At 64.8% G+C, this 41,750-nt stretch carries 44 protein-coding genes and 2 pseudogenes; 16 read left to right on the top strand and 30 right to left on the bottom strand.

What is annotated here, in order from left to right:
* Positions 1-140 precede the first annotated feature (140 nt).
* The 7 genes from FEM01_RS23085 to FEM01_RS23055 all read right to left on the bottom strand — a co-directional run bounded on the left by FEM01_RS23085 (position 141) and on the right by FEM01_RS23055 (position 8,965).
* Positions 141-1,154: an XdhC family protein gene (locus FEM01_RS23085; RefSeq protein WP_138221762.1), complete on the bottom strand. Its 1,014-nt coding sequence runs from the start codon at positions 1,152-1,154 to the stop codon at positions 141-143.
* A 48-nt stretch (positions 1,155-1,202) separates the two neighbouring features.
* Positions 1,203-2,543 carry a c-type cytochrome gene (locus FEM01_RS23080; protein ID WP_138221761.1) on the bottom strand — a complete coding sequence of 447 codons (1,341 nt, stop codon included), beginning with the start codon at positions 2,541-2,543 and terminating at the stop codon, positions 1,203-1,205.
* 9 nt (positions 2,544-2,552) lie between these two features.
* Positions 2,553-4,796 carry a xanthine dehydrogenase family protein molybdopterin-binding subunit gene (locus FEM01_RS23075; RefSeq protein WP_138221760.1) on the bottom strand — a complete coding sequence of 748 codons (2,244 nt, stop codon included), beginning with the start codon at positions 4,794-4,796 and terminating at the stop codon, positions 2,553-2,555.
* Entirely contained in the window at positions 4,796-5,251 is a 456-nt protein-coding gene (locus FEM01_RS23070; RefSeq protein ID WP_138221759.1) for a (2Fe-2S)-binding protein, read from the bottom strand. The genes FEM01_RS23075 and FEM01_RS23070 overlap by 1 nt, the downstream gene beginning before the upstream one ends.
* 182 nt (positions 5,252-5,433) lie before the next feature.
* A complete protein-coding gene (gene proP / locus FEM01_RS23065) occupies positions 5,434-6,930 on the bottom strand; it encodes a glycine betaine/L-proline transporter ProP (RefSeq protein ID WP_138221758.1) in 1,497 nt (498 codons plus the stop codon).
* A gap of 100 nt (positions 6,931-7,030) precedes the next feature.
* Complete coding sequence (gene glsB / locus FEM01_RS23060) at positions 7,031-7,951, bottom strand: glutaminase B (RefSeq protein ID WP_138221764.1); 921 nt, start codon at positions 7,949-7,951, stop codon at positions 7,031-7,033.
* Between the two features lie 114 nt (positions 7,952-8,065).
* Positions 8,066-8,965, bottom strand: a complete 900-nt coding sequence (locus FEM01_RS23055) for a LysR family transcriptional regulator (protein ID WP_138221757.1) — start codon at positions 8,963-8,965, stop codon at positions 8,066-8,068.
* A gap of 106 nt (positions 8,966-9,071) precedes the next feature.
* Between FEM01_RS23055 and FEM01_RS23050 the strand changes: the two genes are divergently transcribed.
* Entirely contained in the window at positions 9,072-10,151 is a 1,080-nt protein-coding gene (locus FEM01_RS23050) for an AbrB family transcriptional regulator (protein WP_240791788.1), read from the top strand.
* Positions 10,152-10,205: 54 nt separating this feature from the next.
* On the opposite strand, the gene FEM01_RS23045 is transcribed toward FEM01_RS23050, so the two are convergent.
* From FEM01_RS23045 to FEM01_RS23035, 3 genes are all read right to left on the bottom strand, one after another.
* On the bottom strand, positions 10,206-10,748 hold the full coding sequence (locus tag FEM01_RS23045) for a heme-degrading domain-containing protein (RefSeq protein WP_138221755.1): 543 nt from the start codon (positions 10,746-10,748) through the stop codon (positions 10,206-10,208).
* A gap of 178 nt (positions 10,749-10,926) precedes the next feature.
* Complete coding sequence (locus FEM01_RS23040; protein ID WP_138221754.1) at positions 10,927-11,352, bottom strand: hypothetical protein; 426 nt, start codon at positions 11,350-11,352, stop codon at positions 10,927-10,929.
* Between the two features lie 80 nt (positions 11,353-11,432).
* Positions 11,433-12,122 (bottom strand): hypothetical protein, encoded by a 690-nt coding sequence (locus tag FEM01_RS23035; RefSeq protein ID WP_138221753.1) that lies wholly within the window; start codon positions 12,120-12,122, stop codon positions 11,433-11,435.
* 171 nt (positions 12,123-12,293) lie between these two features.
* Here FEM01_RS23035 and FEM01_RS23030 point away from each other — a divergent pair, with 171 nt between their 5' ends.
* Together FEM01_RS23030 and FEM01_RS23025 are read left to right on the top strand one after the other, a co-directional pair.
* A complete protein-coding gene (locus FEM01_RS23030; RefSeq protein WP_138221752.1) occupies positions 12,294-12,455 on the top strand; it encodes a DUF2986 domain-containing protein in 162 nt (53 codons plus the stop codon).
* Between the two features lie 4 nt (positions 12,456-12,459).
* Positions 12,460-13,155 carry an HD domain-containing protein gene (locus FEM01_RS23025; RefSeq protein ID WP_138221751.1) on the top strand — a complete coding sequence of 232 codons (696 nt, stop codon included), beginning with the start codon at positions 12,460-12,462 and terminating at the stop codon, positions 13,153-13,155.
* Between the two features lie 37 nt (positions 13,156-13,192).
* Here the strand turns inward: FEM01_RS23025 and FEM01_RS24855 are convergent.
* Positions 13,193-13,258 (bottom strand): annotated as a pseudogene (locus FEM01_RS24855) (transposase domain-containing protein); the annotation flags it as partial.
* Between the two features lie 88 nt (positions 13,259-13,346).
* Positions 13,347-14,171 (bottom strand): GIY-YIG nuclease family protein, encoded by an 825-nt coding sequence (locus tag FEM01_RS23020; protein WP_138221750.1) that lies wholly within the window; start codon positions 14,169-14,171, stop codon positions 13,347-13,349.
* Between the two features lie 470 nt (positions 14,172-14,641).
* Here FEM01_RS23020 and FEM01_RS23015 point away from each other — a divergent pair, with 470 nt between their 5' ends.
* Complete coding sequence (locus FEM01_RS23015; RefSeq protein ID WP_138221749.1) at positions 14,642-14,899, top strand: hypothetical protein; 258 nt, start codon at positions 14,642-14,644, stop codon at positions 14,897-14,899.
* Between the two features lie 52 nt (positions 14,900-14,951).
* The gene (locus tag FEM01_RS23010) at positions 14,952-15,251 is read left to right on the top strand and encodes a DUF3077 domain-containing protein (RefSeq protein WP_138221748.1); all 300 of its coding nucleotides are present in this window, start codon (positions 14,952-14,954) and stop codon (positions 15,249-15,251) included.
* A gap of 108 nt (positions 15,252-15,359) precedes the next feature.
* Here the strand turns inward: FEM01_RS23010 and FEM01_RS23005 are convergent, their stop codons facing one another.
* The 12 genes from FEM01_RS23005 to yghU form a co-directional block, all read right to left on the bottom strand.
* Entirely contained in the window at positions 15,360-15,959 is a 600-nt protein-coding gene (locus tag FEM01_RS23005; RefSeq protein ID WP_138221747.1) for a sarcosine oxidase subunit gamma, read from the bottom strand.
* A 3-nt stretch (positions 15,960-15,962) separates the two neighbouring features.
* Positions 15,963-18,866, bottom strand: coding sequence for a 2Fe-2S iron-sulfur cluster-binding protein (locus FEM01_RS23000; RefSeq protein ID WP_138221746.1), 2,904 nt, complete (start codon positions 18,864-18,866; stop codon positions 15,963-15,965).
* On the bottom strand, positions 18,863-19,168 hold the full coding sequence (locus tag FEM01_RS22995) for a sarcosine oxidase subunit delta (protein WP_138221745.1): 306 nt from the start codon (positions 19,166-19,168) through the stop codon (positions 18,863-18,865). Before FEM01_RS22995 ends, FEM01_RS23000 begins: the two co-directional genes overlap by 4 nt.
* An 11-nt stretch (positions 19,169-19,179) precedes the next feature.
* Positions 19,180-20,421, bottom strand: coding sequence for an FAD-dependent oxidoreductase (locus FEM01_RS22990; RefSeq protein ID WP_138221744.1), 1,242 nt, complete (start codon positions 20,419-20,421; stop codon positions 19,180-19,182).
* Complete coding sequence (folD, locus tag FEM01_RS22985; protein WP_138221743.1) at positions 20,403-21,314, bottom strand: bifunctional methylenetetrahydrofolate dehydrogenase/methenyltetrahydrofolate cyclohydrolase FolD; 912 nt, start codon at positions 21,312-21,314, stop codon at positions 20,403-20,405. The genes FEM01_RS22990 and folD overlap by 19 nt, the downstream gene beginning before the upstream one ends.
* Positions 21,311-22,177: a formyltetrahydrofolate deformylase gene (gene purU, locus FEM01_RS22980; protein WP_138221742.1), complete on the bottom strand. Its 867-nt coding sequence runs from the start codon at positions 22,175-22,177 to the stop codon at positions 21,311-21,313. Before purU ends, folD begins: the two co-directional genes overlap by 4 nt.
* Before the next feature lie 266 nt (positions 22,178-22,443).
* Positions 22,444-23,358, bottom strand: coding sequence for a pyridoxal-phosphate dependent enzyme (locus FEM01_RS22975; RefSeq protein WP_138221741.1), 915 nt, complete (start codon positions 23,356-23,358; stop codon positions 22,444-22,446).
* A gap of 14 nt (positions 23,359-23,372) precedes the next feature.
* Positions 23,373-24,068 carry a helix-turn-helix transcriptional regulator gene (locus FEM01_RS22970; protein WP_138221740.1) on the bottom strand — a complete coding sequence of 232 codons (696 nt, stop codon included), beginning with the start codon at positions 24,066-24,068 and terminating at the stop codon, positions 23,373-23,375.
* A 236-nt stretch (positions 24,069-24,304) separates the two neighbouring features.
* Positions 24,305-26,008 carry an amidase gene (locus FEM01_RS22965; protein ID WP_138221739.1) on the bottom strand — a complete coding sequence of 568 codons (1,704 nt, stop codon included), beginning with the start codon at positions 26,006-26,008 and terminating at the stop codon, positions 24,305-24,307.
* Between the two features lie 216 nt (positions 26,009-26,224).
* Positions 26,225-26,809, bottom strand: coding sequence for a hypothetical protein (locus FEM01_RS22960; RefSeq protein ID WP_138221738.1), 585 nt, complete (start codon positions 26,807-26,809; stop codon positions 26,225-26,227).
* Positions 26,810-26,824: 15 nt separating this feature from the next.
* Positions 26,825-27,388: a hypothetical protein gene (locus FEM01_RS22955; protein ID WP_138221763.1), complete on the bottom strand. Its 564-nt coding sequence runs from the start codon at positions 27,386-27,388 to the stop codon at positions 26,825-26,827.
* A 166-nt stretch (positions 27,389-27,554) separates the two neighbouring features.
* Positions 27,555-28,394 (bottom strand): glutathione-dependent disulfide-bond oxidoreductase, encoded by an 840-nt coding sequence (yghU, locus tag FEM01_RS22950; protein ID WP_138221737.1) that lies wholly within the window; start codon positions 28,392-28,394, stop codon positions 27,555-27,557.
* A 277-nt stretch (positions 28,395-28,671) separates the two neighbouring features.
* Here yghU and FEM01_RS22945 point away from each other — a divergent pair, with 277 nt between their 5' ends.
* The gene (locus FEM01_RS22945; protein ID WP_138221736.1) at positions 28,672-29,418 is read left to right on the top strand and encodes an outer membrane beta-barrel protein; all 747 of its coding nucleotides are present in this window, start codon (positions 28,672-28,674) and stop codon (positions 29,416-29,418) included.
* Between the two features lie 269 nt (positions 29,419-29,687).
* Here FEM01_RS22945 and FEM01_RS22940 read toward each other — a convergent pair whose 3' ends face one another.
* From FEM01_RS22940 to lpxO, 3 genes are all read right to left on the bottom strand, one after another.
* Positions 29,688-30,257 carry a GNAT family N-acetyltransferase gene (locus FEM01_RS22940; RefSeq protein ID WP_138221735.1) on the bottom strand — a complete coding sequence of 190 codons (570 nt, stop codon included), beginning with the start codon at positions 30,255-30,257 and terminating at the stop codon, positions 29,688-29,690.
* A 79-nt stretch (positions 30,258-30,336) separates the two neighbouring features.
* A complete protein-coding gene (locus FEM01_RS22935; RefSeq protein WP_138221734.1) occupies positions 30,337-30,675 on the bottom strand; it encodes a carboxymuconolactone decarboxylase family protein in 339 nt (112 codons plus the stop codon).
* Positions 30,676-30,793: 118 nt separating this feature from the next.
* On the bottom strand, positions 30,794-31,693 hold the full coding sequence (gene lpxO, locus FEM01_RS22930; protein WP_138221733.1) for a lipid A hydroxylase LpxO: 900 nt from the start codon (positions 31,691-31,693) through the stop codon (positions 30,794-30,796).
* Between the two features lie 161 nt (positions 31,694-31,854).
* Here lpxO and thpR point away from each other — a divergent pair, with 161 nt between their 5' ends.
* A complete protein-coding gene (gene thpR, locus FEM01_RS22925) occupies positions 31,855-32,397 on the top strand; it encodes an RNA 2',3'-cyclic phosphodiesterase (RefSeq protein WP_138221732.1) in 543 nt (180 codons plus the stop codon).
* 90 nt (positions 32,398-32,487) lie between these two features.
* Here thpR and FEM01_RS22920 read toward each other — a convergent pair whose 3' ends face one another.
* Positions 32,488-33,393, bottom strand: a complete 906-nt coding sequence (locus FEM01_RS22920) for an AraC family transcriptional regulator (protein ID WP_138221731.1) — start codon at positions 33,391-33,393, stop codon at positions 32,488-32,490.
* A 177-nt stretch (positions 33,394-33,570) separates the two neighbouring features.
* Between FEM01_RS22920 and FEM01_RS22915 the strand changes: the two genes are divergently transcribed.
* Positions 33,571-34,623: an NAD(P)-dependent alcohol dehydrogenase gene (locus tag FEM01_RS22915; RefSeq protein WP_138221730.1), complete on the top strand. Its 1,053-nt coding sequence runs from the start codon at positions 33,571-33,573 to the stop codon at positions 34,621-34,623.
* 212 nt (positions 34,624-34,835) lie between these two features.
* Positions 34,836-36,032, top strand: a complete 1,197-nt coding sequence (locus FEM01_RS22910; RefSeq protein WP_138221729.1) for a sugar transporter — start codon at positions 34,836-34,838, stop codon at positions 36,030-36,032.
* Positions 36,033-36,053: 21 nt separating this feature from the next.
* Here FEM01_RS22910 and FEM01_RS24250 read toward each other — a convergent pair whose 3' ends face one another.
* Complete coding sequence (locus FEM01_RS24250; protein WP_171031017.1) at positions 36,054-36,209, bottom strand: hypothetical protein; 156 nt, start codon at positions 36,207-36,209, stop codon at positions 36,054-36,056.
* Between the two features lie 111 nt (positions 36,210-36,320).
* Here FEM01_RS24250 and FEM01_RS22905 point away from each other — a divergent pair, with 111 nt between their 5' ends.
* Entirely contained in the window at positions 36,321-36,722 is a 402-nt protein-coding gene (locus FEM01_RS22905) for a hypothetical protein (protein ID WP_138221728.1), read from the top strand.
* Here FEM01_RS22905 and FEM01_RS22900 read toward each other — a convergent pair.
* Positions 36,719-37,336 (bottom strand): LysE family transporter, encoded by a 618-nt coding sequence (locus FEM01_RS22900; protein WP_138221727.1) that lies wholly within the window; start codon positions 37,334-37,336, stop codon positions 36,719-36,721. The two genes, FEM01_RS22905 and FEM01_RS22900, sit on opposite strands and share 4 nt — an antisense overlap.
* A 94-nt stretch (positions 37,337-37,430) precedes the next feature.
* Between FEM01_RS22900 and FEM01_RS22895 the strand changes: the two genes are divergently transcribed.
* The 6 genes and pseudogenes from FEM01_RS22895 to FEM01_RS22870 all read left to right on the top strand — a co-directional run bounded on the left by FEM01_RS22895 (position 37,431) and on the right by FEM01_RS22870 (position 41,178).
* Positions 37,431-37,688 (top strand): helix-hairpin-helix domain-containing protein, encoded by a 258-nt coding sequence (locus FEM01_RS22895; protein ID WP_138221726.1) that lies wholly within the window; start codon positions 37,431-37,433, stop codon positions 37,686-37,688.
* Positions 37,689-37,739: 51 nt separating this feature from the next.
* Positions 37,740-37,961 (top strand): MbtH family protein, encoded by a 222-nt coding sequence (locus FEM01_RS22890; protein WP_138221725.1) that lies wholly within the window; start codon positions 37,740-37,742, stop codon positions 37,959-37,961.
* Positions 37,962-37,971: 10 nt separating this feature from the next.
* Complete coding sequence (locus FEM01_RS22885) at positions 37,972-38,691, top strand: thioesterase II family protein (protein ID WP_138221724.1); 720 nt, start codon at positions 37,972-37,974, stop codon at positions 38,689-38,691.
* Between the two features lie 57 nt (positions 38,692-38,748).
* A complete protein-coding gene (locus FEM01_RS22880) occupies positions 38,749-39,303 on the top strand; it encodes a hydrolase (RefSeq protein ID WP_138221723.1) in 555 nt (184 codons plus the stop codon).
* Positions 39,304-39,369: 66 nt separating this feature from the next.
* Complete coding sequence (locus tag FEM01_RS22875; protein ID WP_138221722.1) at positions 39,370-40,035, top strand: hypothetical protein; 666 nt, start codon at positions 39,370-39,372, stop codon at positions 40,033-40,035.
* Positions 40,036-40,095: 60 nt separating this feature from the next.
* Positions 40,096-41,178, top strand: a pseudogene (locus FEM01_RS22870) (DUF1615 domain-containing protein).
* Positions 41,179-41,750 lie beyond the last annotated feature (572 nt).

Raw genomic sequence — 41,750 nt, 5'->3', positions numbered from 1 at the left:
AATCAACAAGTTATGTGTAGTTCTATGAGAGCGGCCTCGCCGGTCCGGCGTCCCGGCAAGGCCGCTCCTACAGGTACCGCGCTTGCTTCGGGTGCTATCCACTGCGCCCCTTGCTTCGCGGCGGATCGTCGCTCGAAGCCTCAGGCCGCTGATTCGTGCTGCGCTTTGGCCTGCAACACACTCACCGCTCCCGGTAGCGTCACCGCATTCTTCGCTGCCAACACCTCGGCCATCACACTCACGGCGATTTCCGCCGGGGTCTTGCTGCCGATGTAGATGCCGATCGGCCCATGCAGGCGTTCGAGGCTGCGTTCGGTCTGGCCGAAATGCTCGATCAGCCGCTCGCGGCGCAGCTGGCTGTTGCGTCGCGAACCAATCGCGCCAATATAGAACGCTGGGCCTTGCAGGGCCTCCAGCAGAGCCAGGTCATCCAGCTTCGGGTCGTGGCTGACGGCGATGATGCAGGTGCGCGCATCGACACGAAATGCGCGCACTACATCATCTGGCATGCCCTGAAGGGTCTCCACCCCCGGCACCGCCCAACTGGCACTGTGCTCAGGGCGTGGGTCGCACACCGTCACACGGAAACCGTTGAACAGCGCCATGGTGGCGAGGTATTCGGCCAACGCCCCGGCGCCGATCAGCAGCATGCGGTAACCGGGGCCGAGGGTGTTGCGCAGGTAGTGGCTGTCACAGTCGAACGGCGCCGGGCTGGCGCAGGGGGTGAGGCTGACGCTGCCATCGGCCAGGGCCAGGCGTCGACACACCAGTTGCCCGTCGTCCAGCAGCGTGAGCAATTGGCACAGGGCCGCGCGCGCGGGGTTGAACTCCAGGATCAACTCCAGGGTGCCGCCGCAGGGCAGCCCGAAGCGATGCGCCTCGTCGGCGCTGACACCGTAGCGCACCCGCTCGGGCGGGCCATCGACGAACGCCTGGCCGCCGTAGGCGGTGGTATAGCGGTGGATCAGGTCGTCTTCGATGCAGCCGCCAGACACACTCCCGACCACCCGCCCATCGCTGCGCAGGGCCATCATCGAACCCACCGGGCGCGGCGACGATCCCCAGGTATGGGCAACGCTCGCCAGCAATACGCGATGCCCGTCGGCAAGCCAGTCGTGGGCGGTGCGTAGCACCAGCAGGTCGATGCTTTCCATGGTTTGCTCACACCTCGTTCAATGTTGCTTGATCACGCTTGGCGGCTGTCAGCGCATGTGCAGGATGATCGGGCTGCTGCTGGCCGGGTCGGTATGCCCGCGCAACTTGCCCACGGCCTGTGCCTGCACCGCTGCGCCCTGATTGCCCCAGGTGGTGCGGGCGAAACTCAGCACATCGGCGATTTCCTGGTCGGACAGCTGGCCACGAAACGCCGGCATGCGGTAGGCGTCCGGCACCCCGGCGGCGACGATGCGCTGCGAGCCGTTGAGGGTGATGTTGATCGCCGAGGCGCTTTCGCTGGCCAGCATCGAGGTGGCCCCGGCCAGCGGTGGCATCCATTCGGCCTGGCCCTTGCCGTCCAGGCCGTGGCAACTGGCGCAGCGCGTCACGTAGGTGTGTGCGCCCGGTGCGTCCAGACGCTCGTTCGCGGAAACGGCCTGGTACTGCCAGGGTGCGCCGTCGCGCTGCGCATCGCCCGGCAACGACTTGAGGTAGCGGGCGATGGCGGACAGGTCATCGTCGCTCATGAACTGGGTGGAATTGTTGAACGCCTCGGTCATCGAGCCGTAGACCACCGCATGCTGGTTACGTCCGGTCTTGAGGAACTGCACGATCTCGGGCTCGCTCCAGCGACCAAGGCCGGTGTTGTGGTCCTGGCGCAGGCTCGGTGCGTACCAGCCGTCGAGCAGTGCGCCGGCGAGAAACGGCGCGCCGGCCTCGTCCAGGGCTTTTTCGTTGAACGCCAGGCCCCTCGGCGTGTGGCAGCTGCCGCAGTGGCCGGGGCCTTGGACGATGTACGCGCCACGGTTCCACAGTGCATCCTGGCCGGGCTTGTCGGCATAGGCGTTGGTGGGTGCGAACAACCCGTTCCACAGCGCGATCGGCCAGCGCAGGTTGAGCGGCCAGGGGATGCTGCTGGGCACATTGGCGGTGGCCGCCGGTTGCACACCCTGCATGAAGAACGCGTACAGCGCGCGCACATCGTCATCGCTGAGCTTGGCGTAGGACGGGTAGGGCATGGCCGGGTACAACCGGCGCCCGCCCGGGGCCACGCCATGGCGTACGGCACGGTCGAAGTCGGCCAGGCTGTAGGCGCCGATGCCGTGTTCGCGGTCGGGGGTGATGTTGGTGGCATGGATCGCCCCCAGCGGCGTGGCCATTTCCAGCCCGCCTGCGAAGGGCGCCTGGCCTGGCAGGCTGTGGCAGGCCACGCAGTCGCTGAGCCGGGCGACATATTCGCCACGGCTGACCAGCGTTGTGTCCACCCCGGCGTCGGCGGTGAACGGCGAGGCGGGCTCGCGGGTGACATACCAGGCCAGCAGGCCGGCGGCGACCAGGCAGGGCACGGCCAGCCAGGTCGCGCTGCGTGCGAATCGGCGATTGCTCATGGGCGCTCCTTAGCTGAACGAATGGCGGTCAAGTGGCAGGCTGCGGATGCGTTGCCCGGTCAGCCGCGCGACCGCATTGGCCACGGCCGGTGCCACTGCTGGCAACGGTGGCTCGCCGATGCCGCCCATTTTTTCGCCGCTCTCGATAATGCGTACATGCACCCGTGCCATGCGCGCAGGCGGCAGGATCGGGTACAGGTCGTAATTGCGCGCCTGCGGCATACCGTTGCGCCACACCGCTTCTTCCAGCAGGGTTTGCGACAAGCCCAGCGCGACCGCGCTGTTGACCTGGGCTTCGATGATCGCCGGGTTGACGATGCTGCCAGGGTCGATGGCCTGCCAGATGTCGTGCACCTTGACCTGGCCGTTGTCGATGGACACCTCGGCGATCACTGCCGCCTGCGAGCCGAACGGCGAGGCCATGGCCACGCCACGGGCGCGCTGGCTGCCGTCTGCGGCGGTGAACGGGCCGCGCTTCCAGCCACCGGACAATTCGCCCACCGCCCGCAGCAGGGTGGTCAGGCGGGAATTGTCGCGCAGCAGGTGCAGGCGCAGCTCGAACGGGTCATGCCCGCCTTTGTCAGCCAACTCGTCGAGGAAGCTTTCATAGAAGAAATCGTTGAGCGAATTGCCCACTGATCGCCAGTAGCCGAGCATCGCCGGGCCTTTGACATAAATCTGCGCAATGCGCTTGTTGGCAATGGCGTAGGCCTTGCCTGACAGCCCTTCGAGTGCGGTGGGGTCGATTTTTTCGCCTTGCTTGCCGGCCAGGGCCTCGGTCGGGCCTTCGGTGGCGCTGATCGCCTCGATGGCCACGGGCAGGCCTTTTTCGTCCAGGCCGGCGCGGAACTTGACTACCGCCACCGGGCGCAGCACATCACGCAGGAACTCTTCCTCACGGCTCCAGATCAGCTTGACCGGGCGTCCAACCGCCTTGGCCAGGGCAATCGCCTGCGGGTAGGGGTTGGCCGAGTCGTACAAAAAATGCCGACCGAAGAAGCCGCCCAGCAGCGGCGAGTGCAGGGTGATCTGCTCGGGCGCCAGCCCAGTGCGCTTGGCAATGTCGGCGCGGAACATGTCTGGCGCCTGGTTGGGCAGCCAGACCTCCAGGCTGCCGTCGGGGTTGAAGCGGGCGGTGGCCGAGGGCGGCTCCAATTGGCCGTGGTTCAGGTACTGGTTGCGGTAGCTGGCTTCAACGGTGGTCTTGGCCCCGGCCAGGGCAGCGGCGATGTCGCCTGCGCGCTCGTCATCGCGGGCCGGTCCGGTCTGGGCGGCCAGGTGGTCGCGCCAGGCATCGCTTGAAAAGTCTGCCGGCATCACCCGCAGCGGGCTGTCGGCGGCAGGTGCCTGCCAGTCGACCTGCAAGGCTTCGGCAGCACGCTTGGCGTGCCACCAGCGCTCGGCCACCACGGCCACTGCGCCGGGCAACCGGTGTACCGAATGCACACCCGGCATGGCGCTGACCTGCGCTTCGTTGCGCACCTCGGCCACGGTCATGCCCAGGCGGGGAGCGTGCTGCACGGCGGCGTGCAGCATGTCGTCGAGCTTGATGTCGATGCTGTAGATCGCCTTGCCGGTGGACTTGTCGTAGGCATCCACGCGGCGCACTGGCTTGCCGATCCAGCGGAACTGGCTGGGGTCGCGCAGTTGCACGCTGGCCGGATCCGGCACTGGCAGGTCCATCGCAGCGCCAGCCAGCTCGCCATAGCTCAACGTACGGCCAGAGGCAGCATGCAGCACCTTGCCAGGCGCACTGGACAGCTCGCTCAGCGGCACACCCAGTTGCGCGGCGCCGGCTTGCAGCAGCATGGCGCGGGCCAGTGCGCCGAGGCGGCGCATGGTCGGATAGCTCATGCGCACCGACATGCTCCCGCCAGTGATACGCATGCCGTTTTCCATCACCACATAGGCTTCACCAGGCGGGGCGCTGTCGACCAGGAAGTCGGCAGGGTCTACATCCAGCTCTTCGCCGACGATTTGTGCCATTGCCGTGTAGGTGCCCTGGCCGCCCTCCATGAAGGGGCACAGCAGGCGGACTTTGCCGTCCGGGCGGATTTCCAGGAACGCCGGCACCTGGGTGCCGCGCTCAGGGCTGGCGGCGGCGTGGGCGCGTGGCGTGCCCACCGGCAGGCCGAAGCCCAGCACCAGTGCGCCGATGGCGGTACCCGCCAGAAAGCGTCGGCGCGACAGGTTGACGGTTTCGCCAGCGGGCAGCCGCAGCAGGTCGGCGGGGGTGTCCAGGGGAGCGTTCATCAGGCGTTACCCCCTTCGGACAGGTCTTGCACGGCGGCATGGATGGCGTTGTAGGTGCCGCAACGACACAGATTGACCATCGCCGCGTCGATCTGCGCGGCACTCGGTTTAGGCGTGTGCTTGAGCAGTGCGGTGGCCGCCATCACCTGGCCGGACTGGCAGTAGCCGCACTGCGCCACTTGATGCTCGACCCACGCCGCCACCACGCGTTTGCCGACCGCGTCGTCCTCGATCGCCTCGATGGTGGTGACCTCGCGGCCGACCACCCCGGCCACCGGGGTCACGCAGGCGCGTACCACGTTGCCATCCACCAGCACCGAGCAGGCGCCACACTGGGCCAAGCCGCAGCCGTACTTGGTGCCCGTCAGGCCGAGGTCGTCGCGGATTACCCAGAGCAAGGGCGTGTCGGCGTCAGCCTCGACCTGATAGGTCTTCTGGTTGATTCGTAGTTCCATGGCTCACCTGTTGATCATCGGTCGATGTGTCGTGGTTTTTTTGACCTGCCGCGCGTCGAGGCGCGGCTCGGGGAGGGTACAGATCAAAGACTCTAGCGCGCATGTAGCGTGTTTCCCATGTCGGGGCCGGCAGGTTCGCAGGATCAGGCAAGGATTTCGGGGGATTGCGCTAGTGTCCTGTCTCAGTCGATACGCGGATGCTGCTGCGCCAGTTGCTGGCGCTTGGCTTCAAGCTCGGCGATCTGCGCGTCGATATCCTCGATCTTCTGCTCGATGTTGTCGTGGTGCTCGCGCAGCAGTTCGCGTGCCTCTTGCAGGTCCGATGCCGCCGGGGCCGCACCGCGCAGGGGGCGGTTGGCGGTTTCCTTCATGGTCAGCCCGGTGAGCAGCCCGATCACGGCCACCACCATCAGGTAATAGGCCGGCATGTACAGGTTGTCGGTGCTTTCGACCAACCAAGCGGCCAGGGTCGGGGTCAGGCCTGCGATCAGCACCGAGATGTTGAACGCACTGGCCAGGGCACTGTAGCGAATGTGGGTCGGGAACATCGCAGGCAGCGTCGAGGCCATTACACCGATGAAGAAGTTCAACAGCACCGCCAGGATCAGCAAGCCGGCGAAGATTACCGCCAGTTTGCCGCTGGTGATCAGCATGAACGCCGGCACCGCCAGCACGAACAGGCCAATGCTGCCGAGCAGGATGAATGGCCGGCGCCCCCACTTGTCGCTGAGCAGGCCGATCAACGGCTGTACGAACAGCATGCCGATCATGATCGCGATGATGATCAGCACGCCATGGTCCTCGCTGTAGTGCAGGTTGTGCGAGAGGTAGCTGGGCATGTAGGTGAGCAGCATGTAGTAGGTGACGTTGGTGGAAATCACCACGCCGATGCAGGTCAGCAAGCTCTTCCAATGCTGGGTGGCGACTTCCTTGAACGAGACTTTCGGGCCGCTGGCCAGGCCTTCGCGATCACCTTGTTCGAGGGCTTCGACATGCTGCTGGAAGGCTGGGGTCTCTTCCAGCGCATGGCGCAGGTACAGGCCGATCAACCCCAATGGCAGGGCCAGGAAGAACGGCAGGCGCCAGCCCCATTCGAGAAACTGCGCCTCGCCCAGAATCGTCGAGATCAGCACCACCACGCCTGCGCCAAGCACGAAGCCTGCGATAGAGCCGAAATCCAGCCAACTGCCGAGGAAGCCGCGCTTGCGGTCAGGGGCGTATTCGGCGACGAAGATCGACGCCCCGGTGTACTCGCCGCCTACCGAAAAGCCCTGGGCCATCTTGGCGATCAACAGCAGGATCGGCGCCCAGATGCCGATGCTGGCATAGGAGGGGATCAGGCCGATGGCGAAGGTGCTCAGGGACATGATCACGATGGTCGCGGCGAGCACCTTCTGGCGCCCATAGCGGTCGCCCAGGGCGCCGAAGAACAAACCGCCCAGCGGGCGAATCAGGAACGGCACCGAGAAGGTCGCCAGCGCCGCGATCATCTGCACGCCGGGGCTGGCGTTGGGGAAGAACACCTTGCCCAAGGCATAGGCGACAAAGCCGTAGACGCCGAAGTCGAACCACTCCATGGCGTTGCCCAAGGCTGCGGCGGTGATTGCCTTGCGCATCTTGGCGTCGTCGACGATGGTGATGTCCTTGAGGCGGATAGGCTGTTGCTTGCTGGTAGTCATGACAGGGTCCCTTGCGTGTCCTATGGGATCAGAGGCTCGGGTGCGCAAAATAATTCCGCGCCAGGTTTCATTCCTTGCGCGCAGGGTCGGGCAGCGGCGCTCAGCCGACCGGCGAAAACACCGACCCGGTCAGCCGCTCGCTGAGCAACTCCAGTGCGCGCAGTCCCGCCAGCGAGTTGCCCGAGGCATTCAGCGCCGGTGACCACACGCAGATGCTGTAGCGCCCCGGCACCACCACCACGATGCCGCCCCCGACGCCGCTCTTGCCCGGCAAACCCACGCGGTAGGCGAAATTGCCGGCCTCGTCGTACAGCCCACTGGTGGCCATGATCGCGTTCACCTGCTGGGCCTGGCGCGGGCTGAGCACCTGTTCGCCGCTGTGCGGGCAGTGGCCGCGGTTGGCCAGGAAGGCGAAGGCACGGGCCACGTCCACGCAGCTCATCGACAGTGCGCAGTGGTGGAAGTAGCTGCGCAGCACGGCTTCGACCTCGTTGTGGAAGTTGCCGAAGGCCTGCATCAGGTAGGCCATGGCGGCGTTGCGCGCGCGGTGCTGGTACTCCGAGTCGGCCACCACGGCATCGCTGACCAGCCGGGGGTTGGCCGCCAGGCGCCGGACGAAGTCGCGCATCGACAAGGTCGCGGTGGCATAGCGCGATTGGTTGATGTCGCAGATCACCAGCGCCCCGGCATTGATGAACGGATTGCGTGGGCGGCCTTTTTCCACTTCCAACTGTACTAGCGAGTTGAACGCCTGACCCGAGGGCTCATAACCCAGGCGCTGCCAGATCGCCTCGCCGCTGTGGCTGATCGCCTGCACCAGGCTGAAGACTTTGGAAATGCTCTGGATCGAGAACGGTGTACGGGCATCGCCTGCACAGTGCAACTGGCCATCCAGGCTTTGCACGGCAATGCCCAGCTGGTTCGGATCGACCTGGGCGAGGGCGGGGATGTACTGCGCCACCTGGCCTTGGCCGAGCAAGGGGCGTACGTGGTCGAGGATGTCTTCGAGGAGTGCCTGCATGCTAGGGCCTGGTGTGAGGGATGGGCGCATTCGGGGAAGTCCTGATAGACGCATGCCGCAGGCGCCAGAGCACATGGGGGACGCACTTCGGGCGCTGGCCGAAGCGGCGCGGCGCTACGCCTGTCCGGCCAGCGCTGCGCCGCTTCTGAGCAACTCCACCATCACCTGTGCTGCCGGCGGCACGTAGCCGTCGGCGCGCAGCCACACTGCCACGGTGCGGCGCATGGTGGTCTCGGCCAGACGGACCTCGCGTAGCTGCGACATGCCGTGGCCATGCTCCAGGGTTTCCCGGGCCAGAAAGCTCAGCAGCTGCGTGCGGGCGATCAGGCGGGGTAGCAGCGAGATGGCATTGGTCTCGATCTTCACCCGTGGCGCTGGCAACTGGCGCGACAGGAACGCGTTGTCGATCCAGCGCCGCGCGTTGACCGTCGGGGCGCCCAGTACCCAGTGGTACTGGCACAGGTCCTTGAGTTCGACACTGCCTTCGAAGATCGGGTGGTCGGCACTGGCCACCACCACCGCTTCGTCGTGGATCAGCGGGTAGGCGAGAAACTGCGGGTCATCGACCATCAGTGGGCAGATGATCGCATCGAGGCGCCCGGCGCGCAGCGACTCGCGCAGCACATCGTCCTGGGCGATGGACAGGCTCAGGGTGATCGCCGGCGCGCGCTCCAGCAAGCTGGCCGCCAACTGCGGCAACAGGTGCTCGGCCATGCTCGCCGCGCAGCCCAGGCGAATGTTGCCGGTCAGGCCACTGGCGAAGTCGCGCACCTCGCGTTCGGTTTCACTGATGCTCAGGCGCAACTGTCGGCCACGGGCCTGCAACAGCGCACCGGCATCGGTGAGCTTGATGCGCCGGCCATCGCGCTGGAACAGCCGGGCGCCAAGTGATTCCTCCAGGCGCTGGATGCTCTTGCTCAGCGCTGGCTGGCTACGGTTGAGCTTTTCGGCGGCGCGGCCGAGGTGGCCAAGTTCGGCGATGGTTTCGAAATACGTGAGGTCGCGAAGGTCCATGATTCATGAATTTCAGTTATGGATTCATCGAAAGTGGAAAATAGACCTGATCGATTGCGCCGTCGATAATTTGTTCACTGTATCGCCCTGTTCGAGGATCCAGACCTTGCTTCTAACCGCTCACTGGCTGCGCTGCACGTGGTTTCAATGGCTGGCCCTGGTGGTACTGGCGGCCACTGCCGGGCAACTGTTGCACCGCCTTGCAGTGCCGGCAGGCTTGTTCCTCGGGCCGATGATCGTGGCCATTGGCTTTGGCGTGAGTGGGGCGCGAATCCGCCTGCATCGGCAGGTGTTTCGCTTCGGGCAAGGCTGTGTCGGGCTGCTGGTAGCGCATTCGATCTCCTGGGCGGTGTTGGTGTCGCTGGCGCAGTCCTGGCACCTGATGCTGTTTGCCACGCTGCTGACGGTGCTGCTCAGTGCCGTGGTAGGGCTGGGCACCGTGCGTTTTGGCGGCATCCCGGGCAATACGGCGGCCTGGGGCACTGCGCCGGGGGCCGCGTCGGCGATGGTGTCGATGTCCGAAGAGAGCGGCGCCGACCCACGCGTGGTGGCGACCATGCAGTACGTGCGCGTGGTCTGCGTGGTGCTGGCCGGCTCGCTGGTCAGTCATTGGCTAAGTACTAGCCAGGGTGTGGTCGCACCAAGCGTGCAGCATCCAGGCGCGGCGCCACTGGAGGTGGTCAACCTGCTGTTGGGGCTGGCGGTGATCGGTGTGGGCGTGCTGGCTGGCGCCAGGCTGCCGGCAGGCGCGCTGCTGGTGCCGCTGTTGCTGGGCGGCAGCCTGCAACTGGCGGGGTTGCTGAACATCAGGTTGCCGGAGCCACTGCTGGCGTTCGCCTACGGCGCCATCGGTTGCTACATCGGGCTACGCTTCGACCGCCAGACCGTGCGCTATGTCGCGAAGCGGCTGCCGGCGATGATCATCGGGGCGCTGGTGCTGATCGTGCTCAATGCTGGCTGTGCCTGGTTGCTGGCGCGCATGGCCGGCACCGACTTCCTGTCGATGTACTTGGCCACCAGTCCCGGCGGGCTGGATGCCATGGCTATCATCGCGGTGGAAACCCGCGCCGATGTGGGGCTGGTGCTGGCGATGCAGACACTGCGCTTGTTCGGTGTGATTCTGACCGGGGCATTCATCGCGCGGCAGATCATCCGCCTGACCGAGCACACGGCCAGGGCAGACTAGGTGTCGCTCGCTGCACAAGGCTGGGTAGGGCGGCGTTCACACGCGCTGGCGTGCTCAGCCGCTCACCGGTTCACGCGCGGCCTTCTCGCTGGCGCGTTTGGCCGGGGCCGCCAGTGACAGCGCGGCGCGGTCTTGCCCGAGCAGGTCGCACAGCGCATCGACGATCACCTGATGATCCTCCCGCTCCGGCAGCCCCGAAACGGTCACGCAACCAATCACCCCGGCACCCTTGACGGTGATCGGGAAACTGCCACCGGCACTGGCGTAGTCGCAGAGCGGAAGATTGTAACGCTGGGTGATGTCTTTTTGGTCCAATGCCAGCTGGTGGCCAATACGGTACGAGCTGCACAGAAAACGCGCCACGGTATTGCGCTTGCGGCGGATCCAGTCGTGGTTGTGCGGGGTGATGCCAGGCCGGCCGGCGAGGAACAGCACTTGGTCGAAGCGTCTGACCTCGATCAACAGCGCCCAGCCTTGCGCCTCGGCGCGCGCGTGCAGGCGCGAGCCCAACTGCCAGGCGACCGCTTCGTCGAAGTGCTCGAATTGCAGCAGTTGTTCCTGACGGATCAACAAGGCCAGATCCTCGGCAAGGGCCATGATGGCGCTCCTCCGCTTTAGGGCTCCGTGCAAGGGGGTGTCCGGGCTGCCATGCCAGGTTCGGATGAACCAAGATGAAATGTTTTTCATCTTGTGTTCAGCAAGCGTAGCAGTGTTTTGCGACGGGCTCGGGAGGTCCTTCGACCGCTTGGCGTATCGCCGGGACGCGGCTTGCCGATTAACGCGACTGACGACTGTATTCGAGCTGCTCGTTGAAGCTCTTGATAAAGCCTGGGATGAAACCTTGCGTGAAGGTGTAGGTGTAGTGAGCCAGAACCGCGACGATCAACAATGGCACCACCACCCCGACAAACTCGCTGTGGCGTCGCGCGCAGCGCCACAGCCCCACCAGTTGCCACAACCACAGGATAAGGCTTATACCGATCAGCACCCCGGCGAGGTAGGCCGAATCAATCGGGTCGCGCGAGGGGTTGCCCAGCAGGGTTTCCACCTGCGGCGTTGCCAGAGCGTCGAACAACAGGCGTACGGCAACGCCGTTGAGCCAGAAGGTGCGAGTCAATGACAGTTCGCCACGCCAGTGACGGGACAGGTACGAGCGACGCGGCGCGGTGTGCGCAGGTGCGGTGTTGTAGGCGCGGTCCATGACGGCGGCAAATCCTTGAGAGCAAAACGGCTAGTAAAGTAGCAGTTTGCCATTATTTCGGCCAGGTTCACCCAGGTGCGTCAACCCGGCTTGCGGCTGGCGAACGCGATCAACTCGGCGCCGTGAAAGAGGCGGGTATCTACGCGGTAACAACTGTCGAGGTTCTTGCGCACGTAGCCCCATGGTTTTTCAGGCGGGCCGCAGTCGGAGTACAGCATCGCATCGACCAGTACCCAATAACGCACGCTGTTGTCGGACTGCGTCAACAGAAACAGACTGGACGTGAGCACGGCGATGGCGAAGAACGGCCTGAGCTGTGCAAGCGATTCGGGCGGCGTCTGGCCTTGCTCCGTGGGGGCTGGCTTGGCGCGAGACACGGGTTGGACGACCTTTCGGTAGGCGCTGGTGATGAGCAGGTACAAACCGATGAGCATCAGCGACAGCGGGATGGCCAGCAGCACGCCACCCACGCTCGCCGATTGCCGGATGTATTCGGCTTCGATACCCAGTTGGGCGTTTATCTGCTTTTCGGCAGACAGCTTGCAGATGAAGAAAATCACCACCGAGCAGAAGAACGAAGTCGGCCAGTGGTTGATGAACGTCAGGATCCGCTTGCGGTTCGCCACGCCGTAGACGATGCCAGCGAAGCAGGTAAGGGTGACAACGGCGTACATCAGCACGGTGAAGTGCTCAGGGCTAAGGCGTGCCGCCAGCCACAGGCAGGCAAGCAGGCCAAGGTACTTGAGCAGTGCTTTTTTGCGTTCACTCAATGTCGTGTGCTCCTTTTTTGAGTGGATGGGCAAACCGGTGCCATCCAAGGCCGGCTTGCCCGGCATTTTACTCAACCGCGCGTTGCTCGCGATGAGCGCCGGCCACCTCATGCACGGCGCCGGCACTTGCTGTATCGTGCGCCCCGACCCGCCCGAAGGAGGCTGCCAAGCATGAACCGCCGCAAGAAGATCAACCAGTTGCTAAAGGCCCACGCCAAGAAGGCCAGCGCCAAGCTGGCACCCAAGAGCAAGGACAAGTACATCTGCAAGGCCGAGCGCCAGCGCCTGGCAGATGAGGCCGCCGCCCAGGCGACTCCGCCGGTCGAGGGCTGAGTGCATGTCCGGCACGGCGTTCCAGCCGTTTGCGCAATTGGCCGGCGAGCTGCTCGCTTACCTGCCGGCTGACCAGGCGGACGGCTCCCACGACCTGTCGCACCTGCAGCGGGTCTGGGCCAACGCCCGACGCATACAGGCTGTGGAAGGCGGGGACCTGGAGGTGCTGCTGGCCGCCACCTTGCTGCATGACTGCGTGGCAGTGGAGAAAAACTCGTCCCTGCGCGCCCAGGCCTCGACGCTCTCGGCCGAACGGGCCGGGGTCATCCTGGCCGGCATGGCCTGGCCGGCGCCGCGTATCGATCAAGTGACCCATGCAGTGCTCAGCCATAGTTTTTCAGCTGGTTTCGAACCCTTGACCCTGGAAGCCAGGATTCTGCAGGACAGCGACCGCCTGGATGCCATCGGCATGGTCGGCGTGGCGCGCTGTTTCTATGTGTCCGGGCGCATGGGGTCGGCGCTGTACGATGTCGAGAACCCCACCGCCGAGGGTCGCGATTATCGGGATCGAGCATTTGCCATCGAGCACTTCCACACCAAGCTGCTGAAGCTGGCCGAGGGTTTTCAGACCACGGAGGGCGCGCGTCTTGCGCAGGTGCGGCATGGGCGGCTGAAGGTTTTTTGGGCGGATTTCATGGATGAGATAGGCATATCATCCGCGCGCTGGGGCCAGAAATGTTCGGATCGATCAGGTGTTTGAGGGAGTGCGAACCATTAACCCCACCTACTCACAGGATGGGCAACCGCTCCATTACGTGGCGCAGCCACGTATAGGGTTCCTGGCCGTTGACCTTGGTTGTCTCGGCTTGAACCGCCCTGAGGGGCGATTCAGTTGCTGCATCGCTTGCCCTTCGCATTGGGCCTACTTGGCAATCCCCGCAATTTTGGGCTTCAGTTCCCATTCAACCCACTGTCCCGGGTCAGCAGCCTGCGCTTCCAGTGGATTTCCTTGAGCATCATTTCATCCTTGCCTGTGTGCTTGTCAGCGATCTCCAGGATGCTGAAACGAAAGTGTTCGGCAAATGAATCGCCGCGTCGTTTGTGCAGCTCGCGAATCCTGACATTCCCGCCGTGGCCGCTATGGGCGTAGGTTGCCCAACGGTCCCAAAGGCCGCCTGTGCCGGTTGCTGAGCCCACGTAGAGTTGCTCCTCGCCCTTTGTCCGATCGGAAATCAAATAGACGCCCGCGACGTTCGAAAGCGCTGTATGCCACGACTCAAGACCCTCCCTTACGATGGTCTTGAGCTCGACGTGGCTGATGTCCACGTCCTTGTAGCCGGGAAATTTGCCGACGGTCATGGGTTTTTCAAGAATCGAGGAAATGACCATGCTCCTGAGGCAGGTTTCCAACCAAAGGTAATTGCCCCGGGGTTTGACATAGTCGAGGATCAGGCGGCCTTCCAATTCGGCGAACTCTGGTATGCGGCGGTAGTGGTAGACGAACTCGCGTTTCTCGGGCTTGGATTTTTCTTGATTGAGCGTCAAGCAATCGTAGACCCCGGCAAGCAGCCATTTGTGTGTCCCAGGTATTTCCACGAGTCCGAGCAGGTAGTCGCATTCGAAGTTCCTGCGGCTTTGCCATGACTGCCAGTCGTCAAACTCGCCCGCGAGGTAAACGTCCATGGGGTGATCGTGGCCATTGTGCTGTGCCAGGTGCACCTTGGTGTTTTGGACGCAGAGGGCGGGTTGCAGGCTGGTAAGCAGGTTGATGAGCATCAAGGACAGTCCAGTGTCTTGCGGAATGGAAAACGGATGATGCTATTTGGCCATTCCCTTGGGGGAAATGCCATCCACTTCCTACCGCAGACGTTGCAAACCTTGATCGTGAGAGCAACTTTCTTGCGTGGTCCTACAGAAATTAATCAGATTTTCCCTATTCCGTGTAGGCCGTTTCCGAACCATGCTTTGCCACCTTTTGCATCATCGTACTGAGGTCTAGTGTCGCCAAGTCGCTGCGAAAACAGCGGCCGGGTCTGCAAGCCTGCGCGGGACAACTAGAACCAGTACCACCAGAACCAAGGCTTTATAAGTCTGGTTTGGCTTGATGGTGGCTGCGTGCGGGTGGCCTTCGGGCCAGCCGGGCTTTTCTCTAGTTGCCCCGGTCTTGCAGGCCCGTACGTAGCCGCCACCCTTCACCTGCAAGTGAATGGATAGCGGCCCGATCAGTGCAACTAGAGAGCTATGCCATGTTCAAACCCGTCCCCGATCCACCCCAATTCCCCGATACCCCTCACTACCTCGAAGACACCCTGGCCGAAGCCCTGGAATACACCCAATGTGGCCTTGCCGTTGGTAGGCAATCCCTGGCTTTCCTGCCCAGATCACCCGCCACGATGATGCTGCTGAGCGTGATGCACGAACTCGATGCCGTGCGCACGTTGGTGGAGTGCGCGCTGGCGCAGGTGCAGCTCAAGACGCGACGTGACACCTGCACGCTGCATTGACCTCGGCGCTCTCACGCGTGCGCTTTGGTGTCATTCGACAAGAGGAGTTCTCATGAGCGAGCACACTTTGGACCCTTTGGGAAAACTTGGCTGGACCGTCGGCACCGCCACCTGCATGGAGGGCGCCGTCGAAGGCAAGCGACTGTTCCAGGTGGTGCCGGGCAACTGCGCCGATCACGCCCTGGAGCAAGCCTCGATCCTGCTCGCCAGTGCGCGGCGTGCTTCGTTTATTGGGGTGATGGACAACGAACCCACTCTGGTCTGGGCCGCCCACTACCTTGGCGAAATGGCCAAGGCACTGATGGACGATGCACACAGGGGAATGCACAAAAGCGGTTGCCCTGCGCGTTGACCCCATTGCAGGTTTTGCCAGCGCTCACCGCCACGGCCAATGGCTTGAAATCAGTGCCGGCTTTGGGCAGCTGGCGAAGCCTGCGATAGGTCTCGCCAGACGATCCATTCATCCCAACGATTTCTCAAGGGATTCGACCACCCCCTCGAATTCAGCCATTGCATCCTTCAATGCCGCAAGGAAGTACGCCCGTGACGCCCGGTCGAACAACACGTGCAGCGCCCCACCGACATTCACCACGATCACGTTGATCCGCGCCGCCGAGGTCTGTGCCACGCTGCCCACGGCAAATGCGCCGTCGCGCAGGTCCACCCCGCACAGCTTGGCCATCAGCGCACTGACCTGGTCGCCGGCCAGTTGCACCCAGGCGTGGCTGTCCTGGCGCGGTAGCAGGTAGTTGCGCGTGTCATCGTCCAGCGTCCACTCGGTTTCGAGTGCTGCCACGCGCGCTCCACGCTCGGCGAGGGCTCCCAGCACCAGGTATTCGGTGTTCGACAAACGCGCCACCCAGCCGCCGTCGTCCTGGCGCTCGGCATGGTTGGGCCGGGCCGGCAGGCGATAGCCTCGGGCCTGTAGCCAGGCAGCGCTGTCGGCGCCGCGAAAACCCACGCGGGGCAACTCGGTCAGGTCGGTCAGGGTGCACGGCGACAGCAACACCGAGGGGTGGCGGCGTTCATCGAACGCTTCGGCTTTCAATGGACGGGTCATCACTCACACCTCCTGACGGGCGTTTTCGGGGTCGAAGAATGGCAGTGGCACCACCTGCGCCTGGACGATCTCGCCGCCCTCCACGCGAATCGGGATGTGCATGCCGGGGGTGGCCTGGCCTGCGCCAGCGTAGGCCAGGCCGATGATGCGGCCGAGGGTCTGCGAGTATTCGCAGGAGGTGACGTTGCCGCTGATGTGCGCCCCATCCAGTACCAAGTGGCCTTCCAATGGCTGGGTAACGCCCTTGGGCAGGGTGAAGCCGACCAGCTTGCGCTTGAGCGGCTGGGCTTCGAGGATCTCGATGGAGCGCTTGCCGACGAAGAACGGCTTCTTGCGACCGATCGCCCACTGCATGTCGATCTCGCCGGGGTGGGTCATGCCGTCGGTGTCCTGGCTGATGATCACGTGGCCTTTTTCCAGGCGCAGCAGGCGTTGGGTCTCGACCCCGAACGGGCGGATGCCTTCGCCCTGGCCGGCCTGCATCAGGGCGTCCCACAGGCGTTCGGCATGGCGTGCGGGCACGTGCACTTCATAGCCCAGCTCGCCGACGAAGCCCACGCGCATGATCCGCGCCGGGATCCCGGCCACCGTGCCCAGACGCACGCCGAGGTAGGGGAAGGCCTGAGCTGACAAATCGACGTCATCGCACACCTTGGCCAGCACCTGGCGCGACAGTGGGCCGGCGAGGTTGACGGCCGCCAGGGCGGCGGTGACGTTGGTGATGTCCACGTCCAGGCGCCACTGGGCGTTCCACTTGAGCATCTGCTGGTAGATACGATCGACGCCGCTGGTGGTAGCGGTGACATAGAAATGCTGGGCACCGAGCCGAGCACACACGCCGTCGTCGATCACCACGCCATGCTCGTTGGTCATCAGCGCGTAGCGCGTACGACCGATGGCCAGCTTGGCGAAACCGAAGGTGTACAGGCGTTCGAGCAGCTCGGCAGCGTCCGCGCCGCGCACGTCCAGCCCGCCGAGGGTGGACACGTCGATCAGCCCGACTTTTTCGCGCACCTGGCGCGCCTCGGCCTGCATGCACGCCTCACGCGCGTCGGGCTTGCCGTAGTAGGCGGGGCGCTGCCAGATACCGGCGGGCATCATCTTGGCGCCCGCCTCCAGGTGACGGCGGTGCATCGGGGTTTGCCGGTAGGGGTCGAAGGCACGGCCGGCCACATGCGCAAGTTTTTCCGCCTGGAACGGCGGACGCGCCGTGGTGACCCCCGTTTCTGAAATACTGCGGCCTGTGGCCTGGGCCACCAGACGCGCGGTGGGCAGCGCCGAATGGCGGCCTTGCGAGGGGCCCATGCCGACGGTGGAGAAGCGCTTGACCAGTTGCACGTCACGGTAACCGCTGCGGGTGGCATTGACGATGTCGCGCACTTGCAGGTCTTCGTCGAAATCGACGAAATCCTTGCCCTTGGGGTGGGGGAAGATCGGCCAGGGGAAGTTGACCTTCGCCTCGGGGCCGAAGGTGCCCAGCGCCGGGGTGGGCAGGCCGAGTGCGGCCAGGGCCTGGGCTGCGGCGCGGGTGGCGTCGGTGAGCACGTTATCCAGGGCATGCTGGCCATTGACCGAGCCTGCGATATCCAACCCTGCGGGCAGGCCGCTGATGGTGAACGCGTCGCGGTTGACCTCGTACGCCAGCTTGCCACCGGCTTGGCACAGCAACTGGTACACCGGCATGTAGCCGGCTGACATGCACAACAGGTCGCAGGCGACGCGCAGGCCGTGCTCTCCGACCTTGCCTTGCCCGGTGATCGGGCGAATCTCGGCGCCGCTGACGTGGCGCATGCCGCGTTCATGCAGCGCCTCGTAGACAGTGCTGCCCAGGTGCAGGGGGATGTCGCGGCGCTTGAGTTCGGCGGCAAGCGCCGGATCGGCCGGGGCGGCGCGCAGGTCGACCAGGGCGGCGACGGTGACGCCTTGCTCCTGCAAGTCGAGGGCCGCCAGGTAACCGTCGTCGTGGCCGGTGAGCAGCACTGCGCGCTGGCCGGGCTTGACCGCGTAGAGCTTCATCAGGCGCTGCGCGGCGCTGGTCAGCATGACCCCGGGCAGGTCGTTGTTGCGAAACACCACCGGCTGGTCGAAGGAACCGGCGGCCACCACGCAGCGCGTGGCACGCACCTTGTACATGCGCCGGTGCTGGATCACCGGCAGGTAGTTGTCGGTGAACCAGCCATTGCAGGTGGCCTCGCACAGTACCTGGATGTTCGGGTGGCCTTCGATGGCGCCCAGCAGCTCCTGGCGCAGCCTGGCAGCGCGCTCGCCCTGGATGTCGAAACGCGCGTAGTTGAGCGAGCCGCCCAGTATAGGCTGCTGTTCGATGAGCAGCACCTTGGCGCCGGCATTGGCGGCATCCAGCGCGGCGCGCAGACCGGCGGGGCCGGCGCCGATCACCGCCAGGTCGACGAACAGATAGGCCTTGTCGTAATACTGCGGCTTGAAATCGAGGTTGAGCACGCCCAGGCCGGCTTTCTTGCGGATCAGCGGCTCCCAGACCTTCCACATGCCCTTGGGCTTGTAGAACGAGCGGTAGTAGAAACCCACCGGCATGAAGCGCGAGAACGTGCCCAGGTAGGCGTCGCGGTCGTGGTCGAGGCTTCCGTTGAAGTTCTGGCCTTCGACCACCAGCCCATCACTGACAGCGTGCAGGTCGGCCAGTACGTTGGGCTCGTCGGGCAGTTGCACCAGGGTGTTGGCGTCCTGTCCGGCCAGGCTCAGCGGGCCGCGCGGGCGGTGGTACTTGAATGAGCGCGACAGCAGCCAGCGGCCGTTGCCGAGCAGCGCGCTGGCGATGCTGTCGCCGGCAAAGCCTTGGTAGGGCTGGCCGTCGAAACTGAAATGCACGGGCCGCTCGCGGTCGATCAGCAGGCCCATGGGCGCGGGGAGGCGAGTGTGGCTGTTCATCCGGCAATCTCCGGGCTGGCGGCGGGGGTGAAGTCGACGCGCTGGTCGAATACGTCCTTGGGGTCGAAGGTGCGCAGCACCTGGTCGCTGACGGTGTGGCGCTCGGCCAGGAACCAGTAGCTGGAGGCGTTGTGCAGCCACCACTCCAGTACCACGCCTGCGAGGTTCTCGCTGTTGAACACGTAGTCGGCCCACTCGGCGTCGCTGCACGTGGCGGGGTCGGGCATGTGCTTGAACTCGCCGCCGTAGGTGAACTCGCTGATGTTGCGTGGGCCGTTCAAGGGGCAGGTGAGGATCTTCATCGGTGTGCTCCTTAGTGGCTGGCCGCGGTGGCGCCCATTTCGTTGACCTGCTGGAAGCGGCTGAAGCGCTCCAGGGCGAACGGAGCGATCAGTTCGGGAACCTTGCCGCCGCTGGCGACCAGCTCGGCCATGCTCTTGCCGCAGATGGGCGTTGCCTTGAAGCCCCAGGTGCCCCAGCCGGCGTCGAGGTAGTAGTTGTCTATCGGCGACAGGCCCATGATCGGGCTGTAGTCCGGGGTCATGTCGGTGCTGCCGGCCCACTGGCGCATCAGCTTGGCGTTGGCCATGAACGGGAACATCTCGATGGCATGGGCCAGCAGGCTTTCCTTGAGGTCCAGGGTCGAGCGGGTGTTGTACAGCGGGTAGGGGTCGGAGCCGCCGCCGAAGACGATCTCGCCACGACTGGTCTGCTGCACGTAGCAGTGCAGTGCAGAGGAGCTGACCAGCGGGTCGAGGAACGGCTTGAACGGCTGGGTGACCATCGCTTGCAGCGGGTAGGTGTGGATCGGGGCGCGGATGCCGGCCTTGGCCATCAGCAGCGAACTGGCCCCGGCCACCGCTTGCACCACGCAGCCGCACTGAACGTTGCCACGGTTGGTCTTGAGCGCTTCGATGCGGCCGTTGCGGATCACCAGCTCCTGCACTTCGGTGAGCTGATGGATTTCCACGCCGCGCTTGGCCGCCTGTTTGGCATAGCCCCAGGCCACGGCGTCGTGGCGCGCGGTGGCACCGTCGATGTGCCACAGGCCTGCGAGCACTGGCAGGTGGCCGGGGTCCAGGTTCAGGCTGGGGACCAATTCGCGGATCTGCTGGCGGTCGATCATCTCGGTGCGCCCGCCGAAGTGCTTGTTCACCTCGGCACGTTGGCGGAAGGCGCGCACGGTGGCGTCGGTGTGCGCCAAGGTGAGCTGGCCGCGCTCGGAGTACATGATGTTGAAGTCGAACTCGTTGGACAGGTTCTGGAACAGCCGCACGGATTCTGCGTAGAAGCGCACGCCCTCGCTGGTCAGGTAGTTGGAGCGGATCACCGCCGTGTTGCGCGCGGTGTTGCCGCCGCCCAGGTAGGCTTTTTCCAGCACCGCGACATTGGTGATGCCGTGGTACTTGGCCAGGTAGTAGGCGATGGCTACGCCGTGGCCGCCGCCGCCGATGATCACCACGTCGTAGCGCGGCTTGAGTTCGCAAGGTGGCGGCAGGTCGACGTCCACCGGGTAATCGGCACTCAGGCCGTGTTTCAGCAGGGCGAAGGGCATGCGGTGCGCTCCAGGTGGGCGGCCTGTTGTTGCAGGTCGAGGGCCAGCAGGGTGTTTTTCATCAGGTAGGCGATGGTCATCGGGCCGACACCGCCGGGCACCGGGGTGATGGCGGCAACCTGGGAAAGGGCTGCGTCGAAGTCGACATCGCCGACCAGGCGGCTGCGGCCGTTTTCCTCGATGCGATTGATGCCGACATCGATCACCACCGCGCCAGGCTTGAGCCAGCTGGCGTCGATCAGGCGCGGTTTGCCCACCGCGGCCACCACGATGTCGGCCTGCCTGCACAGCGCCTGCATATCGCGGCTGCGCGAATGCACCACGGTCACCGTGCAGTCGGCTTGCAGTAGCAAGGCAGCCATGGGTTTGCCGACGATGTTCGAGCGGCCCACCACCACCGCGTACTTGCCGCGCAACTCGCCACAGGTATCACGCAGCAGGCGCATGCAGCCGCTGGGGGTGCAAGGGGTGAGCACGTCGCGGCCCTGGGCCAAGCCACCGACATTCTGGCTGTGGAAACCGTCGACATCCTTGAGTGGGTCGATGGCTTGCAGTACGCAGTGTTCGTCGATGTGTCTCGGCAGCGGCAGTTGCACGAGGATGCCGTTGACATCCGGGTCGCGGTTCAGGCGTTCGATCAGCGCCAGCAGTTGGGCCTCGGTAGTGTCCGGCGCCAGGCGGTGTTCCAACGAGCGAATGCCCACTTCCTCGGCGCGGAGCACCTTGTTGCGCACATATACCTGGCTGGCCGCATCCATGCCCACCAGCACCACTGCCAGAGCCGGTTGCAGGCCATTGTCGCGCAGGCTGCCGACCTGCTCGCGCACCTCGGCCAGGACCCGCGCTGCGGTGGCCTTGCCGTCGATCAGCGTGACGCTGGAGAGGGCGTTCATTTGAAGATCACCGTGCGGTCGTGATTGAGAAATACCCGGTGTTCGAGGTGGTACTTGACCGCGCGCGACAGGGCGATGGTTTCGGTGTCACGGCCGATGGCCACCAGGTCGTCGGGGGTGTAGGCATGGTCCACGCGCTGTACTTCCTGCTCGATGATCGGGCCTTCGTCGAGGTCGCTGGTGACGTAGTGGGCGGTGGCGCCGATCAGCTTCACGCCGCGTTGGTAGGCCTGGTGATAAGGCTTGGCGCCCTTGAAGCCGGGCAGGAAGGAGTGGTGGATGTTGATCGCCTTGCCGCTGAGCTGGCGGCACAGGTCGTCCGACAGAATCTGCATGTAGCGCGCCAGTACCACCAATTCCGTGCCGGTCTCCTCGACGATACGCATCAGCGCGGCTTCTTGGTCGGCCTTGGTTTCCTTACTGACTGGCAGGTAGACGAAGCGAATGCCCTGGCGTTCGGCCATGGCGCGCAGGTCAAGGTGGTTGGACACCACGGCGGTGATGGTCATGTCCAGCTCGCCCTTGGCGTGGCGGTACAACAGGTCGCTGAGGCAATGGTCGAATTTGCTCACCATCAGCAGCACGCGCATGGGCTTGGCGCTGCTGTGCAGGCTCCAATCCATGGCAAAGCGCTGGGCCACGTCGGTGAAGCCTGCTTCGAGTTGTGGGGTGTCACCGCTCACGCCAGTGTTGTAGCGAAACACCGCGCGCATGAAGAAGCGGCCGTTATCCTCGTCGTCGAACTGCGCCATCTCGCTGATGTAGCAACCGTGCTCGGCCAGGTAGGTGGTGACCGCTGCGACGATGCCGGACACGGCCGGGCAACTGACGCGCAGGATGAAATGGTCGGGAGCGGGGTGCATGGGGGTGTCCTCGTGGCGTGAAGGGGGGCAGGGCTGGCACAAGGGCGAAAGGGGCGATGCGGAGATATTTTCTTGGTGGGAATATAAATTTCCCTTGGGCGATTTATAGGCGAAGTGGGGGTAGGAGGTCCAGCGGTTTGTGAAATTTTTTATCCTGTGAGGAAAGTTTTGCCGATTTCAGGGGGGCAAGCTCTTGTAGGTGCGCCTTGGCAAGGCTGCACCTACAGGGGGGCGCTGGATTCGGATATCGCGCAGAGGTGGACGGCTTACGCCTGTTCCCGCCAGGCGCGGATCTGCTCCAAGGTGGCTGTGGCGCCGCCGCAGACGATCACCAGTACCTGGCGATAGGGCGCCAGCACCTCTGGCCGCTCCAGCAGCGCCAGGGCTGCGCCGCAAGCTGGCTCCACCAGTAGGCGGTGATCGCGCAGCAAGCGTTCGCAGGCCTGCAATGCCTCGCGGTCGCTGACCACGTGGCTGTACAGCGGATGCTCGCGGCTACAGGCCAGCGCCTGATCGGCCACGCGCTTGGCGCCGAGCGAGGTCGCCACCGAGGTGATGCCCGGCAGCTCGACGCTGTGCCCGGCGGCCATTGCCGCATGCAGCGAAGCCGCGCCGTGGGTTTCCACCGCCAGCACCGGTACATCCGTCCAGCCGTTGCGCCGCAGGCCCTCGACCACGCCGCTGAGCAGGCCGCCGCCGCCGACCGACAATACCAGCGCATCGGGCTTCATGCCCGTCGCGGCCACTTCGTCGATCATGCTGGCATGGCCTGTCCACAAAAGCGGATCGTCGAACGGGTGGATGAAGGCATCTTCAGGCCCGAGCAAGGTTTGGGCGTGGGCGTTGGCCTCCTGCCACGAACTGCCGCGCACCACCACGCGGGCGTCCTCCAGGCGCAGCAGCTGTTTGGCGTGCTCGGTGGTGGTCTCGGGTACCACCACGGTCACTGGCACGCCCAGTTGGCGCCCGGCGTAGGCCACCGCCAGCCCGGCATTGCCGCCCGAGGACGAGACGAAGTGGCGTGCCCCTCGGGCGTGGTGGGTCTGACAGGCATGGCCGACCCCGCGCAGCTTGAACGAGCCGCATGGCTGCAAGGCTTCGAGCTTGAGCCAGATCGAACGGGCGGTGCTCAGCGAGAGCGGGCGGGATTCGATCAGTGGGGTGTGGATGTGCAGGGTCATGGCGGCTCCGGTGCTCAGTCGCGGACAGCCGGCGCGTGCTCGCCGCGCAGCTGTTCCAGGTAGTTGTAGATGGTGTAGCGGGTCACGCCGAGGGCCTCGGCGGCTTTCTCCACGCCGCCCTTGACGATGAACAGGCCGCGATCCTGCATCATCCGCACGGCCTCGACCTTGGCTTGCTTGTTCATGCGTCCCTGGCCGCTGCGCTGCAACGCGGCCTGGATGATCTCGGCCATCAGCACCGGCATGTCGGCGGGTGCGTCGTGGGTGAGCGGCGTGGGGTTCGCGCCGAGCGCCTGGAAATGCTGGAGGAATGCGAAGGCGGCATCGAGGCCGGTGATATCGGTGTTCACGCACAGGCTGGCGAACGGCTGGCCGGTGCTGTCGCGGAAAATGGCGGTGGCGCTGCGCAAGCTGCGACCCTTGAGGGCGGTGGGGTAGTCGGGCAGCACCAGCGGGGTGTTGCCGTGTTGGTCGCGGGCAGCCTGGAGCAGTGCCTTGAAGCCCTGGTCCTGCTCGGGGGCGGCAATAATCGGGCTGCCGACCTGGCGACCGGACACTTGGCCGTTGGCGATCGCCACCACCGAGCGTTCGGGTTGCTCAAGGTCATGCAGGAGAATTTCGACATTGCTGGGGGCAACGCTGGCCAAGGCCTGCAAGGCGGCCTTTAGCACAGCGAAGGTGAGCTGGCGCTCTTCGGCGGGCGTCATCATGGCGGGCACTCAAAAATCAACAATTGGTTGATTTTTGCATGCGCTGTTGAAATTGGCCAGGGTTTTGGATGCCGAGCTTGCGGCCCGTCACTGTGTAGGAGCGGCCTTGTGTCGCGAAAGGGCCGCAAAGCGGCCCCAGCAATACCCGCATGATGCGCAAATCGCGGGGGGGCGCTTCGCACCCCTTTCGCGACACAAGGCCGCTCCTACAGAGAGCGCACAGCCTCAGCCGACGATCAGCCCAGCTTTGGGGTGCGCGGCGGGATCATCCGGCGCGAGCCGGTGTCTTCGAACGCGGCTGCGAATTTCAACAAGTCGTTGTCGCTGTACGCTTTCCCGGCGAAGGTCAGGCCGACCGGCATGCCGATATCGGCCATCACCCCCATCGGTACGGTCACGGTTGGCACGCCCAGGTGGCGGATCGCCAGGTTGCCATTGGCCACCCAGACCCCGTTGCTCCAGGCGATGTCCGCCGAGGCGGGGTTCACGTCGGCATCCGCCGGGCCGACGTCGGCCACGGTGGGGAACAGCACCGCGTCCAGGCCCTGCGCGTCCATCCAGTCTTCCAGGTCGAGCTTGCGGGTCGCTTCCAGGCCGCGCAGGCCATCCGGCACGCTGGCGATCTGGTCCCAGCTCTTGAGGCCGCGCTTGGCCATGTTGACGTACTCGTCCATACCGGCCGCCAGGTCGTCCTCGCGGTTGGGCAGGGTGCCTGGATCGTGAGGGAAGATCTGCGAGCCGTCGACATCGGCCAGGCGATTGAGCTTGGGGTCGCCGTTGGCGCGCAGGAAATCGTCGAAAGCCCAGCCGGACAGCTCCCACAGCTCATCGTGAAGGAACGCTTTGCTGACGATGCCTCGGTTGAACACAGTCGGCGCGCCCGGGCGGTCACCCTCGCAGTTGGAGACCAGCGGGAAATCGGTCTCGATGACTTCGGCACCTGCCGCTTCCAGCGCCTTGCGGGCGTCCTGCCACAGCGCGATCACGCTGTCGCGGGTGTGGATGCGCTGGCCCGTCGGGCCGCCGATACCGGGTTTTTCCGAGGTGCCGGCGTCCTGGTCGGCATTGATGTACATGCGTGGTACGCCAAAGCGCTTGCCCTTGAGCGCGTCGGCCTTGACGGCCAGGTCCAGGTAGCACGCTGGGCGCACGCTGGAGGCAGCCGGAATCGGCACCCACGGTTGCAGGCGCCACAGATCGCCACGCTTGTCGGCATCGTCGGCCACCACCACGTCGAGGATTTCCAGCAGGTCGGCCATGCTCCGGGCGTAGGGCACCACCACGTCCATGGTCGGCGTTAGTGGCCAGTTGCCGCGCACCGAGATCACCCCACGCGAAGGGGTATAGGCGCACAGTCCGTTGTTCGAAGCCGGGCCGCGGCCACTGGACCAGGTTTCCTCGGCCAGGCCGAAGGCGCTGTAGCTGGCGGCGGTGGCGGTGCCGGCGCCGTTCGAGGAGCCCGAGGCGAAGGGGGCGGTCAGGTAGTTGGCGTTGTACGGGCTTTCGGCGCGGCCATAGACGCCACGCTGCATCCCGCCGTTGGCCATCGGGGGCATGTTGGTCTTGCCCAGGCAGATGGCGCCAGCGGCGCGCAGGCGCTCGACGGTGAAGGCGTCGCGTTGGGCGACCAGGTCCTTGAATGCCGGGCTGCCGGAGGCGGCGGTCAGGCCTTTGACCAGGTAGCTGTCCTTGGCGGTGTAGGGGATGCCGTCCAGTGGGCCGAGGGTCTGGCCTTGGGCGCGGCGTGCGTCGGAGGCTTCGGCTTCCTTGAGCGCTTCGGGGTTGCGCACGACCACGGCGTTCAGGGCGGTGGCGGTGTCCTTGCCATCAAAGGCGTCGATCCGTGCCAGGTAGGCCTTGACCAGCGCCACGGCGGTCGTGCGGCCGGTCTCGAGCGCGTTGCGCAGCTCGGCAATGGAAACCTCGGTTACCTCGATCATGCTGTCACCACAGTTGTGCAGGTGGAAAATCATGCCGGCGAGTGTAGCAAGAAGGTCTTGTCGGACGCAGGCATGCAGCGGGGAAATGGTTCGTTGCAGCGCGGCATTCTGCGGGGCGGTTTGGCGGGCGTTGATGCAAGCAGGGGGCGTTGGGAGGCGGGGTGTGTTTCGCGCCGGACCCGCCCCCACGCCGGGAGCGGGTCGGGCAGGTCGCGGCTACAGCAGCTTGCGCTGCACGGCCTCGTCCAGCGTGCTGCGGGTCAGCGCGCTGACCACATCACGGGTGTCTGCCTGGAACGGCAGGCCAACGATCAGCACCAGTTGCATCCAGGTGCGCACCGATTCGCTCTTGCTGATGCGGCCCAGCTCCTTGCCATCCTGGTCCTTGAACACGGTCTGCAGAGTGAAGGTGTTCTTGGCCGTGGATGGAATCAGGAACAGGGTGAAACCGGTGATGAACGCCGAGGCCGGGACGTACTGCTCGTGGTTGGTCAGGGTCGATTCGGCGTACAGCTGCGCATCGCCTTTCTGCGTGCTGACCTGGGCGAAGCGGCCGGACTGCTGGTAGGTCTCGCTGATGGCTTTTTCCCACATGTCGGCCTGGGCGCCACTGACCGGAACTTGCGCGCCGTCGTTGACTTGGTACAGGGCGGTGCTGCGCAGGTAGGTGGTGGGTTTGTCGGCGGCGCTGCTGGGCGCAGGGGGCCAGGTGCCGACCTCTGGCAGGTCTCCGGTGGAATAGGAGACGCAGCCGCCCAGGGCCAGGGCGCCCAGCAGCAGGCCGTGTTTGAGGATGTTCATCGATCGTTCCTTGTTCTAGCGATTAGCCAATTGCACGGTGGCGTCGTCGAGCAGCTTGCCCACCAGTTTGGTCAGTTGCTGGCCGCCCATCGAGGGCGCCCAGTATTCGCCGCCGTACAGGCCGACGTTGTGCTCGAAGCGCAGCTGGTCCTTGGCCCGGGCCAGCTCGACCCCGTCGCGGTCGACCACCACCAGGTTGCCGGCCACATCGAAGCTGTCGACGTAGATCGGGCCGTTGAACCAGATCCAGAACGTCAGGGTCAGCAGGGCGCCGGGGAAGTAGGCCGGGTGTGGTGCGCGATGGCCTTCCAGCGAAGTCATGTCGAACTTCAGCAGCACGTCCTGCTCGCCGAGGCGCGTTGGGTATTCGGTGACCTGCTTGAAGTAGCCGCCTTGCTCGACGTAGCGGTTCAGCTGTTGGGTCAGCGAGCGGCTGATGGCCTGGCCAGTGGGCTTGTCGATGCCGGGGGCGGACACCTGCACATCGGCCACCTGGGCGCTGCGTGGGCTGCTGATACTGGCCGGGTGGGCCGGGGCGCCTACGGGGCCTGTGACTTTGTATGAAACGCAACCGGTCATCGACAGCAAGGCTGCGATGACGGTGGCGTGGAGGAATTGCTTCACGAAATATCGTCCTTGATCCAGATAGCCTGACCCAGGGTGACGGCGGGCGCAGGCAAATCTTTAGGATTAATTACTCGTTTCGATAGGCACCGCCCGACGCACTGCCGGGCGGGTGTCAGGCTCAGTCGAGGTCGGTAGCGGCATGCCGCTCCGGCACCTGGCTGGCTTCATCGCCCCAGGTCCGGTTGACCCGGGTACCGCGCTGTACTGCGGGGCGCTGGGCGATGGTTTCGGCCCAGCGTTGCACGTTCGGGTATTCGTGCACAGCCAGGAACTCAGCCGCGCCGTACAGGTTGCCGCGCACCAGCTGGCCGTACCAGGGCCATACGGCGATGTCGGCGATGCTGTAGGCGTCGCCGCCCAGGTAGGCGCTTTCGGCCAGGCGGCGCTCAAGCACATCCAGTTGGCGCTTGGCTTCCATGGTGAAGCGATTGATGGCGTATTCGAACTTCTCCGGCGCATACACGTAGAAATGCCCGAAGCCGCCGCCCAGGTAAGGGGCCGAGCCCATCTGCCAGAACAGCCAGTTCAGGGTCTCGGTGCGTGCCGCGAGATCCTTGGGTAACAAAGCGCCGAATTTTTCGGCCAGGTACAACAGGATCGAACCTGACTCGAACACCCGCACCGGCGGCTGTTGGCTGTGGTCGAACAGGGCCGGGATCTTGGAGTTCGGGTTGACCTCGACGAAGCCACTGGCGAACTGATCACCCTCGCCGATGCGGATCAGCCAGGCATCGTACTCGGCGCCGCTGTGGCCGAGGGCTAGCAACTCTTCGAGCAGGATGGTGACTTTCACGCCGTTGGGGGTGGCCAGCGAATACAGTTGCAGCGGGTGCTTGCCGACCGGCAGGGCCTTGTCATGGGTGGGGCCAGCGACCGGGCGGTTGATGCTGGCGAACTGCCCGCCGGAAGCGGCTTCGTGGCGCCAGACCTTGGGCGGGACGTAGGGGGAAGTGCTCATGGGCGTTATCTCCTTGGCAGCGTAATGTCGTGACGTGGGGGTGTGACGTGTATCTATGCCACGGGTTCGCCAGGCACGACAAATGGATTCGGCGCATAGGCATCATCACGCCGAACGCTTTTACAAGGTCACCGAGTCGGGCGCGCATCGGATTGGCAAAAATGTGACACAGCAACGGTTTAAGCGCTTTTTTACTGATTTTTTTCCGAACTTTTTCCGCCGCTGTGGTCTCGAAGGGGTCGTTCGTCATTCATCTACGTCATGGAGACCTTTGCCAATGTCGACCCGCAACCTGCTGCCTCACGCCTGCCTGCTGGCCCTGATCGCTACCCCCCTTGCCGCCAGCGCGGCGCCGAGCACCGACCCGTTGTTCACCTTCGGCCTGTTGGGTGCTTACGACAGCTTCAAGTTCGAAGGTGGCAGCGACTCGGACAAGGAACACATGGGGCAGGGCGGTGTGTTCGCCAGCTTCGGTAACAAGATGACCGCCGAATCCGGGCTGATCTACCAGCTCGGCGCCGAAGCCAAGTACGGCAAGAAGAACGACAACAAGCTCAAGGAGGCTCAGGCCGAGCTGGACCTGGGCTGGCGCGCAGCGCTGGATGCGCGCAACTTCGTCGATATCGGTGTGGGCGCTGGCTACAGCTGGACGCGCTTCGAGCCTGAGATCAACGACCTCGACACCCGGCTGACCTACAAGTCGCCGTTCGCCAAGGCGGCACTGGGCTACAACCACCAGTTCGACACCGCTACCCTGCGCGTCGAAGTGGGCGCCCGGCGCACTATCGATGGTCGTGCACGGGTCAAGGTGGATGATTTTGGCAGCGACAGCATCGACCTGAAGGACCGCACCAACCCGTATGCCGAAGTCACCCTGCTGATGAATCGCCAGGGCGGTATGCCGGTGCAGGCCGGGGTGTACTACACCCGCACCGAATACCAGGCCGATGAGAACTCGGCCGTGCTGGACAACGACAAACTCAAGCGTGACGAGTTTGGTGTGAAGGTGGGCTTGGCGTTCTGACCTGATCGGTGTAGGAGCGGCCTTGTGCCGCGAAGNTTTAGAAGGAATCTGTGGGAGCGGGCTTGCCGGAGTGCCGGACCACCGCGAACACCGGCAAAGCCGGTGCCATACACCGAGTCGCCTGCTTCGCGGGCAAGTCGGGGCGCCGAACCGCCGCTCCCACAGGGTACGCGGAGCGCTTGCGAAATCAGTTCTCTGCGCGACAGCGCAGCCCAAAGGGCTGGGTGATCTCCTACAGGGAATGGTGCCAATTTTAGAGATGCAGTGGTTCAGCGCCCGCGCCGGCGCGATACGCGTGCCTCGATGTTCTTGCGCCCGATCAACAGCGGTGGTTTTTCCACCACGGGCTCGTCGGCCAGCCACTTGTACATCACCAGGCAATCCACCAGCCCCTGCTGGGCATGCCGGTAGGCCTTGGGCAGGCGCCCGACGGTATCGAAACCAAGCTTGTGCCACAGCGCCACGGCGACCTCGTTGGTGGCCACCACCGAATTGAATTGCAGCGCCAGGAACCCCTCCTGGCGTGCCAGCTTTTGCGAGTGCTCGCACATCAGTCGCGCCACGCCGCGGCCCCTGGCCTGCTCGCAGACCATATAGCCGCAGTTGCCCACATGTGCGCCGGGGCCAGCAGCATTGGCCTTGAGGTAGTAGGACCCAAGCAACTCACCGTCCTGTTCGGCCACCAGCGTGTGCAGCGGTACTTCCAGCCACAACTGGCGCGCCTGCTGTTCATTCAGGGCGGGGTCCAACGCGTAGGTCTGGCGGGCCTGGACAATGGTCTGGAAGGTCGGCCAGAAGCGCGGGAAGTCTTCCGGGGTCATGGGGCGAATGTGGATCATGGCGGCTCCTGCGCAGGCTGGGGCGCCAAGTCTGGGTGTCTCGACGCCTGCGCGCAAGGGCGCAGGCGCCGCTCACGCTTCAGGCCTTGCCCAGCGCATCCAGCGCGCGGGCCGAATACACCAGCGCCGCGCCAGCATTCATCGCCACGGCCACGCCCAGCGCTTCGGCGATTTCCTCGCGGGTGGCGCCATGCTTGAGCGCCTGCTGCGAATGCACCGCGATACAGCCGTCACAGCGGGTGGTCACGGCCACCGCCAGGCTGATCAACTCGCGGGTCTTGGCATCGAGGTGGTGGGTCTTGGCGCCGGCACCGCTGGCGGTCATGTAGCCGGCCACGGTGTCGGGGGAGAGTTGCTTGAGATCGCCGATGCCGGCCATCAACTGCTTACGGTAGGCGTCCCAGTCCATCATGCTCATCGTCTTCACCTTGTCAGGTTGGCAACAGGAGCCTTCAGGCTAGTCGAAGATCACGGCGCGGGTCTTGTGCTGCGGTGCTGCGCCGACGGGAGCGGCAGTCGGCCGCCCCCATGGGGAGTCAGATATAGATGAAGACCAGCACCAGCGCCGCGACCACGACCCATTTTTCCAGGTAGTAACGGGTGCGGTTGCGTTTCTTCAATGCCTTGCCACGCTCGCGGATGCGGTAGATGCGGGTGAACAGGCGGTTGATGCCGCCGGTCTTGTCGTTGGCATCGTTAGGGGCGGCGGCGGCGGCCATGACGTTGCGACTGAACCAGCGGTTGAAGGCGCTCGCCCAGCGGTACTTGAGCGGGCGTTCGATGTCGCAGAACAGGATGATGCGGTTGTGATCGGTGGTGTTGGCTGCGTAGTGGATATAGGTCTCGTCGAACATCACCGCTTCGCCGTCACGCCAGGAATACTTCTCGCCGTCCACGTCGATGTAGCAGCCGTCGTCGTTGGGCGTGTCCAAACCCAGGTGATAACGGTAGGAGCCGGCGTACGGGTCGCGGTGGCGCACCAGCTTGGCACCCGGCGGCAGGGTGGCGAACATCGCCGCCTTGACCGTACCGATGCCTTGCAGCAGCTCGGTGGTGCGCGGGCACAGGCTCATCGCCGAGGGGTGGCTTTCGCCGTACCACTTGAGGTAGAAGCGTTTCCAGCCGGTCTTGAAGAACGAGTTGAAACCCACATCGTCGTAGTTGTCGGACTTCTTGATTTCGCCGGCGTGCAGCAGTTGCTGGGCTTCCTGGCGGATTTCCTGCCAATTGTCCTTGAGCGGTTGCAGTTCGGGGAATGCTTCGACCGGCAGGTATGGCTTGGCCGGCAGCTTGGAAAACAGGTAGAGGAAGCTATTGACCGGGGCGAGGAAGCTGGAGTGGTCGCCCAGCTGGCGGGTCAGCTTGTGACGCACTCGACCGCGCAGGTGAACATAGGCGATCGAGAGGACGAAGATCAGTACGAGTGCAATTTTCATGGACGTTTACTTGTCGAAAAAATGGCCATGCGCCATGGCACGAGCCCGCCAGCATAAACGTCGTGGTCGGACTTGTTAAGACAATTCCGGGCGACTTAGGTGTAATGGCCTATAGGCTGCGCAAACGATTCACGCTCAGGCATACCCCCAAGGAGCGCCCCATGCCACAGGATTCCCGCCCCAGCGGCACCCCCTTCAAACGCCTGTTCTTCGCCTTGCCGGTAGGCGAGGGCCAGCGCCGTGACCTGGCCCGTTGGCGACGCGGGCTGAACCTGCGCAGCGGCAAGCCGGTACCGGCCGACAACTTTCACGTAACCTTGCTGTTTCTGGGCGATGTGGACGCTGCGCAGTTGCCGGCCATCTGCGCGGCGGTGGAGCGCCTGCAGCGGCCGAAGGCCCCGCTGCGCCTGTTGCTCGACCGCTTGCAGGTGTGGCCTCGCGCGGGCGCGCTGGTGCTCGAGCCCGAGCAGGCCCCGGCAGCGTTGCGCCAGTTGGTGTACGCCCTGCAGCAGGCCTTGCTGCCGCTGGGCATCGAGGCACAAGCGCGGGATTACCGCCCGCACCTGACCCTCTCACGGGACTTTCGCACCCAGGTGCCGGAGGCGATGGAGGCGCCGCAGTTTCATCTGCTGGCGCGTGAGTTCACCTTGTACGAATCACGCAAGGGCCAGTACTGGCCACTGGCGCAGTGGCCGCTCAACTGAGGGCGGGCGTTTGGTGTTGGGTTAGCTCGCGCATTCGCGGGTGTGGCGGTGCGGATGAGTCGCCCTTACGGCTTGCCCCACAGGCAAGTGTCAGACCGGCAAGCTCTGGTAAGCCTGCTCCTCCCCTGGGCTGCGTGCGAATTCGCGCTTGTACTCGCGGCTGAACTGCGAGGTGCTCTGGTAGCCAACCCGGTGCGCCGCCTGCGCCACCCCCAGCCCTTCGCCAATCAGCATCTGCTGCGCCTTGAGCAGGCGCAGGCGCTTGAGGTATTGCATCGGCGCAAGGTCGGTGGCGCGTTTGAAGTGCTCGTGGAAGGTCGACACGCTCATGTTGGCGCGGCTGGCCAGTTCATCCACGCCCAAGGGTTCGGCGTAGTGCTCGCGCAAAAACGCCAGCACCGCACCGATGCGCGCGAAGTGGCCTTGCTGCTCCACCAGCGCCCGCAACACCCCGGCCTGTGGCCCGCGCAGGGCGGTATAGAGCACCTCGCGTATGCGCGCAGGGCCCAGCACCTTGGCATCCAGCGGGTCTTGCAGGCATTCGAGCAGGCGCTCGACGCTGGCGCGCATGCCGGCATCCAGCGCTGCCGAACTCATCGACTGCGGGGTCTGCACCTGAACCTCTGGATCTGGCGCCAGGTTCATGCTTTGCACCAGCTCCCCCAGCAGGGCGCGGTCGATGTCCACCGCCACGCCCAGCAGCGGCACCTCGGGGGTGGCGAAGGTCTCGCACATGAACGGTACGCTCAACGCCTGCACCAGGTAATGTCCGGCGCCGTATTCCAGCGTGCGCGGGCCCAGGCGCGCAAGTTTGCTGCCCTGGGCGAGGATGATCAGGCTCGGCTCGTAGATCTGCGGGCTGCTGGCGACATAGTGGTCCCAGGTCAGTACCTGCACCTGGGGCAGGGTGGTGGGCACGAAGCCTGGGCGTGTGGCGAGGCTGCGGATCAGTGAGCAGAGCGTGGCGTTGGCATCCACGTGGCGGGTCAAGTGCATGGTCTAACCAGGGCAGAGAATCGGACAGTGCAATCTTCGCAGAATAGGCGCTGTGTGCCAGAGGCGATTGGTGATCTCGGAGAATCAGGCAAGTATGCCGGAGAATCGTCGGTGGGCGAAGCGGGCGATGGTACGCACAATGGTAGCCACTGAACCGTTTCACTTTGCGAGGTCCCTATGTATACCGCCATCGGTTACGCCGCCCAGTCCCCCACCAGCCCGCTGGCCCCCATGACCTTCCAGCGTCGCAGCCCACGTGCCGACGATGTGGCCATCGAGATCCTCTACTGTGGCGTGTGCCACTCCGACATCCACCAGGCGCGCAACGAGTGGGGCATTGCCGTGTACCCGCTGATGCCAGGCCACGAGATTGTCGGCCGGGTCACCGCCGTGGGCGACAAGGTCACCCGCTACCAGGTCGGTGATTTGGTCGGCGTCGGCTGCATGGTCGACTCGTGCCGCCAGTGCGAGGCCTGCCGCCAGGACGTCGAGCAATACTGCGTGCAAGGCCCGACCATGACCTATGCCACCCCGGACCGCGTCGATGGCAGCAACACCATGGGCGGCTACTCCAACAGCATCGTGGTCAGCGAGCATTTCGTGCTGCGTATCCCGCAGGGCATGGACCTGGCCAGCTCCGCGCCGATTTTGTGCGCCGGTATCACCACCTATTCGCCGCTCAAACACCACGGCGTAGGCCCTGGCCACAAGGTCGGCGTGCTGGGCATGGGCGGTCTGGGCCACATGGGGATCAAGTTCGCCAAGGCCTTGGGCGCTGAGGTGACCCTGTTCACCCGTTCGGCGAGCAAGGCTGAGGAAGCCCGTCGTCAAGGCGCAGACCATGTGATCGTGTCCACCGACGCCGAGCAGATGCGTGCCGCGGCGGGGCGCTTCGACTTCCTGCTCGACACCATCCCGGTCCAGCACGACCTCAACCCGTACCTGCAAACCCTCAAGTTCGGCGGTGTGCACATTCTGGTGGGCCTGATCGAACCGGTCGAACCACCGGTGCATGCGGCCAACTTGGTGATGCAGCGCCGTGTCTTGGCCGGCTCGTTGATCGGCGGTATCGCCGAAACCCAGGAAGTGCTGGATTTCTGCGCCGAGCACGGCATCACCTGCGATATCGAGATGCTCGACATCCGCAACATCAACCAGGCCTACGAGCGCATGATCGTCGGCGATGTGAAGTACCGCTTCGTAATTGACATGGCGACTTTGAAGGGCTGATGCCATTGCGGGGCGGTTCGGTATTCGGACCTGCCCCGCTCGGCGCTGAACAGCCGTGGCACCAGGGGCAGGTGCGCGGCAAGGTTGTGAGCCTGCGGCTTGATGCGTACCATGCGCCCATCCTTCCAATACATTCAACGTGCCTTGAGCGGCCCCGTGCCGGCCGTCGATGCGCGCCCCCGTCGCTTTGCCCCTGGAGCCACGCGCTGTTCATGAATGGACCTATCCCCACCCACTTGCCACCCACCGCTGGCAGCGGCAGTTGGTTGAGCGTCATCGCCTTGGCACTGGCGGCGTTCATCTTCAATACCACCGAGTTCGTCCCGGTGGCGTTGCTCAGCGACATTGGCCACAGCTTCGAGATGAGCACCGCGCAGGTCGGGCTGATGCTGACCATTTATGCCTGGGTGGTGGCGCTGGCCTCGCTGCCGATGATGCTGATGACCCGTAACATCGAGCGGCGTCGCTTGCTGTTGGTGGTCTTTGTTGTGTTCATCGTCAGCCATCTGTTGTCGTGGCTGTCGCAGAGCTTCGCCATGCTGCTGGTCAGCCGCATCGGCATCGCCTTGGCGCATGCCGTGTTCTGGGCCATCACCGCCTCGCTGGCGGTGCGCGTGGCCCCTCCGGGCCAACAGGCCAAGGCCCTCGGGCTGCTAGCTACCGGCACCACCCTGGCGATGGTCATGGGCATCCCGCTGGGGCGGGTGGTGGGCGAGGCGCTGGGCTGGCGGGTGACGTTCCTGTGCATTGCCGGGGTGGCGCTGGCCACTCTGCTGTGCCTGATGAAGTCGTTGCCGTTGCTGCCGAGCCAGAACTCAGGTTCGCTGCGCAGCCTGCCGATCCTGTTCAAACGTCCGGCACTGGTGATCACCTACATGCTGGTGACCCTGGTGATTACCGCGCAGTTCACAGCCTACAGCTACATTGAGCCGTTCGCCCTGCACGTGGCGCAGATCGGCGGCGAGCGCACTACTTTGCTGTTGCTGCTGTTCGGCGGCGCCGGGGTGTTTGGCTCAGTGTTGTTCAGCCGCTACAGCGAGCGCTTCGCGCATGGCTTTCTGGTGGTGTCGATCGGGGTGTTGGCGGCGTGCCTGCTGTTGCTGTTGCCGCTGTCGGGCAACTTCTACGTGTTCGCGGCCTTGAGTATGCTGTGGGGCGTGGCGATCCTGAGTTTCAGCCTGGCGCTACAGTCCAAGACGCTCAAACTCGCCTCGGACGCCACCGACGTGGCCATGGCGTTATTCTCTGGCATCTACAACATCGGCATCGGCGGCGGAGCGCTGCTGGGCAGCATCGTCAGCAGCCAGCTGGGGGTGGCTGACATCGGCCTGGTGGGCGGCGGCGTGGCGGTGGTGGGGCTGCTGCTGGCAATCGCCAGCACCCGGCGTTTCCGTGAGGCGCTGGGCTGAGCGAGACGGGTAGGGCGGTGCTCAGCGTACGAACGGCTTGCGCATCCGCACCCAGACGATTGCGGGCAGCGTCATCAGCAGCCACTTGAGGTACTGGTTGACGCCCTGGTGCTCACACACCACGCCAATGATCGTGCAGACCACGACCACTGCCAGGAACTCGATCATCTTGTGCATGCAGCGTGTTTCCGTCGTTGTAACCGAAGAGGGCGTGCACTTTAGCAGGTCAGTCCCCTTGCTGGTGGGCGCGTAACAATTGGTAGCATGCTTTCAGGCTATGCTTGGCGCATGACCAGCCAACCTGCCCAACGCCACCCATGCCCGCCCGGCGCCTGCGACTGCGGTCGCGAGCGGCTGCTCGACGGTCCGGTGGACGGCCAGCGTATCCTGCGTCTGACTCGCGAAGAAGAAAAGCGCCTGATCGAGCGCCTGGAAAACCTCAAGGACCTCGAACACCTGCAACGCCTTCAACAGCTCATGTACCAGAACCTCGGCTTGCGTGTGCATATCGCCCCAGGCTCCAACGAGGTACGCACCATGCGCGGTATCGCCATTGAGCTGGAAGCACTGCCAGGGCTGTGCCGCAAGACCCGCCAGTCGATCCCGGCGGCCATTCGCCGGGGGCTTGAGCGTAACCCCGAAGTGGCGTTCCGCCTGCTCGATGCCCACGACCTGCTGCGCGATGCCTAGCGCATCGCCGCCAGCTTGATTCCGAACCCCACCAGACACGCCCCGGCCAGCCGCTCCAGCAGGTGGCTCAACCGTGGACTGGCGCGCATGCGTTCGGCCAGGTGATGGGTCAGCAGCACCGCCACCAGTCCATAGAGAAAGGTCAGGGTGGCCACGGTCAGCGCCATGAAGCCGAAGGTGAGCATGCCCTGGTGCTTCACCGGGTCGATGAACAGCGGGAAGAAGGCCATGTAGAACATGATCGCTTTGGGGTTGAGCAGGGTGATCATCAGGGTCTGGCGCAGGTAATGGCCGTTGCTCATGCCGCTGTCACGCGGGGCCTCGCCGGGCTTGCTCAGCAGCATGCGCAGGCCCAGCCAGGCCAGGTACGCCGCGCCTGCCCACTGCACCCCATGAAACGCCGCCGGATACGCTGCCAGCAGCGTGGCAACACCGGCTACCGCCAGCCACATCAGCACTTGGTCGCCGAGAATCACCCCGCAGGTCGCGGCCAGTCCGCCCTTGATGCCGCCCTTGCCTGTGGCGGTGATCAAGGCGAAATTCCCAGGCCCCGGGATCGCCAGCAGGATGATGAAGGCAATCACGAAAGCGCCATAGTCCGTCACACCGAGCATTGGGGCGGTTCTCCAGGTCCAGGTTGGCAGGCAAAGGTTGATATATGCCATCATCCGCGCCACTTGCAAAGCCAATGCCCACAGGGAGGTGCACATGGCATTTACCGAACAGGAGCGTCGCCAGTTGCTTGCGCTCAAAGGGGTCGGCCCGACTGTATTGCAGCGCCTGGAGCAACTGGGCTACCACAATCTGGCGCAGTTGGCCGAGGCCGACGCCGGGCACATCGTCCAGGCCGCCGCCAGCCTGCTGGGTTCCAGTTGCTGGAAGAACAGCCCCCAGGCCCGCGCGGCTATCCAGGCAGTCATCGCCCACGCCCGGTTAATTTTTCCAGGCGTTGCTTCGTCTCCTTGAAAGCCGCGCTGCGCACGCGCATTCGGCCCTCATCATCCAAGGAGACAGGCAATGACTTCCGTATTCGACCGCGACGACATCGTGTTCCAGGTAGTGGTCAACCACGAAGAACAATATTCCATCTGGCCCGACTACAAGGCCATCCCCAACGGCTGGCGCGCGGTGGGCAAGAGCGGCCTGAAGCAGGAGTGCCTGGCCTACATCGACGAAGTCTGGACCGACATGCGCCCGCTGAGCCTGCGTCAGCAGATGGCCGCCGCCGCTGGGCAGTGAGGCGGGCCCGGTGACCACATTGAATCTGCTGTGCCTGCCGTATTCCGGGGCCAGCGCCATGGTCTACAGCCGCTGGCGGCGCAAGCTGCCAGCCTGGCTGCAGGTGCGTCCGGTGGAGTTGCCTGGGCGCGGTGCGCGTTTGGCTGAACCGTTGCATACCGATATGCAGGCCTTGGCCCGGCAGCTGGCCCACGAGCAGCGCCTGGCCACCAGTGCGCCCTACGCCGTGCTCGGGCACAGCCTAGGTGCGCTGGTGGCCTTCGAGCTAGCCCACGAGTTGCAGGCGCTCGGGTGCCCGCCACCGGTAGCGTTGTTCGCCTGTGGCACTGCGGCGCCCACCCGGCGTGAAGACTACGAGGGCGAGAACTGGCGCGAGCCCAAGGGCGACGAGGAACTGGTGGCCGAACTGCGCAAGTTGGGTGGTACGCCCGAGGCGGTGCTGGCCAATGAAGAGTTGATGAGCCTGACGTTGCCGGTGGTGCGCGCGGACTTTCTGCTATGCGGCCGCTATGCCTACCGCCAGCGACCCGCGCTGCGCTGCCCGCTGCATGTGCTTGGCGGTGAGACTGACCGCGCCAACCACGAGCAGTTGCAGGCCTGGAGCAAGGAAACCCAGGGTCCGTTCAGCCTGCAGATGTTCCCCGGTGGGCACTTCTTCATCCACGAACACGAAGACCGCGTGCTCAGCCTATTGGGCACAACCCTCGAACCTCTTCGACTGTCGGCCTGATTGACGTGCGCTTGTCCCTGGGGGAGGCTGCGGGCTTTCCCTGGCAAGGAGCAGCGCATGTTGATCGATTCATCCAAGGCCACGTTGCTGGTGGTCGATATCCAGGAAAAGCTCATCCACGCCATGAGCGATCCGCTCGGCACTGCCGCACGGGCGCGCTGGTTGCTGGCGGCGTGCGCTGACCTGGAACTGCCGACGGTGATTTCCGAGCAGTATCCCAAAGGCCTTGGCCACACCCTCGAAGCCCTGACAGCTGCGGCGCCTGGCGCGTTGATCGTGGAAAAGCTGCATTTTTCCTGCGTGAGCGCCCAGTGCCTGCCGGCTGAACTGATGGCCCGCGAGCAGGTGATCGTGTGTGGCATGGAAACCCATGTCTGCGTGCTGCAAAGCGTGCTCGGGCTGCTGGCCTTGGGCAAGCAGGTGTTCGTCGTCGAAGACGCCTGCGACAGCCGCACTGCCGCCAGCAAGGCGGCGGGGTTGGCGCGTATGCGCAGCGCCGGGGCGCAGGTCGTCACGCGCGAGATGGTCCTGTTCGAATTGCTGGGCAGTGCCAGCCACCCGCTGTTCCGTCACATCAGCAAGACCTACCTGGTGGGTGAACAGCCGCAGTAATGGCGTTTGGCCCTTATGTGTTTTACAGTGCGCGCGGTTTCTATGTTTGCCTACAAGGATGTTGCAATGAAAACCCGCGCCTTAGTGTCGCTGTTGCTGGTGGCCTGCGCCTGTGCGCCGAACACCTGGGCCGCGCCCGGCAGGCTGGCCGATGTGTTCAACGGCGACATGCTCGGTGCCCACCTGCGCCGTTTCGAGGCCTTGGCTGGGGCCGCACAGGCGCGCCATGGCGAGAGCCGCACGTACCGGGTCCAAGGGTGTGAAATCGTTGCCAACGTCGCAGGCGGCTCGGTCAATGAGCTGCGCCTGACGTTGTCGCCGACCTGCCGGGCCGACCTGCACAGTTTCATCGGCAAGTACGCCCCGCCAGCCAATCGCCCGCTGACCTTCGGTGCGCTGGACGCGGCCGGTGGCGGCGGGCTTGCGTTCTATGCCGACTGCCTGCAACTGTGCGGCAACGTCGGCGACCCCTCGGTCTACGGCTTGTGGGAAGGGCCACGCGCGGTCGGCTTCGTGCAGGTGTTGGTGCAGGCGCAGTTGGTCGAGGACGCGCCGTCCCGGGCGGCTCACAAGTGGCGCGCGGCCATGACCCGATCCAAAGGCAGCGACTATGTGATCGATGCCCGTTTCAACTGCGAGCGCACCTTCGATGCCCAGGCCATGCAGGCCTTCGCCAATGTACGGGTGAGCGCGGTGACCATCGGCACCGACCTGAACACCCCGGACTGCTGATTGAAACGAACTGCCCGGTGCCGCTAGGCTGAGTAGAGTCATAGGCACAGAAGGTGGATCATGAGCGGACGGCTAGCGCTACTGGCGGTGTTCATCCTGGCGTCGCTGCAAGGCTGTGTGGGGCGCCGCGAGGCAGCCCCCTAGGCCGACCCGGCCCAGGTCCGCAGTCAACTGCTGCGCCTGCTGCCTGCGCAGGTCAAGGACCGCGAAGGTTGGGCCGAGGACATCCAGGTGGCGTTCCAGGCCCAGGCGCTGGAGCCGAGTAAGCGCAACCTGTGCGCGGTGCTGGCGGTGACCGAGCAGGAGTCGACGTTCAGCGCCGATCCCCAGGTGCCCAACCTGGGCCGCATCGCGCGCCAGGAGATCGACCGCCGCGCGGCGCGCCTGCATATCCCGAAACTGTTGGTCGACGGCGCCTTGCAGACCCCCTCGAGCAATGGCAAGACCTACCAGCAGCGCCTGCTGGCCGTGCGCAGCGAGCGTCAGCTCAGCGAACTGTACGATGAGGTGATCGGTCGCCTGCCGCTGGGACGCACGCTGCTGGACGGGCTGAACCCGGTGCACACAGGCGGGCCGATGCAGGTGAGCATCGACTTTGCCGAGCAGCACGCCAAGGGCTACCCCTATGCCTACACCGGCAGTCTGCGCCAGGAAGTGTTCACCCGCCGTGGCGGGATGTATTTCGGCATCGCCCACCTGCTGGGTTACCCCACCCACTACGAGCGCCCGTTGTACCGCTTCGCCGACTTCAATGCGGGCTGGTACGCCAGCCGCAATGCGGCGTTTCAGGCAGCGCTCAGCCGCGTCACGGGGGCATCGCTGGCATTGGACGGCGACCTGATCGCGCCGGGTGCGTTGCTGCCCGGCAAGACCGAAACGGCTGCGCGCAAACTGGGGCCGGCGCTGGGGCTGCGTAATCCGCAGATCCGCTCGCAACTGGAGCAGGAAAGCAGCCTGGCGCTGGAGCAGACCGCGCTGTACGAGGGGGTGTTCCGTCTGGCTGAGAGCAAGGCGGGCAAGGCGCTGCCGCGTGCGGTGTTGCCGGGGATCGAACTCAAGAGCCCGAAGATTACGCGCAAGCTGACCACGGCATGGTTCGCGGGTCGGGTGGATGAGCGCTATCAGCGCTGCATGAAGCGCTGATCATGAGGCGTGCAGGGCTTCAGGAGCGGCCTTGGCGGGGCGCCGTACCGGCCGGAAAAGCTGCGCAGCAGCCCCAAAAGTCTCGGCCGCTGCACAAGTCCTGGGGCCGCTTCGCAGCCCTTTCGCGACACAAGGCCGCTCCCACAGGGTACGCGGCGCGCTTGCGAAATCAGTTCTCTGCACGACAGCGCAGCCCGGCAGGGCTGGGTGAACTCCTACAGGAGCAGCGCTGGATTCAGGCTTTGCACAGTCCTCTCATAGAGCTACACATAACTTGTTGATTTAGCAGGGACCTGTGGGAGCGGGCTTGCCCGCGAACACCGGCGAAGCCGGTGCCATCGACCGAGTCGCCTGCTTCGCGGGCAAGTCGGGGCGCCGAACCGCCGCTCCCACAGGGTACGCGGCGCGCTTGCGAAATCAGTTCTCTGCACGACAGCGCAGCCCGGCAGGGCGGGGTGAACTCCTACAGGAGCAGCGCTGGATTCAGGCTTTGCACAGTCCTGTGGGAGCGGGCTTGCCGGAGTGGCGGACCACCGCGAAGCAGACGACGCGGTGGATGGCACCGGCTTTGC

This window comes from Pseudomonas mosselii, assembly GCF_005796105.1.
In the GTDB taxonomy this organism is placed as follows: Bacteria; Pseudomonadota; Gammaproteobacteria; order Pseudomonadales; family Pseudomonadaceae; genus Aquipseudomonas; species Aquipseudomonas mosselii_C.
The sequence above is the reverse complement of the archived record's forward strand: the minus strand, read 5'-3'. Positions and strand labels throughout refer to the sequence as shown.

Bases quoted from the DNA above. Each gene is read 5' to 3' on its own strand.
- FEM01_RS23085 (WP_138221762.1), bottom strand. From the start codon at position 1,154: ATGGAAAGCATCGACCTGCTGGTGCTACGCACCGCCCACGACTGGCTT.
- FEM01_RS23080 (WP_138221761.1), bottom strand. From the start codon at position 2,543: ATGAGCAATCGCCGATTCGCACGCAGCGCGACCTGGCTGGCCGTGCCC.
- FEM01_RS23075 (WP_138221760.1), bottom strand. From the start codon at position 4,796: ATGAACGCTCCCCTGGACACCCCCGCCGACCTGCTGCGGCTGCCCGCT.
- FEM01_RS23070 (WP_138221759.1), bottom strand. From the start codon at position 5,251: ATGGAACTACGAATCAACCAGAAGACCTATCAGGTCGAGGCTGACGCC.
- proP (WP_138221758.1), bottom strand. From the start codon at position 6,930: ATGACTACCAGCAAGCAACAGCCTATCCGCCTCAAGGACATCACCATC.
- glsB (WP_138221764.1), bottom strand. From the start codon at position 7,951: ATGCAGGCACTCCTCGAAGACATCCTCGACCACGTACGCCCCTTGCTC.
- FEM01_RS23055 (WP_138221757.1), bottom strand. From the start codon at position 8,965: ATGGACCTTCGCGACCTCACGTATTTCGAAACCATCGCCGAACTTGGC.
- FEM01_RS23045 (WP_138221755.1), bottom strand. From the start codon at position 10,748: ATGGCCCTTGCCGAGGATCTGGCCTTGTTGATCCGTCAGGAACAACTG.
- FEM01_RS23040 (WP_138221754.1), bottom strand. From the start codon at position 11,352: ATGGACCGCGCCTACAACACCGCACCTGCGCACACCGCGCCGCGTCGC.
- FEM01_RS23030 (WP_138221752.1), top strand. From the start codon at position 12,294: ATGAACCGCCGCAAGAAGATCAACCAGTTGCTAAAGGCCCACGCCAAG.
- FEM01_RS23025 (WP_138221751.1), top strand. From the start codon at position 12,460: ATGTCCGGCACGGCGTTCCAGCCGTTTGCGCAATTGGCCGGCGAGCTG.
- FEM01_RS23020 (WP_138221750.1), bottom strand. From the start codon at position 14,171: ATGCTCATCAACCTGCTTACCAGCCTGCAACCCGCCCTCTGCGTCCAA.
- FEM01_RS23015 (WP_138221749.1), top strand. From the start codon at position 14,642: ATGTTCAAACCCGTCCCCGATCCACCCCAATTCCCCGATACCCCTCAC.
- FEM01_RS23010 (WP_138221748.1), top strand. From the start codon at position 14,952: ATGAGCGAGCACACTTTGGACCCTTTGGGAAAACTTGGCTGGACCGTC.
- FEM01_RS23005 (WP_138221747.1), bottom strand. From the start codon at position 15,959: ATGACCCGTCCATTGAAAGCCGAAGCGTTCGATGAACGCCGCCACCCC.
- FEM01_RS23000 (WP_138221746.1), bottom strand. From the start codon at position 18,866: ATGAACAGCCACACTCGCCTCCCCGCGCCCATGGGCCTGCTGATCGAC.
- FEM01_RS22995 (WP_138221745.1), bottom strand. From the start codon at position 19,168: ATGAAGATCCTCACCTGCCCCTTGAACGGCCCACGCAACATCAGCGAG.
- FEM01_RS22990 (WP_138221744.1), bottom strand. From the start codon at position 20,421: ATGCCCTTCGCCCTGCTGAAACACGGCCTGAGTGCCGATTACCCGGTG.
- folD (WP_138221743.1), bottom strand. From the start codon at position 21,314: ATGAACGCCCTCTCCAGCGTCACGCTGATCGACGGCAAGGCCACCGCA.
- purU (WP_138221742.1), bottom strand. From the start codon at position 22,177: ATGCACCCCGCTCCCGACCATTTCATCCTGCGCGTCAGTTGCCCGGCC.
- FEM01_RS22975 (WP_138221741.1), bottom strand. From the start codon at position 23,358: ATGACCCTGCACATCCACACCCCACTGATCGAATCCCGCCCGCTCTCG.
- FEM01_RS22970 (WP_138221740.1), bottom strand. From the start codon at position 24,068: ATGATGACGCCCGCCGAAGAGCGCCAGCTCACCTTCGCTGTGCTAAAG.
- FEM01_RS22965 (WP_138221739.1), bottom strand. From the start codon at position 26,008: ATGATCGAGGTAACCGAGGTTTCCATTGCCGAGCTGCGCAACGCGCTC.
- FEM01_RS22960 (WP_138221738.1), bottom strand. From the start codon at position 26,809: ATGAACATCCTCAAACACGGCCTGCTGCTGGGCGCCCTGGCCCTGGGC.
- FEM01_RS22955 (WP_138221763.1), bottom strand. From the start codon at position 27,388: ATGACCGGTTGCGTTTCATACAAAGTCACAGGCCCCGTAGGCGCCCCG.
- yghU (WP_138221737.1), bottom strand. From the start codon at position 28,394: ATGAGCACTTCCCCCTACGTCCCGCCCAAGGTCTGGCGCCACGAAGCC.
- FEM01_RS22945 (WP_138221736.1), top strand. From the start codon at position 28,672: ATGTCGACCCGCAACCTGCTGCCTCACGCCTGCCTGCTGGCCCTGATC.
- FEM01_RS22940 (WP_138221735.1), bottom strand. From the start codon at position 30,257: ATGATCCACATTCGCCCCATGACCCCGGAAGACTTCCCGCGCTTCTGG.
- FEM01_RS22935 (WP_138221734.1), bottom strand. From the start codon at position 30,675: ATGAGCATGATGGACTGGGACGCCTACCGTAAGCAGTTGATGGCCGGC.
- lpxO (WP_138221733.1), bottom strand. From the start codon at position 31,693: ATGAAAATTGCACTCGTACTGATCTTCGTCCTCTCGATCGCCTATGTT.
- thpR (WP_138221732.1), top strand. From the start codon at position 31,855: ATGCCACAGGATTCCCGCCCCAGCGGCACCCCCTTCAAACGCCTGTTC.
- FEM01_RS22920 (WP_138221731.1), bottom strand. From the start codon at position 33,393: ATGCACTTGACCCGCCACGTGGATGCCAACGCCACGCTCTGCTCACTG.
- FEM01_RS22915 (WP_138221730.1), top strand. From the start codon at position 33,571: ATGTATACCGCCATCGGTTACGCCGCCCAGTCCCCCACCAGCCCGCTG.
- FEM01_RS22910 (WP_138221729.1), top strand. From the start codon at position 34,836: ATGAATGGACCTATCCCCACCCACTTGCCACCCACCGCTGGCAGCGGC.
- FEM01_RS24250 (WP_171031017.1), bottom strand. From the start codon at position 36,209: ATGCACAAGATGATCGAGTTCCTGGCAGTGGTCGTGGTCTGCACGATC.
- FEM01_RS22905 (WP_138221728.1), top strand. From the start codon at position 36,321: ATGACCAGCCAACCTGCCCAACGCCACCCATGCCCGCCCGGCGCCTGC.
- FEM01_RS22900 (WP_138221727.1), bottom strand. From the start codon at position 37,336: ATGCTCGGTGTGACGGACTATGGCGCTTTCGTGATTGCCTTCATCATC.
- FEM01_RS22895 (WP_138221726.1), top strand. From the start codon at position 37,431: ATGGCATTTACCGAACAGGAGCGTCGCCAGTTGCTTGCGCTCAAAGGG.
- FEM01_RS22890 (WP_138221725.1), top strand. From the start codon at position 37,740: ATGACTTCCGTATTCGACCGCGACGACATCGTGTTCCAGGTAGTGGTC.
- FEM01_RS22880 (WP_138221723.1), top strand. From the start codon at position 38,749: ATGTTGATCGATTCATCCAAGGCCACGTTGCTGGTGGTCGATATCCAG.
- FEM01_RS22875 (WP_138221722.1), top strand. From the start codon at position 39,370: ATGAAAACCCGCGCCTTAGTGTCGCTGTTGCTGGTGGCCTGCGCCTGT.